The following is a 48,506-nucleotide window of genomic DNA, read 5'->3' on the forward strand; positions in this document are numbered from 1 at the left end:
CCGGGCCGCCCGCGGGCGGCCCTGCTCGCACAGGCCGACGTGAACTCGGTGTCGAGTGATGCGGGGGACAGGCGGGCGGTGAGGGTGAGCAGGCCGTCTGCAGAGCCGAGGTCCGCAGACGGGCCCCTGGCCGAGCCGCCGCCGTTGCGCTACAACGGTCGCACCCAGGCCGAAGAGGGTGGGTGCGGCAGTGGCCCCTGAAGTTTGACGGCTTGAGCAGAACCACGCCGCACCCTGCACCGTGCTTCAACAAGTGGTGCCACGCCAGTGTGGCGCTGCAGGACGACGGCGTCCAGCACCTTCGGCCAGACCAGGCGAAGGCGCTGGAGATGGACACTCCCGAGGCGGCATCGGCCCGACTGTTCCTGTGCGCACGCTGCCGGGTGCAGGTGCTGCTGTGCAGCCGCTGCGACCGGGGCCAGCGCTACTGCTCGCGGGTGTGCTCGGGCCTGTCGCGGCGAGCGGCACGACACGAAGCGGCCGCCCGATACCAGCGCAGCCGGGGTGGGCGGCTCGCCCATGCTGCGCGTTCGCGGCACTGGCGCCAGCGACAGCGAAGCCAGAACGTGACGCACCAGGGTTCCCTGCGGGTGGCGGCCGATGCTCCACTGCCGACATGGAGCACGACCCCTGCGTTGCCGAGTCCGGCGCCGACCGAGGCGCTGACCGACCCACCCCGGCCACCACCCGGCTGGACGTGCCGACGCTGCCGGGCAGTGCTGTCGTCCTGGGTGCGCCTGAGCTGGCTGCGCCATGCGCCCCCACCTGGAGCCCGCCATGACCATAGCCCCTGAGGTGAGCGCGCAGATCCTGCGCCTGCACGAGGTTGAACGCTGGCGCGTGGGCACCATCGCCCGGCAGCTCGGGGTACACCGCGACACGGTGCGGCGCGTGCTCGCCCAGCACAGCGCACAACCGGTGGCGACTCATGCCCTGCGCCCGAGCCGCATCGATCCGTACCGGCCCTTCATCCTGCAGACCCTGGGCAAGTTTCCCACGCTCAGCGCCACGCGGCTGTACGCCATGGTCTGCGAGCGCGGCTACCAGGGCAGCGGCGAGCACTTCCGCCATGTCATCGCCACGCTGCGGCCGCGCCCCCCGGCCGAGGCCTACCTGCGCCTGCGCACCCTCGTGGGTGAACAGGCCCAGGTCGACTGGGGCGCCTTCGGCCACCTCGACATCGGCGCCGCGCGTCGCCCCCTGATGGCCTTCGTGATGGTGCTCAGCCACTCGCGCCAGGTGTTCCTGCGCTTCTTCCTGGACGCCCGCATGGACAGCTTCCTGCGCGGGCACGTCGAAGCCTTCGAGGCCTTCGGCGGCGTCGCCCGGGTGCTGCTCTACGACAACCTCAAGAGCGCCGTGCTCGAACGCCAGGGCGACGCCATCCGCTTCAACCCGACGCTGCTGGCGTTCGCCGCCCACCACCGCTACGAGCCGCGCCCGGTCGCCCCCGCGCGCGGCAACGAGAAGGGCCGGGTGGAGCGCGCGATCCGCTATGTGCGCGAGAGCTTCTTCGCCGCGCGCACCTTCACCGACCTGGCCGACCTCAACGCCCAGGCCCGGCGCTGGTGCGAAGGTCCGGCCGCCGATCGGCGCTGGCCCGAAGACCACCGGCGCAGCGTGCGCGAAGCCTTCAGGGCCGAGCGGGAGGTGCTGCTGGGCCTGCCGGTGCATCCGTGGGCCCTGGGCGAGCGCCTGGCCGTCACGGTGGGCAAGACGCCCTACGTGCGCTTCGACCTCAACGACTACTCGGTGCCGCACACGCTGGTGCGACGCGCGCTGGCCGTGCTGGCCGACGAGCACACGGTGCGCATCCTCGACGGCACCACCGAGGTTGCCCGTCACCCGCGAAGCTGGAGCCGGGCCGAGCAGATCGAGCAGGACAGCCACGTCAAGGCGCTGGTCGCCCACAAGCGTCAGGCCCGCGCGCACCGCGCCGTCGATCGCCTCGCCCAGGCCGCCCCGGCCAGCCAGACCCTGTTGCAGCGCGCCGCCGAGCGCGGTGACAACCTCGGCTCGATCACGGCCGCCTTGCTGCGCCTGCTGGAGCGCCATGACGCCGCCGCGGTGCAGGCCGCCATCCTGGAAGCGCTCGACCGGGGTGTCCCGCACCCCAACGCCGTACGCCTGGCGCTGGAGCGCGCCCGAGAGGCCGCCGGCCAGCCTCCTCCCGTGGCCCTGGTGTTGCCCGCGCATGTCGCGCGCCGCGATGCCCCCGTGCAGGCCCATGACCTGGCGTCCTACGATCCCCCGGAGCATCCCCATGAGTGAGCACGACCCCACCGCGCTGCGCACACAGGCCGACGAGCTGCGCCTGTACGGCCTGCTGGCCCACTGGCCCGAGGTTCTGGCCAGCCCCGACACGCTGGAATCGGTGGCCCAGTGGCTGGGCTGGGAGGCCGCCGAGCGCGCCCGCCGCAGTCTGGAGCGCCGTCTGCGCGAGGCCCGCCTGGGCCGCTTCAAGCCCCTGGCCGACTTCGACTGGTCCTGGCCCACCCTGTGCGACCGCGCCGCCCTGGAAGACCTCATGACGCTGGACTTCCTCAAGGACGCCTCCAACGTCGTGCTCGTCGGCCCCAACGGCGTGGGCAAGACCATGTGCGCCTGCAACCTCGCCTTCCAGGCCGTGCTCGCCGGCCACACCGCGCTGTTCATCACCGCCGGGGCCCTCCTGGGCGAGCTAGCCACCCTCGACAGCGACTCCGCCCTGCGTCGGCGTCTGGCCCACTACACCGCCCCCGACCTGCTCGTCATCGACGAGGTCGGCTACCTGTCCTACTCCAACCGCCACGCCGACCTGCTCTTCGAACTCATCAGCCGGCGCTATCAGCGCAACTCCACCGTCGTCACCACCAACCGCGCCTTCGCCGAATGGGGCGAGGTCTTCCCCGCCGCCGCCTGCGTCGTCTCGCTCGTTGATCGCCTCATGCACCGCGCCGAGGTCGTGCGCATCGAGGCCCGTTCCTTCCGACAGAAGGAGGCCGAGGAGCGCGCGGCCCGCAAGTCCTCCGAGCGGGCCAGGCCTGCCGCCTCGCCTGCCCGCGCTCGCAAGGCCTCGACATGAGCACGGCACCTGGACCGCCCGGCCTGCCGCCCTGGCCCACCCACTGGTCGCCCGAGCAGGCCCTGGCCGTCTTCGAGTGCCTGCAGGTCATGCGCGAGACCCTCTGGCAGCTCTACGGTCCCCAGGTTCAGCAGGCCTGGCGTGATCAGCTTCGCGCCGGGCCCATGCCGGACTTCGATCCCGACGAGCCGTTCTGACACCGCGCTCCTGTCTGTCTTGCGCCTTCCGGCCGCCTTCTGGCGGCCGCTCTCTTGGGCTGATCGCCGGCCCCATGAAAAACGGCACTTCGCCGCCGAATAGACGCGCTTTTAGATCGCCGGCAACACCCCCTGCTCAAACCCCTCCAGAACGGCGACATGCCGCCTGATGCCGTGCGTATCGTCGCCATCAACAGCGGCAAGCTGCTGGAGTGGCTGGAACGGCAGGACTCCTTGTCGAGGATCGGTCAGCAACTCAAGCGCATGCTGATGGATGAAGGCACGACGCTCGACGAGCGCGTGCGCCTGATCGATCTGAACCAACGCTCGCTCGTCGGCGGTTTCGACGCAGATGATGGGCGCTGGAGTACCAATTTCCTCGACACACTGCTCGACCGCTTTCTCGACGGACCTGGAGAGGATCCTTGGGCGGTATGCGGCGGTTGCAGCGCAGCCTCACGCTGCACGGCGCTGCGTTCGGTCAGGATGCTCAAGGACGATGCAAGCGGACCGCTGATCCGTCAACGCTTCACGCTTGCACTGCAGGCATGCCATCAGCGGGGCGAGGTTCACATCACCGCACGCGAGTTACGGGCCGTGCTGTCCTATGTGTTCTTCGGTGTGCACACCTGCAGCGACCTGCACCAGGCGCCCAGCCTGGTGCCTGACGGTTTCTGGCAACGCAGTTTCGATGCTGACAGCGCACATCGCCAAGGCGATCTGCTGGCTGAACTGGCCCGACTCGATCCAGCCCTGGAATGTGATCCCGACCAGGATCGGACGCTTCGACAGCACCCGCAGGTAGCCTCATCCCCTGCTGGGTTGGCCGAGGCCCGCCGTCGCGCCTGGCTGGGAGGCCTGGAGGACATGGATCCGACTGGCATCACGTTGACACATGGACGACATTTCGACCGTTTCCGGCGGGTACGGATCATGAGCGCGCCGGAACTCCAGACGCTGACACAGGAGTTGTGCCTCGGCATCGCCCATCTCGAAGACCTGCCGACGCTGGCACTGGACAAAACCCATCTGGCGGCTGGTGTGCCCCTTCGAATTGCGCCGCGCACTCCCACCGAAACCGTTCTGTGGGTCAGCAAGCCCTGGGACCGTTTCCGGCTGGAGGCGGTGATGCCCGCGGCAGCGCTCGGACTGGAAGCCCTGCACACGCATGTGCGGTTGATCTATCGCGGTGCGCATGGCCGCGACGACGTCTTGGCCATGGGTCTGGAGCTGTTTCATCTGCTGCTGGAGTTGCGCGCCGGAGTGCAGTTGTCGGGCGTGGCACAGGAGGGCATCTTCGCGAACCTGGAGGTCTACACGCGGCGTCTGGCCAGTGAGGACACCCGCGAGTTGTTCGGCTGGCACCCTGGCGACGAGCACAGCTTGTTCCGCATCCGCGTGACGGCTGTGGATGGCGTGCAAACGATCGAACGCGAGGTGCTGCGATGAGTGCAGGAGAAAGGACCGTCAAGGCGATCGCAGAAGAAGTGCTCGGATCCCAGCGCGTGCGGGCGTTCTGGACGGCCAACCACTACGGGGTCCTGCCCATCGCGGCCCAGTCCTACGACATCGGGGCCATCTTGCCGGCGGTGCTGTACATGACCCGCTGGGGGCATCGCCGGGGCAAAGGACGCTTCGGTGCGACCTTCAGCCTGCAGGTCGACGACAAGCTGCAGGTGCCCACGATCGGCTCGGTGGCGAGCGCGCTCGAAGCGGCCACCGAGTCGCGTCTGAGCGGGTTTGGTGGCGAGATCGGGCGTGCGGTGCTCGGCGACCTGCTGCAGACCTGGTGCCTAGAAAACCGCAGCCACGCCACCGGCCACGACGAACCGGTGCAGCGGGTCTACCCGGCACATTACCTCGCGAGTTGGATCGACCTGCCAGGCACCATCGCACACCTGCGTCAGGTGCCCGAGATGCTGGTTGCGCTGCTCGCCGACCAGCCGGATGGGGAGTGGCTCGAAATCGGCCGCAGCACAGCCGCCTTCCCGATCGGTGTGGCGTGCACCGAGAACCCCTTGTTGAAAGTGTTCGGCCGACACATGGGTGTGCGCGGACGATTCGTGTCTGACGTCAGTGCCGACCGCTACGACGACGCTCAGGCGCACGATGCATCGATCGACGAACTGCTGATGGTCCGCCTGGCCGAGGCCTGTGGCGGTGCCCCACTGAAGGCGCGAGGCAGCGATGGCAGCGACCGCATCGCCAACCGTCTTCCGCTGGCACGTCGGGCGGCCGCGGTCCTGCGCGCAGACCTCATGCAGTTCATCGGTCACCATGGTCAGACCATCCCCAGGCCACTGTTGATGCCGATGCTGGAGGCGGGCATTGCCCTCGGCCTGACACAGGTCATCCTGTCGACATCGGCACTGCTGTCGGACTGGGAGCGCAGCGGTCAGGTGCAAGCGCTTGATCAGCAAAGGCCCTGGCCCTTGTTTGTCGATGCCTCACAGGGCCAAGACAGGAGGCTGCGCGAGGTGTCGGAAATGTGCACGGGCGAAACCCTGCGGCGCCACGAACGCCTCGCGGTGACGATGATGGTGCTGCGGGTACTCGAAGACCGCGTGCGCGTCGACCGCAAATTGCGCGATCAACTGCCCGCTGCGGACCGGGACAGCACCGCCCTGGTCAACCTGCTGGGTGACGTCCTGCATGAACGGCATCCTCGATCACAGGCCATCGCCGACGCGATCGACGAAGACGCGATGCGGCTGGCAGAAGCGCTGTCGCAGGAAGGGCAGGTACCCGACATCGTCGAGCGCTTGCGCGAAGGTCAGAGCCACCCGGCCATCAGGCTGGGAGAAGCGCTGTGTCAGCTGATGGGCGACAAGTTGCAACGCGGCAACCACGCACAAGCACTGGAATCGGCCCTGATGACCGACTCGCCACACGGCTTGGCCACCAAGCGTCGCGTCTATCGCGCCCAGCCCGGAGGTCATCGTGAGTCGCAGGATCTGCGGGCCGTGGTGCTGCAAGCGCCGATGCTCGACTTTCTGGTGCATCGCTTTCTGGCCGATGGAGGCTCGATGCTGTCGCTGCCTGGTTTCCTGCGTCGCATGCGCGAGGACCATGGCCTCTACATCGACCAGGAGCCTCCAGGGCAGTCGATCTCGCAGCAACTGCTGGCGGACAACAAGCGCTTCCTAGAACGGCGCCTGCGCGACCTCGGCCTGCTGATCGGCGTCAACGATGCTGAAGGCATGAAACAGATCAAACCGCGCTACGACCGCGAAGTGAATACCCATGCTGCCTGACCAAGCCACACGATTGCTGACCCGTGCCCTCGGACGGGTGCTCGGCACGGCGACGCAGGCGAGCGTCTCCTATTTGCGCTGCCTGCCACCGGAGGTGTGCCGGGCCTTGGCCGCCGACCCATTCTTCCTGGTGCCGGGCTGGCGGATAGCCGTGGTGACCGATCAGATCGACATCGATCGGCGCTGCATCACCGCCGATCTGGCGGTGGCCTGGCGGGAGGAAAAAGGGGAGGCCACCCTGCTGCTGGTCGATCCGAGCAGTGCGGGGGCCGGCATGGACGGGATCTACAGCGCCGGACGGGAAATCAGCGAGAAGGTGCTGTTCGATGCAGCACGCGCCAGTGCGCGCGAGGATGTGCAGCGGGGCTACAAGACCCATGTCGACAAGGCCATGGTCAAGGCCCGGCAACTCAGCGGCCAACGCCACCTGGCCCCATGGCGCGAATTTGTCTATCTGTGCCGGGTGGTCACCGATCCCCGCCAAGCGGGCCTGGCGCTGCATGAACTGGGGCTCTGGCCAGTCGCATTCAGCGGCCGACCTGACGACGAAGACCTCGACAAGGCCGCTCGCCTGACCGAACGGCTGCTGCCGACGCAGGGTGCACGGTTGTCGCCCGAGCAACGGGTCGCCGCGCTGCGGCTCGACGCCACGCAGGCCGAGACGGAAAAAACGCTGGTCCGTTACCTGCGCGAGGTGCAAAGTCTGTCGCGCATCGAAGCGATGGCGCGACTGGCTCCGCTCGACGACCTGCAACTCAATCGGATGCGGCCCCGGCTGTTCGTCGACAGTGAGCTTGCGGCAGTCGAATGGGTCAGTTGGCGCGCCAGGAACCGCAAGCCGTACAAGTGGTCGGGCCTGAGCCTGAACGACGATGACCGGCTCGAACTGCTGCTGCAGACAGAAAACGAGTCGGCGGCCTCCGGCGCCCGGCTGGAAGTGCGCTGGCAGGTCGTGCCGGAGGATCTGCCCAAGGGCAGCATTGACTACGTCATCGAGATCCGCACCGACCACGACGTGCTGGCGGAAAAGCGCGTCACGCACAGTGGCAAGACACCCCAGAAGGTGGTGTTCACGCAGGACGACTTCGCCGCCGTCGAGAGCGATGCCTGCTTCGAACCACAGGTCGTGATCCGCGTGCTGGGCGATCGCCCTCAACAGATCGTCAGCCCGGAAGACTTCATCCTGCGCTTCGGCCGCAGCGACCAGCCGGTGAAGGCCTCGGCAGGCAAGACCTTCGAGACGCTGGCCGTCGCGGTCGCTCATGTCGCGCCGAATGCCGACGTCTTCAAGACCATGGCCCGGGAGCCTGGCAACCCGGCGTTGTTCAGCGAGGACGCACGCGGCTACATCAGTTGCCGATGGGAGGGGAAATCGGGCAAGGTGTACAGCCCGCCACTGATCAGGCGATTGGCTCGGGACTGGATCGAACGGGGAGGTCCGATCGGACGCTGGCGCCTGAGCGTGCGAGCCGACGGCACACCCATCGGCACTGAAACCTTTGTGTCCATTGATGCCGAAACTGATGTCAGTGCACTGACATTGGCCTCACGACGCCTGGCCCATTGGATGAGCAAGGCCCATGGTCCGATCGGCGTGCTGTACGACGATGATGCTGTGCCGGGACTGAGCGAATACGTGAATGCGGCGCGCCAGACCTGGAAAACCGGAACACCCGAGCTGACCCTGATGCACACGCTGGAAGTGGTGTCGGCCACGGGCACCACTTTGGGTCTGATCGTGCTGCCCACCCACCCACTGCGCGTGGCCTGGCAGCAAAGCTTCGACGCCATGGTGCGCCACCACCGCTATGCCGAAGGACTGCCCGCGGCCAAGATCGAGCGTCTGCTCGCGCCGGTCACGGGTGCGCATTACCCGGCTTTCCTGCCTGGTCTGGAGGTGGGACAAGGATTCGTGTTCGCCGATGTCTTGGGCTTTCACGCTGTCGCCCTGGCTGCTGCCAATGATCCTGAACCCAAGGCCACTGTCGCGCTGCTCGGTCGCCTGGTCGGTGGTGACGAATCGATCGCGCCGACGGTCGGACGTGCCGCGGCCCAGGCGCTGGGCGCCGAAGTGGGGCGCTACTTGCGGCTGCACCCGTCCTATCGACGCATTCGCTTGCACGCTCTCCAGGTTGGTGACGCGATGCCGGTCGCCCGTGCCTTGAGCCATGCCCTGCAGGAGGTACAGATCGCAGATGTGGACAGCGATGAAGCCTGGCCGGTGTGCTTCGAGCTGGATCTCTATGGGGGGCCGGGCACAGGCCGTTTTCTGGCCAAACTCAACGAACGCAGCCGCACCGGGGCGGCTGGCATCACGGAGGTGGACCGTCGTTTGCTCGACAGCGTGCACCGACCTGGCGGTGTGAGGTTGCCACGATTGCAGTGGGCCAGGCGCTCGGCGGAGCGCCCGAGCACGGCCGCGCACATGTGTCTGGCTTTCGATCTCTTCAAGGCCCGCCTGGAGACACGTCCCCGCGCCAGCCTGCCGCCCACTGGTGTGCTCGAAGCACACGGCCTGATGCTGATGCCCACCCGCGAGTTCAACGCCACCGCACAGCAGCCCCGCTGGATGAGCTACATACCGGCCAAGCCCGAAGGAGAAAAGCACCCGGTCACGCGTGTGCTGACCGAGCGCCAGGTCCTGCTGCACAACGCGGTGCTGCAAGCCGTGGCGCGCCAGCTGGGCGGAACCGTCGACGACTGGCCCGTGCTGGTCACCGATGCCGATGCGGTCCATGCCGGCTTGCTGGAGGAGATGCACCACCTGTGTGACTGGGTCGTGACCGCCGATCGCAATGCCGGTATCGAATACTTCGATTCACCGCTGGAGCTGCCGCGGGTCTACGAGGCCTACATCATCGATTGCGTGCCCGAGCGCGATGACCTTGGCTTCACCCAGCTGATCACCTCGACCAGCCGACTCGACGAAATCCAGCGCCTTCTGGGCCGGGTGTTGCAAGAGATGGGGTTGCAGCCGACAGCACAAGCCTGCAGGTTTGTGCTCGATGGCCTGAAATCGATCAGCGGTCGCCTGGCCCTGCGCCTTGCGGGTGATGGCCGAACGGTCGAAGAAATGGTGGCGCTGGCACTGACCCGGCATCGACTGGCGCTAGACGGCACGGGTCTGTCCCTGCAGGATGGCTTCCTGATCCCGCTGGATGATGTGCCCGAACTGTTCAGTGATGTCGGCACGCCAGCGAACCGCTCGCGGCGCGCCGATCTGCTGCATGTCACGGCGGCGCGCCGTGGTGGGCTGAAGTTGACCTTCATCGAGGTCAAGTACCGCCGTCGGCTTGATGCGGCACAGTCCGACGAACTGGCCGATGAGATCGAATCCCAGCTCGATGCGTCGTGCCGGCATTGGGAGCGGCTGTTCGGCATGGCCACGTCGATGCTTGAAAAAACCGTACATCGAGCCTGGCTGGCGCGGGTGCTGCGTTTCTACGCGCGCAAGGGTCGACGCCATGGCTTGCGCGACCCTGCCTGGCAGGTGATCGACCGAGAAATCGACCGGATGGTCAAGAAGGAATCCGATCCCCCTGCGTTGTCAGATCTCGAACGGCGGGCCTACATTTTTTGTCCGGAATTGAACGATGGCCAAACGCTCGGCGTCGACCACGGCGGCGGGGCACAGATCCAGATCTTCGGTCGCAGCATCGATGCGGCAGCGCTGGTCACACTTGAAGCCTGTGCGCCGAGTACCGTCCGACCCCGAACCGTGGGTGATCCAGCGATGGTTGAGAGTGACGCGGCAAGCCGTACCAGTGCATGCGAGGTGGCGATCGAATCAATGGATGATGAGCTGGCACCGCCGTCGAATGAGGCGACCACAACACCGGTTTGGGCATCGACGATGGATTCAGATCCGACCGAGTCGTTGGCATCGCTGCGCCCTGCGCCGATTGCCGAGTCCACGAACCCACCCCGTGCCGACATCGTGCTCGGGCACCGGCAAACCGATGCCTCCGAACTGACCTGGCTGCCCAGCATCCGCAGCAATCCACACCTGATGATTCTGGGGTTGCCTGGCATGGGGAAAACCACCTGCCTGATCAACCTGTGCATCCAGTTGCAGGAGCACCAGATCACGCCGATCGTGTTTTCATACCATGAGGACATCGATGAGAAGCTTGCCGAGCGCATCAACAGTGGCTTGCTGGAAGTCAAGTTCAATGGCCTGGGATTCAATCCGATGCGTGTCGATCAGGACACGCCACATGCCTTTGTCGACAACGTCACCACCTTGCGCGACATTTTTTCCACCATCTTTCCGGACCTCGGCGATGTGCAGCTTGGCCGGTTGCGCGAGGCCCTGAAGGCCAGCTACCAGGCTTGTGGCTGGGCCATCGGTCAGCGAGGCGAAATGCCGCCGTTTCGCGCGTTCTACGACCTGTTGAAGGCCGACCCCAAACCCGAGCGCGGTCTGCTGACGAGACTGAGCGAACTGGACGATTACGGATTCTTTGATCGTGTCGAAGGGGCGCAGTCCTTGCTTGACCAGCGCCGGTGTGCGCTGGTGCAGATTCACGGCACGCAAAACGAGGTGCTCCAGCGGGCCTTCTCCACCTTTGTGCTGCACAACATCTACCAGAACATGTTCAGGCGTGGGCTGCAGTCCGAGATCACGCATGCGATCGTTTTCGACGAGGCGCATCTCGCTGCAGGCCTGAAGCTGTTGCCAACCATGGCCAAGGAATGTCGCAAGTACGGCATCGCCTTCGTCGTCGCGTCACAAGAAGCGAAGGACTTTGATCCATCGCTTTACAGCGCGATCGCGAATTACCTGACGCTGCGACTCAATGAGACGGATGCTCGCCAGATGGCCAGGATCTTCACCACCAGCGAGCGGGTAAAAGACTGTGCCGACGACATCAAGCGCATGGCCAAGTATCACGCGATGTACAACGGTGAAGGCTCACATCGGCCCGTGGTGATCCGGTTGTTGGCGTGAGATGGGTTTGCAGACATCAGGACATGGTCACCTCAACGAGGCGACCACGCCTGCCAATGGTGGACGCAGGTCGACTTGACCAGTCGGCCGCGTCAGCACGGCCGTGCAGCACGTCACCCGATCAAGACAGCGCCCGCATGACGGCCTGGGGTTCCCGCTCGATCAGGTTCAGCAGCACCAGCGCCGGGCCCTGTGGCCGGCGATCGCCGCGTTCCCAATGGCGCAGGGTCGCCACCGAAAACCCGAACCGGGCCGCGAACTGGTCCTGGGTCAACCCCAGCCGGGCCCGCACGGCGGCCACGTCCACGGCGGTCGGCTCATAGACCTTGACGCCTGTGGCCTCGCCCCGGGCGTGGGCCGCTGCCTCCTTCAGCCCTTGGCGAATGCTCTCGAATGCTTTGCCCATGAGGGTTCTACCTTTCAAACCAGATTTGCACCAGAAGATCAACCATGCCGGCCAACTCGTTGCATTCGGCCCGGGTCAGGTTCGCCCGTTCGTTCTTGGCGAACATCGTCAGCAGGTACAGCGGCATGGCGTCGCTGTGAACGTAGTAGATGACGCGCACGCCCCCGCTTTTGCCGCGCCCGTCGCGTCCCCATCGCAGCTTGCGCACGCCACCTGTGCCTTCGATCAGATCGCCGGCCCGAGGGTGTGCAGCCAGGTACAGGATCAGATCCCGGCGATCGTCATCGGACAGCAGCTTGCCGGCTCGCTTCTGGTATTCGGGCAGTTCGGCAATGGTCAGCATGCATAAATTGTAATCCATTGGATTAGTGTCATGTACCGACTCGCCACGTCATGACATTCCCTGTTGGCAGGCCATGAAGCGCTGGCGAACCAAGGGGCGACACCGCTCGCGGGCGGCTTGACCTCAGCGCTTGCGAGGCAGCGCCCGCATGCCCCGCACGAGATCCGCCGCCTGCGCCGTCACGTACACGGAGGTCACCCGCAGGTCCGAGTGGCCCAGCAGGCTCTGCAGCACCTGCGGCTGCATCTGCTTGATCGCCTCGTTGGCGAAGGTGTGGCGCAGCCAGTGCGTCGAGGCGCGGGTGAACTCGGCCGCCGGTGGTGCCCCTTCTCGCGTGGCCGCCGCGTTCGCCACGTCCCTGAAGAAGCGCCGCAGCAGCCCGTAGATCGCCGAGCGCTCCAGCGCGCCGTACCGATCGGCCTGCGCGGGGCGCTCCCGGTCCACGAACGGCACCCCGCGCGCATCCAGATCCCGCCTCGGCGGCGGTCGCCGCAGGATCCCGATCAGGGGCCGCCACGCCTGCAGGTGCTCGGCACGCAGGGCGTCCTGGAGCGCGTTGCTCGTGGGCCCCACTGCATCTGCCCCCTGGTCGCCCGCGGCCATGCGCTCGCCCGCAGCCGTGGTCGGGAGACTGTTGGGCACCTGCACCCGCTTGACGGCGTCCTCGAACCCTACCCCCGCAGCGTCCATATCCGCGTGGTGTCGCTCCATCAGCACCTTGATGTCGTCGAACACCATCACCGTGCGCAGCTTGCCGCCCTTGCCGATCACGTCCAGCAGCCACGCGGACTCCCCGTCCACCAGTTCCTGCCGCAAACCCTTCATCCGGGTCGTCGCCAGCTCGGACAGCCGCAATCCCGTCGTGCTCGCGAGTTCGAGCAGCAACTGCAGCCGTCGCCGCGCCGGCGTGTCCGGCCGCTCCCGCAGCACCGCCATCGCGAACGACCACTGCGCCTCGTTCAGCGACCGGCGCACGTCGATGCTGGGTTTCACCAGCCCCAGCGTGCGGCCTAGGCCGGACATCGCGTTGGCGCGCAGGTAGCCCTTGTCGTGCATCGCCGCGAACAGCCCGCCGAGCACTGCGAATTCGTGGCGCTGGCTGTTGCGCCCCAGTGGTCCCCGGAACGGTCGCCATGCGGCGTCCTCCCGGCGCACCTTGCGCGGCTGCACCCAGTCCGGCGGCGGTGCCGTGACAAACGCCTGGTAGGCCTGCAGGTCCGGCTCCTGCAGCGACGACAGCGCCTTGCGCCGCACCTGCAGGCACCAGCGGTAGAACCGCTCGGCGATGCGGGCGTAGTCGCGCCGCGTCTGGCCCTGGTAGCGGCTCAGCCACTGCTGGATGGCCTGCACGTCGGTCTGGGCACCCCAGACGTTGGTGTCGGGCGCGCGGAACAGGCCGTCGCGTCCGGAGAGCGCATCCGGGAGGGCCACTTCCATGACCGGGACCGCGACCGGCATCAGCGGATCCGTGCCACTGGCTGGATCAGCTAGGTCCGTCACCGGCGCACCTGCCAGGTCGCGCTGACGCAGCCGTGCGAGGTCGCTCTCGGGCCGCAGCGCCGAGTCCCGAATCGCTTGGTCCCCCTGCTGCGCGATGGGCACGAGCCACGCCACGAGCCGCGCGGCGCGCACCGCGCCCAGCCTTGATACCGTGCGGTGCCAACGAAAGCCCTGCAGGTTGATGTAGCGTACTAGGTCGCCCAGCGACTGCACCCCCACCCGGGCCAGCTCGCGCGGCAGGCCTGCGCCCAACCAGAACCCGGTCTCGTCGTCCAGCCGCGCCTCGCAAGCCAGCACGCGCTCCAGGGTGGCAAGCGCGTCGATCACGGCGCGGCGCTGCGCCGGGGTCAGGCGTGGAGTCACCTCGGGGTGAGCGGTCTCGGCCAGGCGAGCGTGTACCGTGGCCGAGAGGACGGGGGCGGGCTCAGGGTGGAGGGCGGGCAATGACGCCGACGCTGGCGGTGCGTGGCCGAACGCCTCCCCATAGAGGTCAACCCACTCGGCCTGCGTATAAAAATCTTCCTCGATGCCCGAGGCGCCGCACTGCGCGAACCGCCAGTCTTCCAGGGAGGGGGCGGCGGCGGCAGTGGAGGCAGTTGCTGTTGGCGGCAAGGTGCCCCGCCGTGCCCCCCGTGCCGGCACGAAGTCCGGCAGCGCGCGCAGCGCCGGCAGCGCCACCGCCAGCTCGGCCGCGCACGCTTGCCGCACCCCCGCGTGTTCGATCGCCTCGACCACCTGGCGCAGGCGGCTGACAAAGTGCCGCCGGTCGCTCGGGCCGCCCGAGAACGCGAGGTAGCGCGTCCAGGCCTGCTCCAGCTCGACGCCGTCGAGCAGCGCGCGCAGGAAAGCGAAGTGGTGGCGCCCGAGGTGGCCGGCGTGTTCGTGCAGCAGCCGGGTCTGGGTGCCGCGGGGACGGCCGCGCGGGCGGTTTGGCGTCACGATCAACCGGCGAGGGTCTCGACCTCGAAGCCCACGATGTTGCGTGCCGACCGGCTGAACTCGACCCCGATCAGGTGGACGTTCGCACCCCGGCCCAGGTACTTCTCGGCGTAGCCCTTGTCGCGGATCTGCCGCAGCGCATGGCCTTCGGGTGCGTCTGCCACCACCTTGAACTCGAACAGAAACACCTGCCCCGACTGGACCACGGTCAGGTCGATGCGCCCGTGGCTGGTCGCATCCTCGACCCGCAGGTCCAGCCCCAGCCCGGCCAGGTGGCTGTAGAACACGCTGGCGTAGTGGCCCTCGAACCCGGCCAGCGGGTTCTTGCGGTACCAGTCGCTCGGGATGCTGGCGAACAGCGCTCTCAGCGTCGTTTCCATGGCGATCCAGTCCCGCTCGCGCAGCGCCTTGAGCAGGGTCTGCCGGTTGAGCGAAGCGGCCCGCCCCGGCACACCATAGCCGAGCAGCAGCACCCGGTTCAGGCTCATCTCCACTTCCCGGTTCGGGTAGCCCAGCGTGTAGATCAGCTCCCGCGTCTCGGTCTCCTCGACGGCGTGCACGCTCAGGTAGCCGGCCTGGAACAGCAGGGCCACCGCGCCGATCTGCTCGACCTCGAAGCTCAGCAGCTCCATCTCGTCGGCCTTCAACTGCGCCAGATCGGGCGTGAACCAGGACTGATCGGCCAGCAGCTTGACCAGGAAGGTGGGCGTACCGGTGTCGAACCAGTGGGCCTTGAACTCCCGGGTGTCGAACAGCAGCAGCACATCAAACGGGTTGTAGATGCCCACACCGCGCCAGTTGTAGCCGTTGTACCAGCGCCGGATCTCGTCGCGGTCCAGCCCCGGCAACTCCGGCGCGAAGACGGTGTCGATGTCGTGGTCGGTGTAGCCGCACAGCGCGCTCCAGCGGGCGTCCAGCGTGATGTCCTGCAGGTTGTTCAGCCCCGAGAAGAGGCTGACCTTGCTGAACTTGGACACCCCGGTCAGGAAGACGAACTTCAGGTGCGGATCGGCCCCCTTGAGCACCGAGTACAGGTTGCGCAGCCCGTCGCGCATCTCGGCCGCCCGGGGCGGATCGGTGATGTTGTCCAGGATCGGCTTGTCGTACTCGTCGACCAGCACCACGACAGGCTCGCCTCGCGTCAGGTGGGACTGTTCGATCAGGTCGGCCAGGTCATCGGCCGTGTCGTCAGGGTCGATGTCGGCCGGACGGGGCAGGCCCAGGGCGGCGCGATTGCGGCGCAGGTTGCTCTGGATGCGCCGGTCCAGCTCAGCCCGGCTCTTGAGCATGCCATCGGCGAAGCTGATGCGGATGACCGGATGGCGCCGGGACCAGTCCCATCGCGTCTGGGCGGCCAGCCCCTCGAACAGCGCGCGGTTGCCCTCGAACAGTTCCTTGAACGTGTCGACCAGCAGGCTCTTGCCGAAGCGCCTCGGCCGGCTCAGGAAGAAGTAGGTGCCGGACTCGATCAGGTCGATGGCCAGCCCCGACTTGTCCACGTAGTAGCAGGCCTCGTCGCGCAGTTTGGCGAAGGTCTGGATGCCGACGGGCAGCTTCTTGCGGGGCAGTGCGGGGACGGCGGAGGTCATGGGGCAAGTGTAGTGGGGGCGGGCCCTTGGCTAGGGACCAACCAAGCCAGGGAAGTTGCGTCGGACACGACCGCAACGATCATGTCGGCCGAGGCCGTAATTGCTTCATTTTCTTAATTTGCTTTATTGTTTGCACTTGCCTAAAATAAAAGCATGGGCATCAACGTCAGCACCCCCGTACTCCTGCGCCGTATCGCGCAGCTCGAAGCGGCCGTAGGGCGGCTCAACGAGGATCTGGGCAGCCTTCGATCGGCGGTCAGCCTCCAAGGGCTGCCATCAACGAAGGTTCCTGGCGTTCGATCGCGTGTGGCACACACCAAGGTGCCCGCTGCGACGTCTTCGCCAGCACCGGCTTGCGGCGGCCTGGCCGGGGCCACGGCGCGTGGGGAAGCCGCCCGAGTGCAATGGGTCAAGGATGGCCTCGTCGTGTCCGGGGAGCAGCTCGCGCATGCCTGGGGGCTCACGCGCCAAGCCTTGGCGCCGGCAGCGGAGCGGGGCGAAGTCTTCGCAGTGAAAATCGGCAACCGGCTGTACTACCCGCAAGCGTTCCTGGATCTGGATCGCGAGACCGTGGCCACCGTGTGCCGCGCGCTCGGCGACCTCGGTGCCAGCGAGAAACTGATGTTCTGGCTGCGCGAGCACGGCGCCTTGGGAGGCAGGGGCATCGCCGTCGCCCTGGATGCTGGTGTTGCGGTGGCCAAGGTGGAACGGCTGGCAGCGGCCTGGGCGCGCGAGCGAGGAGCCGCGCGTGTCGCTGCGGCTGCCTGAGCCCGGGACCTTCGAGCAGCTACTTCGGCCCGTCAGGATCGAAGTAGCGTCGCTCGTCAGGTTGAGCCGGTACCCGGCCACCGAACCCTACTGGTCGGCAGGTGTCTACCGATTCGACGATCCGGATCCGGGCCGCATCGGTGAGTTCGGAACCTGCTACACCGCCAGCTCGATCGAAGTCGCTTTCGCGGAGAGCGTGATCCACGCATCGGGGCGGTTCGTTGATGGTGCCTACGAGGTGCCTTCTGCCGAGCTGATCGAGCGCCCGGTCGTGCGCTTCGCTTGCGACCGACGCAAGACGCTGGTCCTGGCCGACCTGACGGGGGCGGCGCTCAAGGCACTGGGCTTGAACAACGACATCAGTGCGTCGGCCGACTACGCGGTAAGCCAGGCTTGGGCGCAAGCGATTCACGATGCCGATCCCCGATGGCATGGGATTCGGTATGTGTCACGCCAGATGAACAAGGGCTTCGCCTACGCGATCTTCGAGCGGAGCGGGCTGCGGAAACTGCATGCGGAGAAGTTGACGTCATCGCAGGTCGATGCGCTTTGTGATCGGTTCAACGTCACCGCGGTGTGACGGTGCAGCCTGCGGCTACCCCTGACTGAAAGGCCATGCGCCTGCCACCCCTCCCCCCTTGCGGGGCAGGGCGGCGGCGGGACTCATGGGGCAAATGTAGTGGGGTGGACGGCTGGCGAGACACCGCCCAAGCCGGGAATTCGCGCCGAGCGTGATCACGGAGATGACATCGGCTAACTGGGGCCGTGCCGCCTCTGCGGGGCTCAAAAGCACCCCTGTCAATCTGTTGGGTGCGCGATGAACCAATTTTTCTGACACCCTGAGAAGGGGGATTATCAGGGCGTCAGTTAATGACGAAAAATCGAGAGGTACAGTCCGAAACGCTCACACAAGAGAAGTTGTGTTCAAGTTTCAAGCGAAGTTGTGTCCTATGCGTTCGGGTACCGACCGAACCACCAAGCTCGCCTGTCGTTGGTTTGACGCAATTCGGCAGAGAGGCGGCCATGTCGGCGCGGTGTGTGAGCCGCGCTGCCGCAGCCATGCTCAACAGCGTTGCCATCGGACGCCGCTCACGTCTGGGCATCGGCTTGCTGCCACTGGCCCTGTCGCCGAACTTTGTCGAGATGGTCGTAGGCGATGTCATGGAGCCGCGAGGCTCCTGACCAGAAGCCGAACTCGACCAGGCATGCTGACACCCGCGCATCCAGTTCGATCTGAAGATCGGTGCGACCTGGGTGGTGCGTGTCCGCGAGAACGGAGGGCCGTGTTGGAAGCACGAATCGGCTGCGGAACTGCCTGAGTGCCAGCCGCAGCAGGTTGACCGCCTCCAACGGCGTGTGACCAGAGGTCTGAATCCTGGCACCGCAGGCACGCGCCACGAAGCCGTTTTCAGCAGCAAACAGCCAGAAATACCCGATGACCTCCCTACCGTCAAGCAGGCGATGTCGCTTGGCCGGGCCAGCACCAGGGCCCGTCGAATCGACCACCGTCCAGCCCTGCTCGAATGACCAAGTCAGGCACGGTCCCCTGCATGCAGCGGTTCGAGCAGCCGTCCGCTCGGCCACATCCCGTCGCCATGCCAGCGTCCGCTCCCTTTTTTCGGGTCTGGGCAGCGACCAGTCCACTGCAGCCGGCGCCGCGCTTGACACAAATCGAAGTTTGCCGCCGACGATCGAGGCAGCCCAGGTCAGACGCTGCACCTGGGGCATGTGAGAATCGGTTGCAGTACTGAGCGGCTCGCCAACTCCGCGCCAATCTGCGACGCCGGTACGCACGGCGGCGATCGCAAGGTGCTGCGCCCGCCGCCAAGCGTGGACGATGACTGCCGTGGCGACCCGGCGTGCAAGCTGCGACTGAGTCTCGGGCGATAGACCGAACATGGCGTGCGTCTTGGGTACGTCCAGCCGGATGCCTATGCCGCGAACACCATCGTCGGGTCGGCGACTTGGCCAGCGGCGCCGCATAACGGCGGGCTCGATGGACCGACAGAACAACAGGTCGGCAAAGGCCATCAGGGCTGTTCGGTTTTCACGCAGGGCGGACGCTATTTGCAGCGGGTCTGGATGTAGCAGAAAGTCGATGCCGATCGACTCGCTGCCTCGTGCGTGGTGCCGTCGAAGATGGCGGTTCAGCGCACGATAGACCCGCGTCGTTTCGGCGTCAATGCGTTGCAACAGGGTGTCCTGCTGCCCGGCCATGACGCACTGCCGTGCGTGCGGGCGGGACGGCTCGCGAGTCGGTGTGTCGGTGCAGCGCAACCCACTGACGCGTTCTGACGGCTCAAAGCATGCCGGATAGCCGATGCCCAATGCTTCGCACCACGTGGCGAGCGAAGCCAAAGGCATGCGGTCGGATGTGTCGCCCCACTCGGCATCTAGGGAGCCGGAAAGCACAACGCCCGAGAGCGACTCGAGCCAAGCCACCACGGGTAGCATTGGCAGGGTGTCCTGCAACGTCATGATCGGGCGCCTGCAGGTCTCGCGCGTGAAATAGCCCGTTCGGCCGCACGAACAGTGGCCAGGCGCCAGCAAGACGGTGCGGTCGACCGTGCTGTCGAAGCCGCGGCCGCAGCCGCATCTGCTCACGAGTTCGAGGTGGTGGATCGGGCACCGCCGCAGCGGCTTCAGGCAGAGCAGGGCGCTGTGGTATCCCATCGCCATGCAAGCCGGGCAGATCCGCATGAACGGGTGAAGCAAGCCACGCCAGCTTCCATTCAGTCGGTGAAAGTGCGACCAAGCGAAAGCGTCGACGGGCTCAGCAAGCGCGGGCGCGAGCCTGTCAATCGACAGGCCCGGAGTGGTCGAGTAATACCCGTCGCGGCAGGCCACGTTGAAGAGCAGATCCAGACGGGTACAGCGCGGAGCGCCCCCGCTAGGCGGTGTGGTGAAAGGTAGTTCACTCCACTGCAATGCATTGAGCGCGGCCAGGCGGCGCAGCGTGTGCCACAGCGAGGCGAATGGCAGCACGCTGCCGGTATGCCATGTCAGTTTCGCCATGGCGACGGTGGCCTCAGGTTCTCGAGACGGCCGGGCGCCGTCTGGTCGCGTTGGCGGTCACCACCGCCATCAACATCTTGTGGCCACAGTTGGCCACGATGTTACGCAGGGAGGTGACGGACATCACGTCATCGGGCTCAGCGCCGCTCGCTACGCGCAGCAGTGCGTGGCGTGCGGACTGGGCCACGGTCTTCATCGGAAACTCGATGGGCCCTTCGTATTTGGCTGGCAACTCGTCCACCATGGCTTGCATCAGGCCTTCGGCGAGGGCTGCCATTCTGAAGCCAGCCGCCCACGCCTCGGGCGCAAGGCCGGCCGTGAAGGAGATGCCCGAGCGTGGTGGCCACTCGGTACCTGTGTCGTAGCCCGACAGGACGAAGCGCAGCTCGTCAATGTCACGGATTCCGTGGAACGGCTCGGACGCCAGCATGAACCGCGCGGCGACATGGGCGCCTCCAGACAGGGCCATTCCGATCGGCTCATCGAACACCTGAAGAGAGGCGATGGAGAAGACACACAACCGGATCCGCTCCTTCTCGAGAAGGCTGTGCAGTTCGACCAGCCACAGCCATTCCCGCTGCGTCATCCCCTGCGCCTCATCGATGACGAGAACCAGGAATCTCCCGCCACCCTGGAATGCCAATTCAGCCCACCGCTCGATGAGCATGTGCTGACGATCGAGGGGACTGCGCGTGGCCCTGGCCAAGTGGTGCCGGCTGGCGTGCAGGAGATGGGCATGGAAGCGCCCGACAGAAGATGTACCGCCTGAGTCGGTGTGGCTCCAGACCACCGTGGGCACGTGGCCGCCACACCGCTGCGACAACAGTGCCTGCAGCCAATGGTCCACAGCACTGGATTTGCCGAAGCGTGAAGGACCGAAGATGGTTGCGCCGTCGACCTGATCGTCGATCCAGTGCGCGACCGTGTTCACCATCTCGGAGATGGCCGGCGTGAAGAGCGAATAGTCGCGCGTCACCACCGGATGGTTCTTGGGGAGGTGCTCCGCGACCAGCGGTGTCGACGCGCAGGCTTCCATCACCACGTCTTGGCCATCTGCATGGGTGGCAGCTGCCGCCGCGGCTTCTCTGCTGCGCCTAGCTGCTGGACTTGATCGTTCCCTTCGACCGTCGACACGGACGGTGGCTGCCCAGTTTGCGCCACTGCGGTATGCCCGGCCAATACTTGGGCATGCTGCTGCAACACCCTTCTGGCTTCGAGGTATGCGGGATGCGGTGGCAGCTTCCCGTCGTGGGAGCCTTCGGCGTAGCGGATTAGCTCATCGATGGCGTCGCATTGCCTGGTAAGGTGCAGGGCGCGCCGCTTCTCGAGCGCCCGGATGGCCCGGCGCATGTAGAGGGTATGGGGCGATCTGTGCCAGGGCGGCGCAGCTCGCACGACGCCGAGGAATTCCCCACGCTCGTTCGAAACGCTCGCAAAGCGAGCGTCGTCTTCGTCCTCCAGTTGCAGCCACAGGTTCTTGCCGAGGAGGTCGGTGCGCAGTGCCAACCACTCGGCCGAGTAGCGCGCGTTCTCGAAGTGGAAGTGCGGGCGCCGTCCGGTGCTGACTCCGCCCTTCAGAGTGCATAGCTTGCGGACACCAACCATGCGGCGCACGTCGCTGGCGTCGGCTTGCCGTATACGTCCTGGTTCGCGACCGGTCAAGAAGTCGAGTTGAGCCAGCGGGCTGCGCCAGCCCAGGCCAGAGTGCGGCCGTGCGTTGTAGTTGGCGATGAGCGTATCCAGCAGTTCCTCGGCGTACTCGAGCTGAAACTGCGTCGCAGCGGCCGCCTGGTCAGGGTTCGCGCCGCGCTTGTCGGCTGGCTTGCTACCGGTGGTCGTGGAGAGTCGGTGAAAGCCTCCTGCGGCAAGCTGGCCGAAGAAGGACTCGATGAACGGCCGGTCGTCCTTGCTGCGCCGGCTGCTGTAGCTGGCGAGATCCTGGGGCTTGAGGATGGTCGAACCGACCACTTCACGCAGTTGCCGCTCCACGCGTTGGCAGATGTTGGCCATCGCCCCATCGACGCTGAACTCATCCCAGCAGGCGCCGAGGTAGCGCTCGTTATGGCTTGAAGGAAAGCCGGCACCTTCCGAGTAGGCGGCCTGGCTCCACTGCAGGGCACGGGGGGCCCATGCTGTCAGGGCGCGCTTGACGGTGCGCAGCACGTCCTCTGCGTTGCACTCGGGATGCAAGCTGAGGTGGTAGCCGAGCACGGCCCGAGACTCGACCTCGATGATGACGATGACCCAGAGCCTTCGGATCGTGCGCGTCTCGTGGCCGCCGTGCGGTGACGGTATGAGCACGACCATCCTTGAATCCAGCTTGTGGGCATCGCATTCCACCCGCTGGAATACGCGCAGGGGCGGCCGGTCAGCACCATCGCCAGCTCGCGCCTTGCGCTGCGCGTCATCACCGCCGAGCAGCTGTCGCTGTCGGCGTGGGTTCTCGTCCAGAACCTTGTCGATGAACTTGCAAATGCTGACGTAGCCCAGCTTCTCGACGTTGAACGGCCACTCCCCGCGTGCCTCAAGGCCAGCCTCGCGAAGCTCCTTGATGAGCCAGGTGAACAGTTCCTGCTTCGGCCGCTTCGCAGAGGCGAGCCGCGGCACCTTGCCGAGAATTTGTCTGCGGAACCTGGACTCGATGCTTCGGCCACCAGGCGACTCGAACAGCCACTGCAGGGCGCCGGCTGCGCCGACGCCGCCGTCACCGAGTTCGAGAGGTGCTGTCCTGGACCATTCCTTTACCCGGATGTGAGGCAAGGCTCCGCGCCAGCCATTCACGTTCCCGTCCGGATGCTGCGCCAAGCAGCGTTCAGTGATGAGACGGTAGATGTGCGATCGACCAAAGCCACAAGCCGCGCGGATATCCGCCTCGCTCGCGCCATTGAAGTACAGCACGATGCCTGTCTTGCGTCGCAGGAACTGGGTGCGTCGTGCCTCTGGCAGGGCGTCGGCGTCGACCGCCGGCCATTGCTCGGGACGCACTTGGCCCGGCACGGCCACATGACCGGACCAAACGTTTGTACCAATGCGAGCGCGTTTGGGCATGCGGGCTCCTCTTGGAAGTCGCCGACTGGAAAACAAGAATAGTTGAACCGTAGCCTGCGTTACAACTTCGGTTGCCGAGAGACCCTACCCGTAACCCATCTCGACCCTGGCTCGCCTGGGGGAACAAGTGCGGCAGATAAGTTACAACTTCTCTTGTGTGAGCGCTCACGCAACTGAATTTGATGCTACTTTGCAAGACAATTTGATGCTATCGACGCCGGGCAGCCGCAGATGGCGACCTTGCGCGGCCTCATGGTGCCGCGACACCGCCATGACGCCAGCACCGACGGCATCGGCACAACTCGCGCCGTCAGCCTGCAAGTCATTGAATTCACGGCATTCCTGGGCCAAGAGGTGTCGGCGCGCCTCGGTGAGTTCGGCTTCACTGCCAAGTCGCCGGGGGCGCCGGCACACTGCCTCCCTCTCACACCCAGCCTCTCGCGACCCGACAGCAAGCGTCAAATTGGCTTGAATCGCCCATCAAGCATCATTTTTACTTGCCAAGTAGCATCATCTTTCGGACGTGGTCTGGAGCCTACCTCCCTCCGAGGGTCGACCGTATCGATAGCATCAATTTCGCTTGTGCGAGCGGTATGCACGGCCGAGCAGACTTGCTTCGGTTCCTCTGAGTCGTTCCGCCTGCAATTCCACCAACCGAGGGCATGTCAGCCTCGATCGTCAGCGAATCGCCCTTGAGCGGAACACAAACTGTACTGGTTGACTTCGCCGGTTTTTGTGGCTGTCGTGATTGTTTGGCGATCCCTAGGATCGCGGCTTTCCTGCAACCCCGACGCTCAAGGTGGGATGAATGAAAGCGATTGAAGACAAGGTCATTGCCGCGCCGGATGCGCCTGCGTGGCGAGGCCGTTTTCCCTACAACGAGATCATTTCCCTGCTCGACGTGAACCGCCCCTTCAACCTGGCGGAGAGCACCTCGCAGGACCTGACGGTCGGGGACGTGCTGGACCTGGCCGGGCTCGAAACCCTGCGCGGACTGAAGCTCGGCTATGGCCGTTCGGCCGGGTCGGGCGAGTTGCGCGAGGAGATCGCCAAGGTCTGCCAGGTGCCGGCCGAGCACATCGTCACGACACAGGGAACAGCCCTGGGGCTGTTCCTGCTGGCCTTCGAGACCTGTCGGCCGGGCGACGAGGCGGTACTCGTGACCCCCTGCTTCCCGCCGAGCCGCGACTGCCTGCTCGGCGCGGGTGTCACGGTCCGCGAGGTGCCGCTGAGCTTCGACGACCACTACCTGCTGGACCTGGACGCACTCGCCGCCAGCCTTTCGCCGAAGACCAAGCTGGTGAGCCTCGCCTCGCCGCAGAACCCCAGTGGCGTGCGCACGCCGCGCGCCACCATCGAGAAGATCCTGGCGCTGCTGGAGGCCCGTGCGCCGCAGGCCGTCCTGTTCATCGACGAGACCTATCGCGAGGCCACCTACGGTGACGAAGCTGCACCGGACAGCTTGGCCGGGCTGCACCCGCGCATCGTCACGGGTGCTTCGGTGTCGAAGGCGCTGGGCGCGCCCGGCTTGCGCACGGGCTGGCTCACCGTGGCGGACGACGACCTCAGGTCGCGCTTGGTCGTCGCCAAGATGAACACGGTGATCAGCGGCTCGGTACTCGACGAGGCGCTGGCCACCGCACTCCTGCGCCACCGCGAGACCGTGCTGGCGCCGCGTCGCCGCCTGCTCGCCGAAGGCCTCGGGGAACTGGCCGCCTGGTGCGAGGCGGAGCGTCAGCGCATCGAATGGATTCGCCCGGATGGTGGTGCCCTGTGCTGCGTGCGCCTGCGCGCCGACCGCTTTGACGACGACGCCGTCGCGCGATTCTGGGAACTGCTGCCCGCGCACGAGCTGCAACTGGCATCGGGCGCCTGGTTTGGCGAGCAAGCGCGCGTCTTCCGGCTGGGCTTCGGGTACCTGCCACCTGGGCGCCTGGGGCCGGCTCTGGCCGCCCTGTCGGCGGTGCTGGACGCAACGGCTGCATGACGGCCACGGAGGTCATGATGAAGCACACCCACGAATACAAGGTGGTGGACGTTTTCACCAAGCGGCCGTTGGCCGGCAACCCGGTGGCCGTCGTGTTCGACGCCGACGGGCTGGTCACCGAGGACATGCAGGCCATCGCGAACTGGACCAACCTGTCCGAAACGACCTTCGTGCTGACACCCACGACGCCGGAGGCCGACTACCGGCTGCGCATCTTCACGCCGCGCAGCGAACTGCCCTTTGCCGGGCATCCGACGCTGGGCAGCGCGCATGCCATTCTGGAAGCCGGTCGGGCCACGCCACGTGAAGGCGGCCGTCTGGTACAGCAGTGCAACATCGGCCTCGTCAACCTCTCGATCGAGGAGGGGCCTGCTGGACGACTGTTCGCATTCACGCTGCTGTCCGCGCACATCGAGCCACTGCCGGCCGCCGATGTGGCCGAGTTGGAATGCATTCTGGGATGTACGCTGGGCCACGGGGCCGCTCCCGCCAGGGTGAATGTGGGGCCGGTGTGGATGGTCCTGCGCATGCCCGACGCGGCCGCCGTGCTCGACCTGCGGCCCGACTTCGCGAAGCTGGCGGCCCTTGAGCGCCGCCTGGGCGTCACCGGCCTGACGGTGTTCGGCCACTACCCACCTTACCCACCCGCCAGCAAGGACGAGGTCGCCATCGAAGTGCGCACCTTCGCGCCGTCTTGCGGGGTCGAGGAGGATCCCGTCTGTGGCAGCGGCAATGCCAGCGTGGCGGCTTACCAGTGGGCGCGCGGCCTGCTGCCGTTGGAAGGCGCGGCCTACGTCGCTGCCCAGGGGCGATGTGTCGGACGCGACGGGCGCGTGAAGGTGCAGATCGGCGCGGATGGACAGGTCCGCGTCGGTGGCTCGTGCATCACCTGTGTGGACGGGCGGTTGACGCTGTAGGCTCGTGGTGTAGGAAAGGTACTGTCAACTTGTTGCGGTGAGGTCGAGAGAAGACCGCCGCCGCGTCGACCAACATCATACGGCCGTGACGCCGAACGTCCAGGCGCCACTGGCCCGACCCCAGGCCGCAAAAGCCTGGGTGCGAGCCGCCCTCTTGGCCGCCGCATCCCGGGTGTCACGACTGTGCCGAAACAGGTTGGCTACCTGATCGTGGGTCGACGCAAAACGCTGCAGGTGCCGCGCCGATTTGAACCGGCGCATGACCTTCTCCCTGACCCGGGTCGGCTGGTACGAATTCTCCGCCCGGTTGTTCAGCCCCTTGTGCTGCCGGTGGTCCAGGTCGAGCCCCAGATCCCGGTTTGCCGACGCATAGCTCCGGAGCTTGTCGGTGACGAGCACGCGCCAGACGCGGCCATGCTGCTTCATGAGCTTGCGCACCAGCCGCCGGGCGGCGTGCCGGTCACGCCGACTCTGCACGAGCATGTCCGGTGCGTGCCATGCTGATCGACCGCGCGCCACAGCCAGTGCTTGTGGCCGTTGATTGTGACCACGACCTCGTCGAGGTGCCACTTGTCGCCGCACGCTGGCGCATTCGCGCGAATGCGCCGGGCAGTGGCAGTACCGAACTTCAACGCCCAGCGTCGAACCGTCTCGTAGGTCACCTCGATGCCGCGTGCGGTCAGCATCTCCTCGACCACGCGCAGGCTCAGTGGGAAGCGAAAGTACAGCCAGACCGCGTAGCTGATGACCTCCGGCGGGAATCGGTACCCCGCGTACGAGATCAGCTTGTCTGCGGCGATGGGTGTCATGCCGCATCTTGCTCAGGCTGACCAGCGCTCTTCCGCTCCAGCCAAAAAGTTGACAGTGCCCAATTCCTTCGTCTTTGCAATGTGACATCGTACCTTTGAACGGACAGATTCCTGGAGAGCGGCGAGTCATCGGCCGGGCACCGTGCCTTGATGACTACCATTGACCAACGCGACGCCGAAGCCGCACCCTGCGCCATGCAAGACCACTTCATCAACGGCCATGAGGCCACTGCTTGAGCACCCTTCGCTGCACTCGCACGATGCTGTTGGCGTTGGCACTGCGCGCCGCCTGGCTCCTGGCAGCCGCCGCACCCGCCTGGGCCCAGACGCCTCTCACCGCACCCGCCCCATCCTCGCTCACAGCCGCCGAGCTGGCCGAGGTCTTCGACGACATTGACGCCCTTCGCCGCGCGCATGACTGGGACGTGGATGGCATGCCCGCGCGTGGTGCCACGCCGCAACGCATTGACCGTCTCTACACCGACCCCAGTTTGCCCGCGCAATTGCACGAGCGCCGCACGCACGGGCTGATTCGCGGCGGCCAAGGCAACACCCTGCGCTTCACGCGCCCGTCCGAGGTGATGGCCAAAATGGCGCAATGGTTTCCTGACGACCTGGCCGCAGCCCGCCAAGCCGCGGCCGAGCGCCACATTGCCCGGACGCCGCAATTCCATGGCCCCTTTGCCGCATGGCACGACGACGCCGTGTCCTTTGCCGCGCTGTGGAACTGCAGCCCGATAAAGGTGTGGCTGCATGCCGACCGCAGCCCTTTCGACTACCTCCCGGTGGAGGCCGACAACACCTGGCGGGCCATCAACGACGCTCACCTGCAGAACGGCGAGTTCCACTTTGGCCGCTGCGTGGAAGAGTCGCTGGGCAGCCGCCACAACACCACAATGCCCCAGGTGAACGCCTGGCGCGAACAACTGCACGGCTACGCCGCCCGTGCCAAGCCCCTGCTCAAAGCCCGCTTCAAGGCCCTCCTCACGCAACAACGCTGCACCGACCAAGGGGCCGATGACTGCGTACTGGTGTTGCGCGAGTGGGCTGAAATGTTGCCCCAAGACCCCGAAATACCGCCGCTGTTGCGTAGCCTGGAGGCAGACGTCAACCCCGACGGCACCCTGCCCCCCCTGCCTACCCTGCCTGAAGGCAGAACCGCTACGCAGGCTGCCACACACTTTGACCTTGCCACGCGCCGCGCCGGCTTTTTGCGCGTCAAGCTGGGGCTGATTCTGGATCAACCCAAGGCCTGGCCCGCAGACGCGCTGGCTGCCACCCTGCAGCAAATGCAGGCGCTGCGACTGCGCAGTCACGTGGGGGCCGACTGGCGATGGTCGTACCACGACTTCAGCGACTCCGAGGTGACAAGCCCGTTCAGCTTGCTCGCGCAACGATTGCCCACCTCGACCGTGGTTCGCCGAGCCTTGATCACGGCCGAAGACAGCGTGGTGGGCCAGCGGCTCAGCTGCAGCCCGCAATCAGGCGACAGCGACTGGCTGCGCTGGGGCGGTGACCTGCTGCGCGCCGACTACCTGCTGCTCAGACTCCAACGCGGCCAGGTGCTGGCAGACGACTGCTTTGGCACCACCATCCAGACCATTCGGAACGGTGAAGACCCGCGCCATCAAGCCCTTCGCGCCGGCTTCCTCGCCGTGGCCAACAACACCCCCAGCGTGGCGCTGCGCGACGCGCTGCTCAGCGATCTCACCGACAACGGCGCGCTGTGCTTTCCGACGAGCGATTCACCCGATGCCAAGCCGGCCCCCGTCCCGGCCTGGTTGCAACCCACTTGCGCGCGTTGGATCGGGGAACCGGCGCACTTGGCGCTGGACCGCCTCCGCAGAAAGGCGCAAGCGGCTGTGGACCTCCGTCTCGCAACCCTTCCAGTCGCCAGCGAAGGTGATGCCGCAGATCCCGCCAAGCAGCGTCAACTGCTGGACAGCCTGGTACCCGGCAACGGCCCCGGTGTGGCCGAGTGGCGCGCCACGGTCGCCAGCCTGCAGGGCGGCCGCTTGCGACTGGACGCGGCACGTCTTTGGTCGCACCCCCAGCGCCGTCTCGCGCTGCTGGAAATCACCTCGCGTTCAGTGGCTCCACCAGAGCCAGAAAGCAAAAACGGCAGCGACGCCACCGACGAAGCGCCGCAACTGTGGCTCCTGGGTGCCGACCAAGCGCGCAGACTGCATGTGCCACCGCGCCTGCTGGCCAAAGGCAAGCTTTCACGCGTGATGGACCTGCAGGACAATGGCGCTCTGCAACTAGCCTTTGGCATGGACGAAGGCTGCGCCAACAGCGACGACGACATTCAAGACCGCGACCTGGACTGCCGTGCCTTGGCCGGCGAGCTGGGCCAGATTGACCGCGACGCGGTGACCTACATCCGGCGCGACACCAAGCCTCCCGCCAGCGCGTGGCGCGGCGCGCCCGACCCCGGCGTGCTGCGCGCCATGGGCGCCAGCCGCAGCGACGCCATCCTGGGCGACTTTGGCAGTCAGAACTTGCGCCTGTGGGGTGCCTTGCTGGAGTCTTCGATCGGCGTGAACTTTGGCGTGGGCAAGGAAGCGCACGACCACGGCGAGATCCTCGCATTCACCAGCAAGGCCGACCCCCGCCACCCTGGCCAACGCCTGATTGCACTCTTGCACTCGCTCAAGGACCAACCCGAAGACGCGGGCGAGGTGGGCTTTGTGGTGGCAAGCGTTGACATGACCACGCAGCGCGTGCTGCGCCTGCAGCGCGAGCGCGTGGCGCAAGACGCCTCCATTCAAATTTGGCCCACCAGCCTCACGCTGGACACCGCCGCTTACAACGTGGCCGCCACCAAGCGTGCCTTTGGCGTGCGCATGGCGATTGGCCACAGCCCCCGCTGCGCCGAAGGCAATGAAAGCGACTACCTCTGGCTTTTGGTGGAAACAGGCCGCGGCTTCAAGACCCTGCTGAAAGACTTTGCCATGAGCCGCGGACGGCTCATCAGCGGGGCGCCGTGCAACGACGACGAAAACAAGGTCTCCGTCTTCGACAACGTCACCCTGCAACTCAGCGTCGCCAGCACTGCGCATGACGGTTGGGCCGACCTGACTGTCACAGCCACCCATGATTTCGACTCGTTCGGTGGCCCCGAAGTCGCGCCGAACGAAGCAAAACCCGTACCCCTGCGCCGCACGCCGCGCACCCATTCCATCGGCACGCTGCGCATGCAGAAGGGGCAATACGAATACCGTGGCCGTGACCCTTTCGATGTTGGCAACGCAGTGGCGCCCATGACGGACGCCAAGCCATCGACAACGCAAAGCCGATGAGCCAAGTTCGCGGAACGTGTCAATGAATAGGTTGCAAACCTAAGGTCGTCGGCTTCAAAGTCGAGACCGCGGCGCTGCACGCATCGAGCAGCAACAGGCGAGCGACACCGAAAAGCCAATCTTCTATCGATTTCAGAAGCCTGCCGACGATCGGTTCCCGGCGATGATCGAGCTGTTCGCGAGAGCGCCCGACGGATTACAACCCGCCTCAGGCAGTCAACTCACACCAATACCGCTGGACGAAGCCGTCTCCAGCCTGTCCGCCATTTTGCTGGACGAGACTTACTACGCATTCATCATGGCGGGTCGCCGCGAAGTCGATGGCTTGCCGTGGGTCGGTGAAGACCGTCTGATTCCGCTCAAGGCGATCGCATGGCTGGAACTGATGGCACGCAAAGCGCAGGGCGCCAAGGTCGAGAGCATTAGGAGTTGTGGGGGGTGAGGCCAGGTCAGGCCGATCGTCCGCAGTGAATCCCCCACGATTTCTGATGCTTTCCTACCTCGAAAATCCTCATGGCTCAATGCCAAGCCATTCGGTGAGCAGGTCGTCCACGCGCTCGTCGTGGCGGGCGCGGGTCGAGCGGGTCGGCGTGCCCGCGATGACCCAGGCGACCAGCACCTCGCCCGGCGCACAGAAGGCGTCCCGCACCTCGGCGTCCCGCACCGACAAGCCGCTGACCACCTTGGCGCCGTAGCCCAGCAGGTGCAGCGCGTTGAGCAGGTTCATCACCGCACCGCCGATGCACATCCACTGTTCGTGCATCGGCACGTCGTCCACGTCCTCGCGCAGCCGCCCGATGACCGCCAGCAGCGCCGGGCCGTTGTGCGCGCGGCGGCGGGCGGCGGCGACTTCGGTGTCGTCCAGTCCTCGGCGCTGCGCGGCGCGGGCGAACAGCTCACCGAGCGCGGCGCGCTGCGCCGGGGCGACCGAGACAAAGCGGAACGGGTGCAGCCCCAGGTGGTCGGGCGCGCGCAGAGCGAGTTGCGCGGCCAGACGCAGGTGCTCGGGCGTCGGCGCGGGCGCTTCCATCTGCTTCGGCCCGACCGAATAGCGGCCGGCCAGCGCCGCGAGCAGGTCTTCGGGCGTAAGGTCGTTCATCAAGGGGTTCCGGTGGCGGGGCTGCGGCGGCGGGTGCTCATCTCGGCGCCCATCTGCGACAGCGTCGCGGTGTCCAGCAACGTCCGGGCCAGCGGATAGGCACGCCCCTCCTCGCGGGCGATGTGGTCGGCGTAGACCGACGTGAACTCGGCCAGCGCTTCAGGCTGCGGGAACGCGGTCGAGGCCGGCGGCGCATCGGCCCACTGCTGCAGCGGCCCGCGCAGCACGGCCCAGAGCGCCTCCATCCGGCGATGTTCCGCGACGAGCTGCTCGGCCAGCGCGCGCTGCGCGGCGTCATCGCTGGCCAGCAGCGGCGGCAGGACGTGCAGTTCCTCGTCCTGGTGGTGGTGTGGCGCGGCGAGGTCGAAGTAGCGCAGCACGTCGCGCGCGGCGCTGCGCGAATCCTCGTCGTGGCCGTGCGCATGCACATGCGCCACCAGCCGCGCCAGCAGCGACAGCGTGCGCTCGACGCGGTCATGGCAGGCGTGCAGCATCTCGAACGGCTGGTCGAAGCCCACCGCGGGCGAGGCGAAACCGGGGAGCGTGGCGGTGTTGGTCATGGTGACAACGGGAGGTTCGATTTCACAGTGGCCAGACCTGCTTGGTCAGCGCCACCGACACGATGTAGAGCAGCACGGCCAACGCTGCCAGCCAGGCACCCAGCCGGACACCACGCGTGCGCCCCCGCTTGAGCGCCACGGTGCCCAGGCCGATGTAGACCAGCAAGGCGCCGATCTTGGCCAGCAGCCAGGGAGCGTCCAGCGGGTTGATCCGCCCGACCACCAGCATGCCGATCGCGGCCACCAGCAGGACGGTATCGACAACGTGCGGCGTGATCCGTGCCCAGCGCGCCCGCAAGGCGTCCGGGCGCCACAGCATCAGCAGACCGCGCACGAAGAACAGCGCCATGCTCAGGCCGACGCAGGTGAGGTGGAGATGCTTGAAGGCGAGGTAGCTCATCCGGCGGGATGATAGGGGCCCGTGCCAGCATGCGAGGCGGCGGAGGCGGGCAGGAAACCTCCGCTGTGGACATCGAAGACGTGAACCTCGCCGTCCTCGATCACATAGTGCCAGCCGTGCAGCGCAAGCCGGCCGGCCTCGACCTGCTCACGCACCATCGGGTAGCCCATCAGGCGTTCGAGTTGCAGCACCACTGCCCGCTGCTCGGTGCGGCGCAGCGCCTCGTCCGAGGGCTGCACCGGCAGCACCGCCTCGCGGCCGAGTTCGAGCCAGACCGCCAGGTTCGAGGCCCGCGCCGGCCCGCCGAAATACAGCGCCCGGATGCCGCCACAGTGGCTGTGGCCGCAGACGATGATGCGGGACACCTGGAGCTGCAGGACCGCGTACTCGATGGCGGCGGCCGTGCCGTGGAAGCCGGTCGAGCCGTCGTGTGGCGGCACGAAGGCGCCGACGTTGCGCACCATGAACAGATCACCCGGCCCGGTGCCGGTCAGCAGGTAAGGCACCAGCCGCGAGTCGGAGCAGCCGATGAAGAGCGTCGTCGGGTGCTGGCCGTGGGTGACGAGGTCCTGGAACTGGTCCTGCACACCGGGGAAGGTGTGCTCGTGGAAGCGGCGCAGGCGGGCCAGCAGTTCGTCCGGCATGTCAGCCAACCGACTCCGCCTGGGCATGGTTCAGCCCCTCGAACAGCAGGTTGTTTTCAAGGTGGATGTGCTCCATCAGGTCTTCGCGCAGCGTGCGCAGACCCAGGACCAGCGCCCGCCAGGTGTTGCAGGCGCCACGCGGCATCTCCAGCCCACGGGCCAGCGCCACCAGGCGGGCCAGCGCCTCGCCATGCTCGTCATGCTCCTGGCGCATCACGCTGATCGGCATGCGCACCATCGGCGGGAAGCCGCGCAGCAGGATCGGGAACAGGATCTGCTCCTCCTTCTGCATGTGCGACTCCAGCGCTTCGGCCATCCCGGTCAGGTGGTCAGCCAGCCCTGTGGGGCATTCGGGGCGGTCGGCATGCACGGTCTCGACGCGGCGCGACAGGCGGATCAGCTCGGGCAGTTGCTCTCGGTGGCGGGTGTGGAAGCGGGTCAGCAGGTGCTCGATCAGCTCGGCAGGGGTCGCCTGCTGCCAGTCGCGACCGTCGCCCGCGGGCACGGCCTGCAGCGCCTTCAGGGCCGCCACGATCGGGGCGGTATCGAGGCTGCGTTCAGCCGCTGCTGCGCGAAGCGACTTCTTGCCACCGCAACAGAAATCGAGCTGGTGGGTGTGGAACAGCGCGGTGGCGCCGGGGATGGTGCGGGCCAGGGCGCCAAGCGCGTCGTCAAGCAACGGCAGGTCAGTGGTGGTGGACATGGACATCGGGGGTTCTCTGGATGCATGGGTGCCCGCGAACGCGGGCATGACGGGTGTGGGGGTTACTGGAGCAGCGGGGTATCGCTGGCGTCGAGCGGCACGCCGACCAGTCGGGCCGCGCCTGCCAGCACCTGCAGGTACTGCCGCAGCGCCGTGGCCCAGGCCTGCTGCTGCAGCGACAGGCGCACGGCGGCCTGCACAGCCTCGAACGGCGGCGTCACGCCTTCTTCCCGTTCGAGCACCTCGACCACATGCAGCCCGAAGCGGCTGTGGACCAGGCGCGGCAGCACGCCGATCTCCTGCCCGCTGAAGACGTCGCGGGCGAATTCCGGGGCGCAGTCGGCGGCGCGCAGCCAGCCGAGGTCACCGCCGGTGGCGCCGCTCGGGCAGTTCGACAGCTCGGCCGCGCGGCGGGCGAACAGGTCGGCGTCGTCGCAGCGCACTTCCAGCATCGTGTGCTCGGCCCGATCACGCAGCCGCCGCACATCGACGCCCGGCGTCACCGCGAACAGGATGTGCCGCAGCCGGATGCGGTCGCCTTGGCGGTGGCGGTCGAGGTGGGCGGCATAGTGGCGGCGATAGGCGTCCTCGCCGGGTTCGGGCTGGCGCAGTTCGCGCTCCAGCAGTTGCTCGATGGCGTCGCTGGCCGCAGCGCTGGGCACGCCGTCGGTGTTCGCCGGGTCGTCGAGTGCGAGCAGGCCAGCCTGTTGCGCGGCCTGGCGCAGCAGCTCGGTGCAGGCCCGCTGGCGCAGCGCTGACTCGTCCAGCACCTCGTCGGGACCGTGCAGCGCGATGCCGTTGACGCTGGCGATCGGCACGGATGTTTGCATGGCGGTCATGTTCATGGTGCGTTCCTCACAGCACACGCCGCGGCGCGTTGTGGCCTTCCGGCAGGTTCAGTCGGCGGGCACGGACCAACTGGTACGGCCGCAGCACGTAGGTGATCGACGCGAAGCCGCTCCACACATGCACCAGCCGGCTGAACGGGAACAGCAGGAAGATCGTCATGCCCAGCACCATGTGGACCTTGTACGGCCAGGCCAGCCCGATCAGGTTCGCCGCCAGCGGGCGGAAGGTGACGATGCGCTGCGCCCAGTCGGCCAGGATCATCATCACGCCGCCATCGGCGTGCGACAGCGAGAACGGCAGCGTGATCAGCCCGAGCGTGAGCTGCACCCACAGGATGATCAGGATCGCGATGTCCGTGCGGTGGCTGGTCAGGCGGATGCGCGGGTCGAACAGCCGGCGCCACAGCAGCATCGACAGCCCGATGAAGCAGATGAACCCGGCCACGCCGCCTGCGACGATGGCCAGCAGTTGCTTCTGCGCCGGGGTGATGAAGGGCTCGTACAGCGCGTGCGGTGTCAGCATGCCGACCGAGTGCCCGAAGAACAGGAACAGGATGCCGACGTGGAACAGGTTGCTGCCCCAGCGCAAGAGACCTGCGCGCAGCATCTGCGACGAGTCGCTTTTCCAGGTGTACTGGTCGCGGTCGAAGCGGGCCAGGCTGCCCATGAAGAACACCGCCAGACAGATGTATGGGTAGACGGTGAAGAAGAAGTCGTGCAGGTAGGTGTTCATGCGGTGGCTCCCGGTGGGGTTGGTGCCTGGCGACCGGCACGGCGGACGATGTGAACGGGCTGTGACGGCGGGGGCTGCTGCGTGGCCGTGCCAGCGCCGGCTGCGCCGCTGCTGCAGCCGTCGAAGGCCGCCGGCTCGTCCCAGACGGCGTCGATGGCGTCCTCGTCGGCGATCTGCACGGCGCGCGGCGGCTCGCCCGCCAGGTCGAGCAGCGCGCCCATCAGGCTGGCGTAGCGGCTCTCGCGCTTTTCCAGCGCGTTGAAGACCACGTTGATCAGGTGAGCGATCTCGCCGAGGAAGGCCGTGGCCTCGCGGGGCGGCTGCGTGGAGGCGAACTCCAGCACCACCGGCAGGTGGTCCGGCATCTCGCCTTCGGCCAGGTAGAGGCCCGCTTTTTCGTAGGTCTGCGCCAGGTCGATCATGGCCGGGCCCCGCTCGCGCGAGTCACCGTGGATATGCTCGAACAGGTGCAGCGCGGTGCGCCGGCCGCTGTCGAAGAGCTGCACGTAGTCGGCCTCGGCGTCCAGATCGCTCTGGCGCGTCAGGCTGGCGATCAGCGCGTCGAGTTCGACGAGCCGTGCGGTCGGCAGCGCGCCTTCGGCGTGCAGCACCTCGCGGATCTGCGGCAGGTGAGCGCGAAGCTCGGCGTCGGGGTAACCGAGCAGCCGGGCCAGCGCCCGCAGCGTGCGCGGCGCGGGCTTCGGGCCGCTCGGGAAGGGTGTCGTGAACAGGCCCATGTTCAGATCTCCGCCTGGATCGGGATGGTCCGGCGCTTCTCGCTGCCGAACAGGCTGGTCTCGCCGGTGCCTTCGGAGCAGCCGTTGCCGAAGCTGAAGCCGCAGCCGCCGCGCACGTTGAAGGTGTTCTCGGCGTACTCACGGTGCGTGCTCGGGATGACGAAGCGGTCCTCGTAGTTGGCGATCGCCATCGTTTGGTACATGTCCTCGACCATGTCCTGCGTGAGGCCGACCTGCTGCAGCACGGCCAGGTTCGTCTCGCCATCGACGTGCTTGCTGCGCTGGAAGGCGCGCATCGCCAGCATCCGCTCCAGCGCCTGCACGACCGGAATCGTGTCGCCCGCCGTCAGCAGGTTGGCCAGGTACTGCACCGGGATGCGCAACTGGTTCACGTCCGGGATCTGGCCGTTGTGGCCGACGTGGCCCGCCTGGGTCGCCGCCGTGATGGGCGACAGCGGCGGCACGTACCAGACCATCGGCAGCGTGCGGTACTCCGGGTGCAGTGGCAGCGCGACCTTCCAGTCGATCGCCATCTTGTAGACGGGGCTCTTTCGGGCTGCCGCCATCCAGGCGTCGGGAATGCCGTCCTTGCGCGCCTGCTCGATCACCTTCGGGTCGTTCGGGTCGAGGAAGATGTCGAGCTGCGCCTGGTACAGGTCCTTGTCGCGCTCGACGCTGGCGGCTTCCTGGATGCGGTCAGCGTCATACAGCAGCACGCCGAGGTAGCGGATCCGGCCCACGCAGGTTTCCGAACACACCGTCGGCTGGCCCGCCTCGATGCGCGGGTAGCAGAAGATGCACTTCTCGGCCTTGCCGCTCTTCCAGTTGTAATAGATCTTCTTGTACGGGCAGCCCGACACGCACATGCGCCAGCCCCGGCACTTGTCCTGGTCGATCAGCACGATGCCGTCTTCCTCGCGCTTGTAGATGCTGCCGCTGGGGCAGCTCGCCACGCACGCCGGGTTCAGGCAGTGCTCGCACAGGCGCGGCAGGTACATCATGAAGGTGTTCTCGAACTCGCCGACCATGGCCTTCTGGGCCGCGTCGAAGTTGTCGAGGTTGCTGTCCACGCTGCGCTTGGCGTACTCGCCGCCGAGGATCTCCTCCCAGTTCGGGCCCCAGACGATCTTGTCCATCTGCTGGCCGGTGATGAGGCTGCGCGGCCGGGCGGTCGGACTGGCCTTCATCTCGGGTGCGCTCTGCAGGTGGTCGTAGTCGAAGGTGAAGGGCTCGTAGTAGTCGTCGATCTCCGGCAGGTTCGGGTTGGCGAAGATCTTCATCAGCAGCTTCCACTTGCCGCCCTGCCGCGGCTCGATGGAACCATCCGCCTTGCGCACCCAGCCACCGTTCCACTTGGCCTGGTTTTCCCACTCCTTCGGGTAGCCGATGCCGGGCTTGGTCTCGACGTTGTTGAACCAGGCGTATTCCACCCCCGGGCGGCTGGTCCAGACGTTCTTGCAGGTCACCGAGCAGGTGTGGCAACCGATGCACTTGTCCAGGTTCAGCACCATGCCGATCTGTGCGCGGACTTTCATGCGTTTTCTCCTTGGGCCTGCACGCGGGTGACGCGCTCGGCGCCAACGGGGGTGTCCAGCCAGTCGATCTTGTCCATCTTGCGCACCACGACAAACTCGTCGCGGTTGGTGCCGATGGTTCCGTAGTAGTTGAAGCCGTAGCTGAGCTGGGCGTAGCCGCCGATCATGTGGGTCGGCTTCAGCACGATGCGGGTCACCGAGTTGTGGATGCCGCCGCGCACGTGGGTGATCTCGCTGCCGGGCGTGTTGATGATCTTTTCCTGGGCGTGGTACATCATCACCATGCCCGGCTTGACCCGCTGGCTCACCACCGCCCGCGCCGCGATCGCGCCGTTGACGTTGAACAGCTCCACCCAGTCGTTGTCCTTGATGCCCGCACGCTTCGCGTCGTCTTCGCTCAGCCAGACGATCGGGCCGCCCCGGCTGAGCGTGAGCATCAGCACGTTGTCGGTGTAGGTCGAGTGGATGCCCCACTTCTGGTGCGGCGTGATGAAGTTCAGCAGGATCTCGGGCTGGCCGTTGCTGCGCTGGTTGTGCATCAGCGCGGTGGCCTTCATGTCCACGGGCGGGCGATAGCTGCCGAAGCCTTCCCCGAACGCCAGCATCCACGCATGGTCCTGGTAGAACTGCTGGCGGCCGGTGAGGGTGCGCCAGGGGATCAGCTCATGCACGTTGGTATAGCCGGCGGTGTAGCTGACCGTCTCGCTCTCGATGCCGCTCCAGGTCGGCGAGCTGATGATCTTGCGCGGCTGCGCCTGGATGTCGCGGAAGCGGATTTTCTCGTCCTCGCGGTACAGCGCCAGGTGCTTGTGCTCGCGGCCGGTCGCCTTGGACAGCGCTTCCCACGCCTTCACCGCCACGTGGCCATTGGTTTCCGGCGCGAGCTGCAGCACGACCTCGCAGGCGTCGATGTCGGTGTCGATCTTCGGCATGCCCTTGGTCACGCCCTCTTCGCGCACCAGACCGTTGAGCTGGCCGAGCTGCGTCACCTCGACCTGGGTGTTCCAGGCGATGCCCTTGCCGCCGTTGCCGACCTTGTTCATCAGCGGGCCCAGCGCCGTGAAGCGCTTGAACACGTTCGGGTAGTCGCGCTCGACCACCGTGATCTGCGGCGCCGTCTTGCCGGGAATCAACTCGCAGTCGCCGCGTTTCCAGTCCTGCACGCCCATCGGCTGGCCGAGTTCGGCCGGCGAGTCGTGCATCAGCGGTGTCAGCACCACCTCCTGCTCCACGCCGAGGTGGCCGACGCAGACTTCGCTGAATTTCTTCGCGAAACCCTTGTAGATCTCCCAGTCGCTGCGGCTCTGCCAGGCCGGGTCCACCGCCGCCGACAGCGGGTGGATGAAGGGGTGCATGTCGCTGGTGTTGAGGTCGTTCTTCTCGTACCAGGTGGCCGTTGGCAGCACGATGTCCGAGTACAGGCAGGTCGTGCTCATGCGGAAATCGAGCGTCACGAGCAGGTCGAGCTTGCCTTCGGGCGCCTTGTCATGCCACTTCACCTCGGTGGGCTTGGCGTCTTCCGCACCGAGATCCTTGCCCTGCACGCCGTTGCTGGTGCCCAGCAGGTGCTTGAGGAAGTACTCGTGGCCCTTGCCGCTGGAGCCCAGGATGTTGGAGCGCCAGACGAACATGTTGCGCGGCCAGTTCTGCGGCGCATCCGGGTCGTGGCAGGCCAGGTCGATCGAGCCATCCTTCAGGCTCTGCACGGTGTAGTCCTTCGGGTCCATGCCGGCGGCGCGGGCGGCCTTGGCGACCTGGATCGGGTTCACGTCGAGCTGCGGGGCCGACGGCAGCCAGCCCATGCGCTCGGCGCGCACGTTGAAGTCGATCGCGCTACCCTTGAACGCCGCCTTGTCCGCCAGCGGCGAGAGCACCTCGTCCATGCCGAGCTTCTCGTAGCGCCACTGGTCGGTGTGGGCGTAGAAGAAGCTGGTCGAGTTCTGCTGGCGCGGTGGGCGGATCCAGTCGAGCGCGAAGGCGAGTGCTGTCCAGCCGGTCTGCGGGCGCAGCTTCTCCTGGCCCACGTAATGCGCCCAGCCGCCGCCACTCTTGCCGATGCAGCCGCACATCATCAGCATGTTGATGACGCCGCGGTAGTTCATGTCGGCGTGGTACCAGTGGTTCATCGCCGCGCCGATGATGACCATCGAGCGGCCTTCGGTCTTCTCGGCGTTTTCGGCGAACTGGCGCGCCACCGCGATGACTTGCTCGCGCGGCACGCCGGTGATGGCCTCCTGCCACGCTGGGGTGTAGGGTGCGTCGTCGTCGAAGTTCTTCGCGCCGGTGCCCAGACCGCGGTCGATGCCGTACTGGCCGGCCTGCAGGTCGAATACCGTGGCGACCAGCGCGTGACGCTCCTCGCCCGCCTTGCCCAGGCGCAGGCGCACGGCCGGTACGTGGATGCGCCGCACGTCGCCGCCCTGGTCGTTGCCGATGAAGTGCGGGTTGACCACGCCGCCGAAGTACGGGAAGCCGACCTCGACGATCTCGTGCGCCTGCGCGCCCCCTTCGCCGTGTTCATCCTCCAGCACCGAGAGCTTGAGCTTCGTGTCGGCCCCCGTGCGCGCGTCCTTGTCCTCCAGGTTCCACCGGCCGGCATCGGCGCGGCCCTCCGGCCCCCAGCGGAAGCCGATCGAGCCGTTCGGCGCCACCGCCTTGCCGGTGGTGTCGAAGGCGATCGTCTTCCAGTCCGGGTTGTTGGCCTGGCCGAGCTTGCCGTTGAAGTCGCTGGCGCGCAGCAGCCGGTCCGGCACCAGCACCGTGCGGCCGTTGTCAAGCGTCTGCTCGCGCAGCATCACCAGCATCGGCAGGTCGGTGTAGCGGCGCGCGTAGTCGTCGAAGTACGCCGCGCGGCGGTCAAAGTAGAACTCCTTCAGGATCACATGGCCCATCGCCATCGCGAGCGCAGCGTCGGTGCCCTGCTTGGGGTGCATCCACAGGTCGGCCAGCTTGGCGACCTCGGAGTAGTCGGGTGTCACCGCCACCGTCTTGCAGCCCTTGTAGCGGACCTCGGTGAAGAAGTGCGCGTCCGGCGTGCGCGTCTGCGGCACGTTGGAGCCCCAGGCGATGATGTAGCTGCTGTTGTACCAATCGGCCGATTCGGGCACGTCGGTCTGCTCGCCCCAGATCTGCGGGCTGGCCGGCGGCAGGTCGCAGTACCAGTCGTAGAAGCTCATGCACACCCCGCCGATCAGGCTGAGGTAGCGGCTGCCGGCGGCGTAGCTCACCATGCTCATCGCCGGGATGGGCGAGAAGCCGATGACACGGTCGGGGCCGTGTTGCTTGATCGTGTGGACGTTGGCGGCGGCGATGATCTCGTTGACCTCGTCCCAGCCCGACCGCACGAAGCCACCCAGGCCGCGCACCTGCTGGTAGTCGCGCCGCTTGGTCTCGTTGGCCATGATCGACGCCCAGGCGTCGACCGGGTCGTGGTGCAGCCGGGCCTCGCGCCAGTGCTTGAGCAGCCGGGCGCGCACCATCGGGTGCTTCACGCGGTTGGCGCTGTAGAGGTACCAGGAGTAGCTCGCGCCGCGCTGGCAGCCGCGCGGCTCGTGGTTGGGCATGTCCCAGCGCGTGCGCGGGTAGTCGGTCTGCTGGGTCTCCCAGGTGACGATGCCGCCCTTGACGTAGATCTTCCACGAGCACGAGCCCGTGCAGTTCACGCCATGGGTGGAGCGCACGATCTTGTCGTGGGCCCAGCGGTTGCGGTAGGCATCTTCCCAGGTGCGGTCTTCGCCCGTGGTGCGGCCGTGGTCGCCGGAGAAGGCTTCCTTCGGTTGCGCAAAGTGATTCAGACGGTCAAGAAAGTGACTCATGGGGTTGGTCCTCTTCGTTCTTCAGGCGTTCTTCAAGGGTTCTTGACGTAGGCGTTGGCGCGCAGGTAGAACCACCAGTTCAGCACCAGGCACAAGGCATAGAAGACGGCGAAGCCGTACATCGCGGTCTGCGGCGTGCCGGCCTTGATCTGGGCGCCGATCACGACGGGGGCGATGAAGGCGCCGTAGGCGGCGATCGCCGAGGTCCAGCCCAGCACGGGGCCGGCCTGCTGGCGGTCGAAGATCACGCCGATGGTGCGGAAGGTCGAGCCGTTGCCGATGCCGCTGGCGGTGAACAGCACGATGAACAGCCACATGAAGGTCGAGAAGTAGATTTCCGGCGTGGCCGACTGGTAGGCCTGCAGCATCACCTGCCCGACCCAGACCGAGGCGCCCACCATCACGGCCGAGATCACCTGCGTGACGATGGAGCCGCCCACCTTGTCCGAGATCCAGCCGCCCACCGGCCGCACCAGCGCGCCGACGAAAGGCCCGATCCAGGCGTAGGTCAGTGCGGACACCGCGTTCGGGTTCTTCAGCGTGTGCTGCAGCACGCCGTTGGCGTCCGGCACATGGCTGATGCCGAAGATCACCGTGATCGACAGCGGCAGCGCCATCGAGAAGCCGATGAACGAGCCGAAGGTGACGATGTAGAGCAGCGTCATCGACCAGGTGTGCTGGTTGCCGAAGATGGCGAACTGCCTGGCGATGTTGTCCTTCATCGTGCCGAAGGCGGTGAGCTTCATCACCATCAGCGTGCTGACGACGATCAGCGGCATCGCCAGCCACATGTTCAGCACGCCCAGCCCGGTCGGCTTGGGCAGGTACAGGTACAGCCCGAGCCCGGCCGGCACGAACGACAGCGTGTACAGCCAGATGATCTTCAGGAAGGCGGGGACCGTGCCGCCGATGGACGGCGAGACGGTGGTCAGGTTGTTCATCCCGAACCAGCACAGCACCGACAGCGGCACCAGCGACAGCAGCCACGCGAAGCCGGCGTTCTGGATCCAGGTCGGCGTGCCGGCGGCGATCTTGCCGAAGATCCAGCCGCTGTCCTTCACCAGCGTCATCGGCTCGCCGCCCAGGCTGCCGAACAGGCCCATCGTCATCACCAGCGGGATGACGATCTGCATCGTCGTGACGCCGAAGTTGCCCAGGCCCGCGTTCAGGCCGAGCGCGGTGCCCTGCAGCCGCTTCGGGAAGAAGGTGCTGATGTTGGACATCGACGAGGCGAAGTTGCCGCCGCCCACACCCGACCACAGCGCCATGAGCTGGAACACCCACAGCGGCCAGTCCTTGTGCTGCAGCGCGATGCCGGTGCCGATGGCCGGCGACAGCAGCATCGCGGTCGTCAGGAAGATGGTGTTGCGCCCACCGGCCAGGCGGATCAGGAAGGAGGCCGGGATGCGCATCGTGGCACCCGCCAGACCGGAAATGGCGGTCAGCGTGAACAGCTCGGCCTGGGTGAACTGGAAGCCCAGGTTGAGCATCTGCACCGTGATGATTCCCCACATCCCCCAGATCGCGAAGCCGCACAGCAGCGCGGGCACCGAGAGCCAGAGGTTGCGGTAGGCGATGCGCTTGCCGGTGCTGTTCCAGAAGGCGTCGTCTTCCGGACGCCAGTCGGTGAGGTCAGTCTTGTGCATGGGAAGGGGTTCTCCGGAGAACAGGTGTCAGCGTGGTCAGCGTGCGAACGAACGCGACAGGGGCGAGGCGGGGGCGTTCTGGCCCATGACCGGGGTGCGGCGCACTTCGGTCCAGTACATCCAGATGAGCGAGACCCAGACCACGCCATAGAGCAACATGAACGCGCTGGAGCGGATGCCAGTCAGGTCCATCAGCACGCCGAACAGGATCGGCAGGACGAAGCCGCCCATGCCACCGGCCAGGCCGACGATGCCGCTGACGGTGCCGATGTTGGTCGGGTAGTCGTCGCTGATGTACTTGAAGACGCTGGCCTTGCCGAACGCGAAGGCGATGCCCAGCAAGAACATCAGCGCGGTGAAGGCATAGACGTTCAGGCCAAGGTGGAAGGTGCGCGGGCCGGACACGGTGACGACGGTGAAATCGGTCTGCGGGTAGCTCAGCAGGAACAGGCAGATCCAGCTCGCCCACAGCACCCACCAGGTGACTTGGTGTGCGCTGTACTTGTCCGACAGCCACCCGCCCACGGCGCGCAGCACCCCACCTGGCAGCGAGAAGCAGGCGGCCAGCAACGCGGCGGCGCGGATGTCCAGCCCGTACTCGCCCACGTAGTACTGCACCATCCACAGGCTCAGGCCCACGTAGCCGCCGAACACGATGCTGTAGTACTGGCAGAGCTTGAGCACCTGCGGGTCCTTGAGCATCTGGAGCTGGTCCATGAAGCGCACGTTGCTGGGCACCAGGTGCGCCGGGTCACTCGAACTGAAGAGCCAGAACAGCACCAGGGTGCCGAGCATGATGGCCGCGTAGACCTGCGGCACCATCGTCCAGCCAAAGGCCACTACCAGGCCCGGCGCGATGAACTTGTTGACGGCAGCGCCCGAGTTGCCGGCGCCGTAGACGCCCATCGCGAAGCCCTGGCGGTTCTTCGGGAACCAGCGCGCCACATACGGCGTGCCCACCGAGAACGAGCCACCCGCCAGTCCGACGAACAGGCCGATGACGATGAAGTGCCAGTAGGCGGTGGCGTAGCCCATCATCCAGATGGCCGGCACGGTCAGCGCCATCAGGCAGGCCATGACGATGCGCCCGCCGTACTTGTCGGTCCAGATGCCCAGCGGCACGCGGATCAGCGAACCGGTCAGCACGGGCGTGGCCGTCAGCAGGCCGAATTCGGTGGCGTTCAGGCCCAGCGTCTTGCGGATCGGGATGCCGATCACGCCGAACATCATCCACACCATGAAACACACGGTGAACGCCAGCGTGCTGACCAGCAGCACCGACAGCGCCTGTCCCTTCTTGGTCATGTCCAGTCTCCTCCCTGATCGGTTTGCAGGGGCTGGGCTGACTTTAGAAAGGCACGGCCGGGCGAGGCATCCTTCGGTGGAACACAGGGCGCCGTCCGGGAGAACGATGGCGCCACACGCGGCATCGTCCGGAAGAACTACCCGGCCATCCCATCGCTGCCGGGTTGCCGCAGATCAAGGCTGCGGCCGGATTTGTCAGGACAGTCCGTGCTCGGTGGCGAGCACAGCGGCCTGTACCCGCGAGGTCAGGCCCAGCTTGCGCAGGATGTGCTGGACGTGGATCTTGACCGTCGTCTCGGCGATTGCCAGTTCTCGGGCGATTTCCTTGTTGCTGTCGCCGCGCGCGATACCGCGCAGGATGTCCAGCTCGCGGGGCGACAGCCGGGCCAGTGGTGACGCGGGCAGCGTCGGGGCTTCCACCGCCACCGCTGCCGCGGCTTCATTCGTCGAACGGGCCTCCGCGCCGCGGAACGCCGCCACCAGTTTGCCCGTCATTTCGGGCGACACGACGCTGTCGCCCCTCATTGCGCGCCGGATCGACGATGTCAGCTCATCGCCCTCGATGGTCTTGAGCAGGTAGCCACACGCCCCGCCACGCAGCGCCGCCGCCAGGTCGTCACCATCCTCGCTGACGGTCAGCATCAGCACCCGGGCCCGCGGCGCCGCCTCGCGCAGCGCCGGCAGCGCATCGACGCCATTGACGCCCGGCAGGTGGTTGTCGAGCAGGATCACGTCGGGCTGCAGCTCCTGCGCACGGCGCTGCGCCTGGCCGGCGTCCGCCGCATCGCCCACGACCTGCAGCATCGGATCGCGCGACAGCAGCGCGGTCAGGCCGCGGCGGAACAGCGTGTGGTCATCGACCACGAGCAGGCGGATCGGAGTGGGGGGCAGGGGAGAGGCGGTGTCGGTCATGGGGTCATCGAGGCGTCATCAAGGGGCTGCGGGCGTCCTCAAGGGCAGGCCGCAGCGGCATCGTCAGCACGACCGACGTGCCACGTCCGGGCGTGGACAGCACCTCCAGTGTCGCCCCGATCCGCTCTGCCCGCTCGCTCATGATGCGCAGTCCGACGTGGGTTTCATCGGGTGGCCCGCTCGCCACATCGAAGCCCGCCCCATCGTCGCGCACCTCGATCTGCCACTGCGGCTGCTTGGCCACGTCGAGCCAGACACGGCGCGCGCAAGCGTGCTTGCGCACGTTCGACAGTGCTTCCTGCACGATGTGCAGCACCTGGATCTGCACGTCCGGCGGCAGCGGCAATCCCTGCCCGGTGACGTTGAAATGGGTGACCAGGCCGCTCTGGTGTTCGAGCTTGCGCAGCGTGGTCTGCAGAGCGGGCTCGATGTCCTCGGCATTGGTGCGGGTGCGGAAATGCACCAGCAGCTCGCGCACATCGCCATAACATTCGCGCACGCCGACGTCGATCTCGTCGATGACCTGCTGCATCCGCGCGGCGTCGCGGCTGGCGATGGCGTCGCGCATGAGCTGGACCTGGATCTTGGTGAAGGCCAGCGATTGTGCGATCGAGTCGTGCAGTTCGCGGGCCAGGAACGTGCGCTCTTGCGACACCGCCGCCTCCAGTTCCAGCGCGTTGAGCCGCAGGTTCTCGATCGCGCTGGCCAAGTGAGCGGTGAGGGCTTCCAGCAGCGAACGTTCGGCGTCCGGCAGTGCGTAGCGGGCGTGGAAAAACAGATCGACCTCGCCGATCAGGTGCTCCTTGAGCCGCACCGGGATCGACACCACCGTCTCGAACCCCGCGACACCACAATGCCCGAGCACCGGCGTGGTCATGCTGCGGATCGGGATCACGCGCACCTCGACCTGATCGGGTGCTGCGCCGCAGTAACAGTCGCCGGTGCGGACGCAGTGCTCGCCCTCGACCATCGACGCAGGCAGGCCTTCGCTGGCCAGCATCAGGTAGCGCTCGTTGGCCTCGTCCGACCAGCGCAGCGCCACGCCGTCGGCATGGGCCACCCGGCGGATGCGCTGCACAAACCCCAGGGCCAGCTCATCCAGCGTGCCGGCCTTGGCGACCAGGCTGGTCACGTCGTAGAGCGCCTCCAGCCGTTCCCGCTTGTCGGCCAGCTCCGAGGTCTTGGCCTTCACCTTGGCCTCCAGGTCGCGGTACATCGACTGCAGGTGCTCGGCCATGCCGTTGAAGCCTTCGGCGAGTGTGCCGAACTCGTCGCGGGTGACACACGCCACCCGGGCGTTGAAGTCGCCGCCCTGGATACGCTCGATGGCTTGCTTGAGCAACGCCACCGGCTCTAGCACGAACAGGTAGCCCATGAACAGCAGCAGCGCCGAGCCCAGCACCGCCAGTGCCATCACCCCGACCTGCAACAGGTGCAGCACCGTGGTCCAGCGCGACAGGTGCTGCTCGATGGCGCTGACCATGCGGTCGATCTGGTCGGTGAACGCCACGGTGTCGCTCACCAGCCCGACCGGCTCTGACACCTTGCCGCGCGTCCAGCGGTCGCGGAACTGGGCCCAGTGGCGATCGACCGTGGTGTAGCGCTCGCGCACCGTGTCGTCCCAGGGCATGAACAGCGGTCGCTCCGGGTCACCCTCGCGCAGCAGCGTCAGGCTGTGCTCGAACTGCCGCACTTCCTGGGGCAGGGCTGCGACATCGCCTGTGCCAATGGACAGCGACATGCGGTAAGCCTGCATGCGCATCCGGCCCGCCTCGTTGACTGCTGCCGCCCCACCATCCAGTTGCCATGACACCCACAGTGTCAGGCCGATCGAGACCAGGGCCAGCAGCAGCAGCGGCGCTGCCACCAGCGTCAATTTGATGCCCAGCGTCCAGTGCCGTTGATGAAGTGTCATCAGCCGACTCTATGCCTGGGCGCTTGGCACATCAAGCCAACACCCGAGTGTGGAGACCATGGGCAGTGCGCGTTTCACCCTTGAGCGTCCGGTGCCATCTGTCGCCGAGATGCTCGGAGCGTGGAGATGATGTTCACCGGATTTTTTCTGTTGACGCCTACGTATCCCAAGAATGGGCAACCCCGACGGCGCATCCATGAGGTGCAATTCAATGAGTAGGTGCTCGCGCGGAGCCGTGAGCCCGGCATGTCCGCAGGATCGGTGGCAAGGATACGTTGTGGAGTCGGCAGTTAATACCCCACAAATCCTCATGCTCTCTCGAAGCAACCTACGAGACGGTTCGACGCTGGGCGTTGAAGTTTGGGGCCGTCATTGCTCGGCGCATTCGCTCGAACTCGCCAGCGTGCGGAGACAAGTGGCACATCGACGAAGTCTTGGTGACAATCAACGGCCAACTGCACTGGCTGTGGCGTGCGGTTGACCAGCACGGCGCCACGCTGGACGTGCTCGAGAGCATGAGGAGTTGTGGGGTGTGGCCCTCAGGGCTATTCTGGCCGGATGAAACGTGCCCCGCAGGCACCTTCCCCACCGGCCACGGCCACGGCCGCCGGCGGCGGCGGCGAGATCCTGCAACTCAAAGTCTGGCTGATGAACATCAGCCCCATGGTCTGGCGCCGGCTGCTGGTGCCAGTCGATTGCACCCTGCGTGAGTTGCATGGCCTGCTGCAGGTCGCGATGGGCTGGCAAGGCTTCCACCTCCACCAGTTCCGCCTGCATGCGGTCCGCTATGGCTGCTCCGCGTTGTCAACGCGCTCGTCCGGAGTCCCGCTGTCTGCACTGGGTTTGCGCAAGGGCACCCGGTTTTGCTACGAGTACGACCTGAACCTGCCGTGGGCGCATGAGATCCGCGTCGAGAACCGGATCGATGCACAGGACGGCGCGGCCTACCCGATCTGCACAGGGGGATCGGGGGCATGCCCACCCGAGGACTGCGTCGGTCCGGCCCGGTTCATGGATCGGCGCCTCGACGTGCTGTCGTACGAGCACATGGAGGATCTTTTCTTGATGGCCGACATCGCCGGCCAGGTGCTTTTAGAGAATCGACCCGGCGTTCTCGATGCCGAAACCCGGGAGCAACTGGCCTTGGCGGTGGAGCGAATTCAGATGCGCCAGCAGGCACAGGGGCACGCGTTCTCCCGGCGCAATATCAACGCACAGTTGCGCGCCGGCAAGCACCATGTGCTTCAGTTCCAGCAAGACTGAAGCTGGTACCACCTGATCGGGAGAGGGCTCATGCGCATCACCATCCTGCTGCAGATTACCGGCGATGACGGCGTTTGCCGATCGGCTGAGGAGATCACGGCCTTCGACAAGTCCAGCGAGCGCACAGAAGACCTTGGCCTGTCGCTTCGCGAAGGCAAGGCGCTGCTGGCGACCTTGCAGGACCGCACCGTCAAGGCCCAGGCCGAGGCGTGGTTTCAGCGACATCGCCGCTGCCCGGCCTGCAGCACACAGCGCTGCATCAAGGGGTACTACCCTGCGGTCTTCCACACGCTCTATGGCGA

At 66.5% G+C, this 48,506-nt stretch carries 35 protein-coding genes and 3 pseudogenes; 16 read left to right on the forward strand and 22 right to left on the reverse strand.

Translation table 11 applies throughout. The annotated features are described in order from the left end of the window. Positions 1–212: 212 nt before the first annotated feature. From AB3X43_RS01590 to AB3X43_RS01620, 7 genes are all read left to right on the forward strand, one after another. A complete protein-coding gene (locus AB3X43_RS01590) occupies positions 213–794 on the forward strand; it encodes a hypothetical protein (RefSeq protein WP_369428142.1) in 582 nt (193 codons plus the stop codon). Further along, the gene (gene istA, locus AB3X43_RS01595; protein ID WP_369428143.1) at positions 778–2,271 is read left to right on the forward strand and encodes an IS21 family transposase; all 1,494 of its coding nucleotides are present in this window, start codon (positions 778–780) and stop codon (positions 2,269–2,271) included. Before AB3X43_RS01590 ends, istA begins: the two co-directional genes overlap by 17 nt. Beyond that, a complete protein-coding gene (gene istB, locus AB3X43_RS01600; RefSeq protein WP_369428144.1) occupies positions 2,264–3,064 on the forward strand; it encodes an IS21-like element helper ATPase IstB in 801 nt (266 codons plus the stop codon). Before istA ends, istB begins: the two co-directional genes overlap by 8 nt. Beyond that, positions 3,061–3,261, forward strand: coding sequence for a hypothetical protein (locus tag AB3X43_RS01605; protein WP_369428145.1), 201 nt, complete (start codon positions 3,061–3,063; stop codon positions 3,259–3,261). Before istB ends, AB3X43_RS01605 begins: the two co-directional genes overlap by 4 nt. A 159-nt stretch (positions 3,262–3,420) precedes the next feature. Continuing rightward, positions 3,421–4,710, forward strand: coding sequence for a hypothetical protein (locus AB3X43_RS01610; RefSeq protein WP_369428146.1), 1,290 nt, complete (start codon positions 3,421–3,423; stop codon positions 4,708–4,710). A 314-nt stretch (positions 4,711–5,024) separates the two neighbouring features. After that, on the forward strand, positions 5,025–6,515 hold the full coding sequence (locus AB3X43_RS01615; protein WP_369428147.1) for a methylation-associated defense system protein MAD7 family protein: 1,491 nt from the start codon (positions 5,025–5,027) through the stop codon (positions 6,513–6,515). Next, positions 6,505–11,466: a hypothetical protein gene (locus AB3X43_RS01620; protein ID WP_369428148.1), complete on the forward strand. Its 4,962-nt coding sequence runs from the start codon at positions 6,505–6,507 to the stop codon at positions 11,464–11,466. Before AB3X43_RS01615 ends, AB3X43_RS01620 begins: the two co-directional genes overlap by 11 nt. A gap of 121 nt (positions 11,467–11,587) precedes the next feature. Here AB3X43_RS01620 and AB3X43_RS01625 read toward each other — a convergent pair whose 3' ends face one another. From AB3X43_RS01625 to AB3X43_RS01640, 4 genes are all read right to left on the reverse strand, one after another. Then, complete coding sequence (locus AB3X43_RS01625; protein WP_369428149.1) at positions 11,588–11,872, reverse strand: helix-turn-helix domain-containing protein; 285 nt, start codon at positions 11,870–11,872, stop codon at positions 11,588–11,590. Positions 11,873–11,879: 7 nt separating this feature from the next. Then, on the reverse strand, positions 11,880–12,215 hold the full coding sequence (locus AB3X43_RS01630; RefSeq protein ID WP_369428150.1) for a type II toxin-antitoxin system RelE/ParE family toxin: 336 nt from the start codon (positions 12,213–12,215) through the stop codon (positions 11,880–11,882). Between the two features lie 123 nt (positions 12,216–12,338). Beyond that, entirely contained in the window at positions 12,339–14,654 is a 2,316-nt protein-coding gene (locus AB3X43_RS01635) for a phage integrase family protein (protein ID WP_369428173.1), read from the reverse strand. A 2-nt stretch (positions 14,655–14,656) separates the two neighbouring features. Beyond that, positions 14,657–16,243, reverse strand: a complete 1,587-nt coding sequence (locus tag AB3X43_RS01640) for an ATP-binding protein (RefSeq protein WP_369428151.1) — start codon at positions 16,241–16,243, stop codon at positions 14,657–14,659. Positions 16,244–16,396: 153 nt separating this feature from the next. Here AB3X43_RS01640 and AB3X43_RS01645 point away from each other — a divergent pair, with 153 nt between their 5' ends. Together AB3X43_RS01645 and AB3X43_RS01650 are read left to right on the forward strand one after the other, a co-directional pair. Beyond that, complete coding sequence (locus tag AB3X43_RS01645; RefSeq protein WP_369428152.1) at positions 16,397–17,011, forward strand: hypothetical protein; 615 nt, start codon at positions 16,397–16,399, stop codon at positions 17,009–17,011. Continuing rightward, entirely contained in the window at positions 16,992–17,591 is a 600-nt protein-coding gene (locus AB3X43_RS01650) for an RES family NAD+ phosphorylase (protein ID WP_369428153.1), read from the forward strand. Before AB3X43_RS01645 ends, AB3X43_RS01650 begins: the two co-directional genes overlap by 20 nt. Before the next feature lie 509 nt (positions 17,592–18,100). Here AB3X43_RS01650 and AB3X43_RS01655 read toward each other — a convergent pair. The 3 genes from AB3X43_RS01655 to AB3X43_RS01665 are packed head-to-tail and all read right to left on the reverse strand — an operon-like array spanning position 18,101 to position 23,074. After that, positions 18,101–20,026, reverse strand: a complete 1,926-nt coding sequence (locus tag AB3X43_RS01655) for a hypothetical protein (RefSeq protein WP_369428154.1) — start codon at positions 20,024–20,026, stop codon at positions 18,101–18,103. Positions 20,027–20,039: 13 nt separating this feature from the next. After that, on the reverse strand, positions 20,040–21,062 hold the full coding sequence (locus AB3X43_RS01660) for an ATP-binding protein (protein ID WP_369428174.1): 1,023 nt from the start codon (positions 21,060–21,062) through the stop codon (positions 20,040–20,042). Further along, on the reverse strand, positions 21,062–23,074 hold the full coding sequence (locus tag AB3X43_RS01665) for an integrase core domain-containing protein (protein ID WP_369428155.1): 2,013 nt from the start codon (positions 23,072–23,074) through the stop codon (positions 21,062–21,064). Before AB3X43_RS01665 ends, AB3X43_RS01660 begins: the two co-directional genes overlap by 1 nt. Before the next feature lie 808 nt (positions 23,075–23,882). Between AB3X43_RS01665 and AB3X43_RS01670 the strand changes: the two genes are divergently transcribed. After that, positions 23,883–25,061 (forward strand): pyridoxal phosphate-dependent aminotransferase, encoded by a 1,179-nt coding sequence (locus AB3X43_RS01670; protein WP_369428156.1) that lies wholly within the window; start codon positions 23,883–23,885, stop codon positions 25,059–25,061. A 17-nt stretch (positions 25,062–25,078) separates the two neighbouring features. Continuing rightward, positions 25,079–25,978 carry a PhzF family phenazine biosynthesis protein gene (locus tag AB3X43_RS01675; protein ID WP_369428157.1) on the forward strand — a complete coding sequence of 300 codons (900 nt, stop codon included), beginning with the start codon at positions 25,079–25,081 and terminating at the stop codon, positions 25,976–25,978. A gap of 75 nt (positions 25,979–26,053) precedes the next feature. Here AB3X43_RS01675 and AB3X43_RS01680 read toward each other — a convergent pair. Continuing rightward, positions 26,054–26,787 (reverse strand): annotated as a pseudogene (locus tag AB3X43_RS01680) (IS6 family transposase). A gap of 233 nt (positions 26,788–27,020) precedes the next feature. Here AB3X43_RS01680 and AB3X43_RS01685 point away from each other — a divergent pair. Both AB3X43_RS01685 and AB3X43_RS01690 read left to right on the forward strand, forming a co-directional pair. Further along, positions 27,021–30,089: a PA3715 family protein gene (locus AB3X43_RS01685; protein WP_369428158.1), complete on the forward strand. Its 3,069-nt coding sequence runs from the start codon at positions 27,021–27,023 to the stop codon at positions 30,087–30,089. 163 nt (positions 30,090–30,252) lie between these two features. Then, a complete protein-coding gene (locus tag AB3X43_RS01690) occupies positions 30,253–30,531 on the forward strand; it encodes a hypothetical protein (RefSeq protein WP_369428159.1) in 279 nt (92 codons plus the stop codon). Positions 30,532–30,600: 69 nt separating this feature from the next. Here AB3X43_RS01690 and AB3X43_RS01695 read toward each other — a convergent pair whose 3' ends face one another. The 14 genes from AB3X43_RS01695 to AB3X43_RS01760 all read right to left on the reverse strand — a co-directional run bounded on the left by AB3X43_RS01695 (position 30,601) and on the right by AB3X43_RS01760 (position 46,941). Next, complete coding sequence (locus tag AB3X43_RS01695; RefSeq protein ID WP_369428160.1) at positions 30,601–31,188, reverse strand: nitroreductase family protein; 588 nt, start codon at positions 31,186–31,188, stop codon at positions 30,601–30,603. Next, positions 31,188–31,748 carry a hemerythrin domain-containing protein gene (locus tag AB3X43_RS01700; RefSeq protein WP_369428161.1) on the reverse strand — a complete coding sequence of 187 codons (561 nt, stop codon included), beginning with the start codon at positions 31,746–31,748 and terminating at the stop codon, positions 31,188–31,190. The genes AB3X43_RS01695 and AB3X43_RS01700 overlap by 1 nt, the downstream gene beginning before the upstream one ends. A gap of 22 nt (positions 31,749–31,770) precedes the next feature. Then, on the reverse strand, positions 31,771–32,148 hold the full coding sequence (locus tag AB3X43_RS01705; RefSeq protein WP_369428162.1) for a SirB2 family protein: 378 nt from the start codon (positions 32,146–32,148) through the stop codon (positions 31,771–31,773). Continuing rightward, positions 32,145–32,792: a carbonic anhydrase gene (locus AB3X43_RS01710; RefSeq protein WP_369428175.1), complete on the reverse strand. Its 648-nt coding sequence runs from the start codon at positions 32,790–32,792 to the stop codon at positions 32,145–32,147. The genes AB3X43_RS01705 and AB3X43_RS01710 overlap by 4 nt, the downstream gene beginning before the upstream one ends. 1 nt (position 32,793) lies before the next feature. Continuing rightward, the gene (ytfE, locus tag AB3X43_RS01715; protein ID WP_369428176.1) at positions 32,794–33,477 is read right to left on the reverse strand and encodes an iron-sulfur cluster repair protein YtfE; all 684 of its coding nucleotides are present in this window, start codon (positions 33,475–33,477) and stop codon (positions 32,794–32,796) included. A gap of 80 nt (positions 33,478–33,557) precedes the next feature. After that, positions 33,558–34,340: a peptidylprolyl isomerase gene (locus tag AB3X43_RS01720; RefSeq protein ID WP_369428163.1), complete on the reverse strand. Its 783-nt coding sequence runs from the start codon at positions 34,338–34,340 to the stop codon at positions 33,558–33,560. Between the two features lie 10 nt (positions 34,341–34,350). After that, on the reverse strand, positions 34,351–35,076 hold the full coding sequence (narI, locus tag AB3X43_RS01725; protein ID WP_369428164.1) for a respiratory nitrate reductase subunit gamma: 726 nt from the start codon (positions 35,074–35,076) through the stop codon (positions 34,351–34,353). After that, a complete protein-coding gene (gene narJ, locus AB3X43_RS01730) occupies positions 35,073–35,813 on the reverse strand; it encodes a nitrate reductase molybdenum cofactor assembly chaperone (RefSeq protein WP_369428165.1) in 741 nt (246 codons plus the stop codon). Before narJ ends, narI begins: the two co-directional genes overlap by 4 nt. Positions 35,814–35,815: 2 nt before the next feature. Further along, positions 35,816–37,348, reverse strand: a complete 1,533-nt coding sequence (gene narH / locus AB3X43_RS01735) for a nitrate reductase subunit beta (RefSeq protein ID WP_369428166.1) — start codon at positions 37,346–37,348, stop codon at positions 35,816–35,818. Further along, complete coding sequence (locus AB3X43_RS01740) at positions 37,345–41,163, reverse strand: nitrate reductase subunit alpha (RefSeq protein WP_369428167.1); 3,819 nt, start codon at positions 41,161–41,163, stop codon at positions 37,345–37,347. Before AB3X43_RS01740 ends, narH begins: the two co-directional genes overlap by 4 nt. A 32-nt stretch (positions 41,164–41,195) precedes the next feature. Then, on the reverse strand, positions 41,196–42,809 hold the full coding sequence (locus AB3X43_RS01745) for an MFS transporter (protein WP_369428168.1): 1,614 nt from the start codon (positions 42,807–42,809) through the stop codon (positions 41,196–41,198). A 36-nt stretch (positions 42,810–42,845) separates the two neighbouring features. Next, the gene (locus AB3X43_RS01750) at positions 42,846–44,114 is read right to left on the reverse strand and encodes an MFS transporter (protein ID WP_369428169.1); all 1,269 of its coding nucleotides are present in this window, start codon (positions 44,112–44,114) and stop codon (positions 42,846–42,848) included. A 195-nt stretch (positions 44,115–44,309) separates the two neighbouring features. Next, positions 44,310–45,026: a response regulator gene (locus tag AB3X43_RS01755; protein ID WP_369428170.1), complete on the reverse strand. Its 717-nt coding sequence runs from the start codon at positions 45,024–45,026 to the stop codon at positions 44,310–44,312. A 4-nt stretch (positions 45,027–45,030) separates the two neighbouring features. Beyond that, a complete protein-coding gene (locus tag AB3X43_RS01760; protein WP_369428171.1) occupies positions 45,031–46,941 on the reverse strand; it encodes a type IV pili methyl-accepting chemotaxis transducer N-terminal domain-containing protein in 1,911 nt (636 codons plus the stop codon). A gap of 317 nt (positions 46,942–47,258) precedes the next feature. Here AB3X43_RS01760 and AB3X43_RS01765 point away from each other — a divergent pair. From AB3X43_RS01765 to AB3X43_RS01775, 3 genes and pseudogenes are all read left to right on the forward strand, one after another. Then, positions 47,259–47,450: pseudogene (locus tag AB3X43_RS01765) on the forward strand (DDE-type integrase/transposase/recombinase); the annotation flags it as partial. 49 nt (positions 47,451–47,499) lie between these two features. Further along, positions 47,500–48,204, forward strand: a complete 705-nt coding sequence (locus tag AB3X43_RS01770; RefSeq protein ID WP_369428172.1) for a plasmid pRiA4b ORF-3 family protein — start codon at positions 47,500–47,502, stop codon at positions 48,202–48,204. Positions 48,205–48,234: 30 nt separating this feature from the next. Then, positions 48,235–48,506: pseudogene (locus AB3X43_RS01775) on the forward strand (ISKra4 family transposase); the annotation flags it as partial.

The sequence above is a fragment of the Sphaerotilus sp. genome, assembly GCF_041083715.1.
Taxonomy (GTDB): domain Bacteria; phylum Pseudomonadota; class Gammaproteobacteria; order Burkholderiales; family Burkholderiaceae_C; genus Sphaerotilus.

Bases quoted from the DNA above. Each gene is read 5' to 3' on its own strand.
- AB3X43_RS01705 (WP_369428162.1), bottom strand. From the start codon at position 32,148: ATGAGCTACCTCGCCTTCAAGCATCTCCACCTCACCTGCGTCGGCCTG.
- AB3X43_RS01605 (WP_369428145.1), top strand. From the start codon at position 3,061: ATGAGCACGGCACCTGGACCGCCCGGCCTGCCGCCCTGGCCCACCCAC.
- AB3X43_RS01665 (WP_369428155.1), bottom strand. From the start codon at position 23,074: ATGCCCAAACGCGCTCGCATTGGTACAAACGTTTGGTCCGGTCATGTG.
- AB3X43_RS01700 (WP_369428161.1), bottom strand. From the start codon at position 31,748: ATGACCAACACCGCCACGCTCCCCGGTTTCGCCTCGCCCGCGGTGGGC.
- AB3X43_RS01690 (WP_369428159.1), top strand. From the start codon at position 30,253: ATGATCGAGCTGTTCGCGAGAGCGCCCGACGGATTACAACCCGCCTCA.
- AB3X43_RS01660 (WP_369428174.1), bottom strand. From the start codon at position 21,062: ATGGAAGCCTGCGCGTCGACACCGCTGGTCGCGGAGCACCTCCCCAAG.
- istA (WP_369428143.1), top strand. From the start codon at position 778: ATGACCATAGCCCCTGAGGTGAGCGCGCAGATCCTGCGCCTGCACGAG.
- AB3X43_RS01675 (WP_369428157.1), top strand. From the start codon at position 25,079: ATGAAGCACACCCACGAATACAAGGTGGTGGACGTTTTCACCAAGCGG.
- AB3X43_RS01655 (WP_369428154.1), bottom strand. From the start codon at position 20,026: ATGGCGAAACTGACATGGCATACCGGCAGCGTGCTGCCATTCGCCTCG.
- AB3X43_RS01755 (WP_369428170.1), bottom strand. From the start codon at position 45,026: ATGACCGACACCGCCTCTCCCCTGCCCCCCACTCCGATCCGCCTGCTC.
- AB3X43_RS01770 (WP_369428172.1), top strand. From the start codon at position 47,500: ATGAAACGTGCCCCGCAGGCACCTTCCCCACCGGCCACGGCCACGGCC.
- AB3X43_RS01645 (WP_369428152.1), top strand. From the start codon at position 16,397: ATGGGCATCAACGTCAGCACCCCCGTACTCCTGCGCCGTATCGCGCAG.
- narH (WP_369428166.1), bottom strand. From the start codon at position 37,348: ATGAAAGTCCGCGCACAGATCGGCATGGTGCTGAACCTGGACAAGTGC.
- AB3X43_RS01630 (WP_369428150.1), bottom strand. From the start codon at position 12,215: ATGCTGACCATTGCCGAACTGCCCGAATACCAGAAGCGAGCCGGCAAG.
- AB3X43_RS01610 (WP_369428146.1), top strand. From the start codon at position 3,421: ATGCCGCCTGATGCCGTGCGTATCGTCGCCATCAACAGCGGCAAGCTG.
- narJ (WP_369428165.1), bottom strand. From the start codon at position 35,813: ATGGGCCTGTTCACGACACCCTTCCCGAGCGGCCCGAAGCCCGCGCCG.
- AB3X43_RS01695 (WP_369428160.1), bottom strand. From the start codon at position 31,188: ATGAACGACCTTACGCCCGAAGACCTGCTCGCGGCGCTGGCCGGCCGC.
- AB3X43_RS01745 (WP_369428168.1), bottom strand. From the start codon at position 42,809: ATGCACAAGACTGACCTCACCGACTGGCGTCCGGAAGACGACGCCTTC.
- AB3X43_RS01620 (WP_369428148.1), top strand. From the start codon at position 6,505: ATGCTGCCTGACCAAGCCACACGATTGCTGACCCGTGCCCTCGGACGG.
- AB3X43_RS01760 (WP_369428171.1), bottom strand. From the start codon at position 46,941: ATGACACTTCATCAACGGCACTGGACGCTGGGCATCAAATTGACGCTG.
- AB3X43_RS01740 (WP_369428167.1), bottom strand. From the start codon at position 41,163: ATGAGTCACTTTCTTGACCGTCTGAATCACTTTGCGCAACCGAAGGAA.
- istB (WP_369428144.1), top strand. From the start codon at position 2,264: ATGAGTGAGCACGACCCCACCGCGCTGCGCACACAGGCCGACGAGCTG.
- AB3X43_RS01625 (WP_369428149.1), bottom strand. From the start codon at position 11,872: ATGGGCAAAGCATTCGAGAGCATTCGCCAAGGGCTGAAGGAGGCAGCG.
- AB3X43_RS01640 (WP_369428151.1), bottom strand. From the start codon at position 16,243: ATGACCTCCGCCGTCCCCGCACTGCCCCGCAAGAAGCTGCCCGTCGGC.
- narI (WP_369428164.1), bottom strand. From the start codon at position 35,076: ATGAACACCTACCTGCACGACTTCTTCTTCACCGTCTACCCATACATC.
- AB3X43_RS01670 (WP_369428156.1), top strand. From the start codon at position 23,883: ATGAAAGCGATTGAAGACAAGGTCATTGCCGCGCCGGATGCGCCTGCG.
- AB3X43_RS01750 (WP_369428169.1), bottom strand. From the start codon at position 44,114: ATGACCAAGAAGGGACAGGCGCTGTCGGTGCTGCTGGTCAGCACGCTG.
- AB3X43_RS01710 (WP_369428175.1), bottom strand. From the start codon at position 32,792: ATGCCGGACGAACTGCTGGCCCGCCTGCGCCGCTTCCACGAGCACACC.
- AB3X43_RS01720 (WP_369428163.1), bottom strand. From the start codon at position 34,340: ATGAACATGACCGCCATGCAAACATCCGTGCCGATCGCCAGCGTCAAC.